The sequence below is a fragment of the Nonomuraea sp. B12E4 genome, assembly GCF_039871825.1.
Classification (GTDB): Bacteria; Actinomycetota; Actinomycetes; order Streptosporangiales; family Streptosporangiaceae; genus Nonomuraea.
Window position 1 is genome coordinate 271,920 of record NZ_JBDPME010000004.1, and the last position, 55,491, is coordinate 327,410.

Here is a 55,491-nt window from a genome sequence, read left to right on the forward strand (position 1 = left end):
CCATGAGCCTGGCGCCGGTCTCCCGCTCCAGCTTGGCGATCTGCTGCGACACCGCGGACGGCGTGACCATGAGAGCGTCGGCCGCCGCTCCGACCGACCCGTAGACATGAACTGCGTGCAGAGCCTTGAGCCGGTTCAAGTCCAACATGTAAGCCAGCCTAAACGGTTTAGCGTAGAAAGTCTCGCTTGTCGTTGAATGTGTAGCGGATGAAAATAGTTGCATGAGAATCCTGAAGACGAAGAAGCAGCAGCCGGCCCACCCCTCCTACCTCCAGACCCTCGCCGAGCAGGCCCGCGAGCAGCGCATCCGCTACCAGAAGCCCGCTCGCTGAGCGACCCTCGTTCGCTGAGCTGAGCGAGGCCGCTCGCTGAGTGACCTCCGCTCGCTGATGAGCGAGGCCCGCTCGCTGAGTCAGGCCCCGCCACCTCGCCCCCGCCTCCGGCCCGACGCGACCGGCCGAGGCAGGGCCGCCGGGGTGGCGGCCACCGCCCGGTGGCTCGACGCCTGGCCGCCGGGGAAGCGAGCCTCCAAACCCCGTCCCCGAGCCGCCCGCTCTAGAGAGCCGCGGCCGCCGCCTTCGCCGCGACCGGCAGGGCCTCGGCGACGCGGCCGAGCGCCTCGTCGTCGTGCGCGGCCGACAGGAACCACGCCTCGAACGCCGACGGCGGCAGGTAGACCCCCTGGTCCAGCATCGCGTGGAAGAACGCGGTGAACGCCGCCGTGTTCTGTGTCCTGGCCAGGGTGAAGTCGGTCACCTCGGCGTCGGTGAAGAAGACCGAGAACAGGTTGCCCGCCCGCTGCAACCGGTGCGGCACGCCCGCCGCCGTGAGCGCCTCGGTGGCCGCCCGGCCCACCGCCAGCGAGGCGGCGTCCACCTTCGCGTAGGTCTCGGCGTCCAGGGCACGCAGCGTGGCCAGGCCGGCGGCGCACGCCAGGGGGTTGCCCGACAGCGTGCCCGCCTGGTAGACGGGCCCCTCGGGGGCCAGATGGGCCATGACGTCCGCCCGGCCGCCGAACGCCGCCGCGGGCAGCCCGCCGCCCATGACCTTGCCGAACGTCATGAGGTCCGCCTCCACCGGGTCCAGGCCGTACCAGCCGGAGGGGGAGACGCGGAAGCCCGTCAGCACCTCGTCCACGATGAGCAGCGCCCCGTGGGCCGTGCACAGCTCGCGCAGGCGCGCGTTGAAGTCGTCCCGCGGCGGGACGACGCCCATGTTCGCCGGGCACGCCTCGGTGATGACGCACGCGACCTCCGCCGCTGCGAAGGCCTCCTCGACGGCCTCGATGGAGTTGTACGGCAGCACGATCGTGTCCGCCGCCGACGCCCCCGTCACGCCCGGCGTGTCCGGCAGCCCGAACGTCGCCACCCCGGACCCCGCCGCCGCCAGCAACGCGTCCACGTGCCCGTGGTAGCACCCGGCGAACTTGATCACCTTGGACCGCCCGGTGAACCCGCGGGCCAGCCGCACGGCGGTCATCGTCGCCTCGGTGCCGGAGCTGACCAGCCGCACCTTCTCCACCGGCGCCACCCTGGCCACGATCTCCTCGGCCAGCTCCACCTCGCCGGCGGTGGCGGTGCCATAGGAGAACCCGTTGGCGACCGCCTCTGACACGGCCTCGACGACCGCGGGATGGCGGTGCCCGAGGATCATCGGCCCCCAGGAGCAGACCATGTCGACATAGCGGTTGCCGTCCGCGTCGGTGATGTAGGGGCCCTGGCCGGAGACCATGAACCGCGGCGTGCCACCCACCGCGCCGAACGCGCGCACCGGCGAGTTGACACCTCCCGGCACGATCCGGCGGGCACGGGCGAACAGGTCCTCGGAGTTCTGTGTACGGCTCACGCGCACCAGATTAGTCTCGGCCTTCCGCGCCCTCGCCCCGAGGTGTAGGCGTGCTCTGAACATTGGGAGGAAGCGTGTCAGTCACTCAGGTCGATGTCGACGACGATGCCCTCAAGGAAGCCATGCGCATGATGGGCACGACGACGGAGGAAGAGACCATCAACACGGCCCTTCGTGAATACGTCGCACACGCCAAGCAGGTCGAGCAGCACGACATCCGGCGGTTCTGACTCAGTCGGCGAGCCACTCCAGCAGGAGCAGCGGGTCGGGCAGCGGCCGGTCGGCCGGGGGGCGGAGCCAGGTGACCGGCTGCCCCGTGGACAGGGTCGAGGACGGCGCCAGGACGTAGCTGTCGCGGCAGTGCCAGCGCAGCCCCGGCGTGTCGTCGATCGTGGCCGGGTCGCAGTCCAGTTGGCACGACCACCACTCGTCCTCGTCCTCCGGGTTGCCCCGGGTGGCCACATAGAACAAGACCCGGTCACCGTTGGCGGCGACCGGGCCTGGCTGGGCGCCGGCGGCGTCGATCCGGGTGAGGGCCGACAGGCCGGCGGCGAGGGGTACGTCGAAGACGTCGAACACACGCCCCGTGGGCAGAATCACATTGGCCTCGGGCTCGACCTGCCACCAGCGCGTGAGCAGGGCGGGGTCCGTCGTGGCCTGCATGTGCCAGGCGGGGGACAGCGGATGGGCACCGGGATCGGGACAACCGAGGCGGTCACAGGAACACGCGCGCCGCCCCTGACGCAGCGGGTATGCCCCTGGCACGACGGGCCATCCCAGCGCGGCGTATTCGAGCACGGAGCCGATTCGCGTCGGCCGCGACCGCTTTCTGGTACGCCGAACCAGTGGTACCCCCACCATGGTGTCTCCCGTCGAACTCACAAGCGGGGGCCCCGGGTCATACGCCTCGCAGGACACACCAGCACTTGTCATCGCACTCTAACGCACAGGCCTCAGGAGTTGACGGGAAACCCCTTGGTTAGAGGCGGCGCGCCACTTCGGTCGCCCAGTAGGTGAGGATCAGGTCGGCCCCGGCGCGCTTGATGGCCACCAGCGACTCCATGATCATCCGCTCCCGGTCCACCCAGCCGTTGGCGGCGGCGGCCTCGACCATCGCGTATTCGCCGCTCACCTGGTAGGCCGCCACCGGCACGTCCACCTCGTCGCGGAAGCGCGCGATGACGTCGAGGTAGGCCAGCGCGGGCTTGACCATGACCGCGTCGGCGCCCTCGGCCAGGTCCAGCCGGACCTCACGCAGCGCCTCCTCCAGCGGGCCCGCGGGGTCCTGCTGGTGGGTGCTGCGGTCGCCGAACTGCGGCGCGCACTCGGCGGCGTCGCGGAACGGCCCGAAGAAGGCGGAGGCGTATTTCGCCGCGTAGGCGAGGATCGGAACGTTCGCGTAGCCGGCCCCGTCCAGGGCCGCCCGGATCGCCCCCACCTGGCCGTCCATCATCCCGCTCGGCGCCACCATCTGCGACCCGGCGGCCGCCTGGGCCACCGCGATCGAGGCGTACCGCTCCAGCGTGAGGTCGTTGTCCACGTCACCGGAGGGGGTCAGGATGCCGCAGTGCCCGTTGTCGGTGAACTCGTCCAGGCAGGTGTCGGCCATGACCACGATCGCGTCGCCGACCTCGGCGCTCACGTCACGCAACGCCCTCTGCAGGATCCCGTCGGGGTCGTCGGCGGCCGAGCCGCGCGCGTCCTTGACCGCGGGGATGCCGAACAGCATCAGCCCGCCCACGCCGGCCTCGGCCGCCTCGTGCGCGGCCTTGCGCAGCGAGTCGCGGGTGTGCTGTACCACGCCCGGCATCGAGGCCACCGGCTGTGGCTCGGTGATGCCTTCCTTGACGAACATGGGCAGGATCAGCTCGGCCGGGTGCAGCCGGGTGCCCGCCACCATCCGGCGCAGCGCCGGGCTGCGGCGCAGCCGGCGGGGACGGGCCACGGGATACTGCGCGGTCATTTGCCTCTCCTTCGGGCGCCCCGGCGGTTCTGTGAGGGCCGGCGCGGGGTGTCACCCGCGGCCAGGGCCGCCTGGCGCTGCTTGGCACCGTACTGGGCCACCGCGGCGGCCAGCGCGGACGCGGATGGTTTGTCGGCCATGACATCGACCCGGAGCCCGAACTCCTCGGCCGTCTTGGCCGTCTGCGGCCCGATGACCGCGATCACGGTGACGTTGTGCGGCTTGCCCGCGATGCCCACCAGGTTGCGCACGGTGGAGGAGGAGGTGAAGAGCACGGCGTCGAAGCCGCCGCCCTTGATCGCCTCCCGGATGGGCGCGGGTGGCGGCGCCGCCCGCACGGTCCGGTACGCGGTGACGTCGTCGCACTCCCAGCCGAGCTCGGTGAGCCCGGCCACGAGCGTGTCGGTGGAGATGTCGGCCCGCGGCAGCAGCACCCGGTTGATCGGGTCGAGCATCGAGTCGTAGGGCGGCCACTCGGCCACCAGTCCCTCGGACGACTGCTCCCCCGAGGGCAGCAGGTCGGGCTTGACCCCGAACTCGACCAGGGCCTGCGCCGTCGCGTCGCCCACGGCGGCCACCTTGAGCCCGGCGAACGCCCGTGCGTCCAGGCCGTATTCCTCGAACTTCTCGCGTACGGCCTTGACGGCGTTGGCGCTGGTGAAGGCCACCCACTCGTAGCGCCCGGTGACCAGGCCCTTGATCGCCCGGTCCATCTGCTGCGGCGTGCGGGGCGGCTCGACCGAGATGGTCGGCACCTCCTCCGGCACCGCGCCGTAGGCGACGAGCTGGTCGGACAGGCTCCGCGACTGCTCCTTGGTACGCGGCACCAGCACCCGCCACCCGAACAGCGGCTTGGTCTCGAACCACGACAGCTTGTCACGCAACGTGACGGCCTCGCCGACCACGATCAGCGCCGGCTCGGTGAACCCGGCGTGCTTGAGGTCGGCCTGGAGCCTGCCGAGCGAGGACACGACGGTGTACTGCTCGGTGGTGGTGCCGCCGCTGCTGACCGCGACGGGCGTGGTGTCGGGCTTGCCACCGGCGATGAGGGCCTTGCCGATGGTCACGGCGTCGCCGAGACCGTGGTAGATCACCAGCGTGCCGCGGCAGGCGGCGTGGGCGGCCCAGTCCTGGTCCTGCGCGGCGTCCACGATCCGGAACTCGGGCACGGACGTGGCCGCCGGGATGCCCGCGTAGGTGAGCACGGCGGTCGCGGGCGGCACGCCGGGCACGATCTCGAAGTCCACCTCCGCCGCGGCACAGGCCGCGACCTCCTCGATGATCGAGGAGAACAGCATCGGGTCGCCCGCGCACAGGCGTACCACGAGCCCGCCCGCCTTGGCCCGCTTGACGAAGTCGCCTTCGACGATCTCGACGCCTTCGCGGCAGTGGTGCGCCAGCAGCGGGGCCTGCGCCTCCTCGTCGAGCACCACCGCGTCGGCCTTGCCGAGCAGCTCGGCCGCGCGGAGCGTGAGCAGGTTGGGATCTCCTGGACCCGCGCCGACGAACGCGACGAATCCGGAGGTTGGACTATCGGAGCTCAATGGGAATGCTCCCCCATCAATCTGTCGGCCCCTTCGGCGATCATCTCGGCCGCCAGGAGACGGCCCAGGGTCACGGCCTCCGAAGGAGAGCCGGCGGCGGACTTGCGGACCGCCTCGCGGCCGTCGAGCGCGACGACCACAGCGGTCAGGTTCAGAGTGTGCCCGTCATCGACCGCGAAAGCACCCACCGGTGCCGAGCAGCCGGCCTCGAGCGCGTTGAGCACGGAACGTTCCGCGGTCACGGCGGAGCGGGAGGGCGGGTCGTCCAGCACGCTGAGGAAGGAGACCAGGTCGGGCCGGTCGGCGCGGCACTCCACGGCCAGGGCGCCCTGGCCGGGCGCGGGCAGCAGCTCCTCGACCTCGAAGATCTGCGCGATGTCGGCGTCGCGGCCGATCCGGTGCAGGCCGGCCGAGGCGAGCACGACCGCGTCGACCTCGCCCGAGGCGATCTTGCCGATCCGCGTGTCGGCGTTGCCGCGGATCGGGACGTATTCGAGGTCCGGGCGCAGCGCGCTGAGCATGGCCACCCGGCGCAGCGAGCCGGTGCCCACCCTGGCGCCGGGGGCGAGGTCGGCGAACTTGCCCGGGCCGACCAGCGCGTCGCGATGGTCGTCGCGGACCGGGATCGCGGCCAGCGTGAAGCGCGGGTCCTGCGTGGTCGGCAGGTCCTTGAGCGAGTGGACGGCGAAGTCGATCTCGCCCTCGATCAGCTTGTCCCGCAGCGCGCTGACGAAGACGCCGGTGCCACCGAGCTGCGCCACCTGGGCCTTGGTCACATCGCCGAACGTCGTGATGCCCACCAGCTCGATCGCACGCCCGGTGCGCTCGGTGTAGGCGTCGGCGACCATCTGCGACTGCGTGGTCGCCATCAGGCTCCGGCGGGTCCCCAGCCTCACAGCTCGACCTCCCTCACGGCCTCGGGCAGCTTCGGATCCAGATTGAACAGTTCGCGCAGCGCCTCCGCATAATGATCGCCTCCTGGGCAGGTGGCGAGCTGCTTGACACGCACGGTGGGCTCGTGCAGCAGCTTGTCGACGACGCGCTGGACGGTCATGGCGACCTCGTCCCTCGCCCGATCGTCGAGGTCGGGGACGCGCATCAGGAGGCGGCCGAGCTCGGACTCGACCACGCCCGCCGCCTTGCTGCGCAGCGCCACCACCGTCGGAGTCACCCTGGCCGCCCGCTCGGCGTCGAGGTAGGCACGCAGCTCCTCGGCGACCAGCGCGCGCACGGAGTCGACCGCGTCTCCTTCACGCGAGCCGACACCCGACTCCTGGATGGTCTCCAGGTCGACCAGCGTGACGCCTGGCACCGAGCGTACCTCGGGGTCGACGTCATGTGACAACGCCAGGTCCAGCAGGAACGCTCCCCGGGTGAGCATGTCGGGGGTGATGAGGTGGCGGCCCGCGCCCGTGCAGGTGATGACGATGTCGGCGGTGCCGAGCTCCCGGCCCACGGCTGAGAACTCCACCGCCCGGCCGCCCACGGACTCGGCCAGCCGGACACCCCGCTCGTATGTGCGGTTGGCCACGACGATGTCGGTGACCCCGGCGCGCGCCAGCGTGACGGCGGCCAGCGAGCTCATGGAGCCCGCGCCGACCACCAGGGCGCGCCGCCCGGCCAGGTCGCCCGCGAGGGCGAGGCCGGCGGAGACGAGGGAGGCACCGGCCTTGTCGATGCCGGTGTCGTGGTGGGCCCGCTTGCCGACCCGCAGCGCCTGCTGGACCAGCTCGTTGAGGGTGGCGCCGACGGTGCCCTGCCGCTGCCCCAGCTTGAGCGCCTGGCGGACCTGGCCGAGGATCTGGCCCTCGCCGACGACCATGGAGTCGAGGCCGCAGACCACCGAGAACAGGTGCTCGACGGCGCGTTCTTCGTAGTGCACGTAGAGGTGCGGCGTCAGCTCCTCCACCGGAACGCCCGAGTGCACGCCCAGCAGCCGGCCGACGGAGGCGACGGCGGGGTGGAAACGATCGACCGCGACGTAGACCTCGACCCTGTTGCAGGTCGAGACCACCATCGTCTCCGCGACGTTGACGTCCTGCTGGACGTCGTGGAGGAACTTGACGAGGGCGTCACCCGTCACCGAGACGCGCTCGAGGAGTGCCACCGGCGCGGTCCGGTGGCTGAGTCCGATGGCCAGAACACTCATTGACCGTCCACCGCCATGAGTGGCCCCCCAGCTTTGCGTTGCTCGTGGAACGCGAGGATCTGCAGTTCTATTGACAAGTCAACCTTACGGACATCGACGGTTTCCGGCACAGAGAGCACAACGGGGGCGAAGTTCAGGATGCTGGTCACACCCACGCCAACCACGCGATCACACACTTCCTGCGCCGCTGCCGCTGGTGTCGCCAGCACCACGATCGAGACTCCACGCCGTTTGATCACGGCTTCCAGTTCGTCGATGTGCTCCACATTCAACCCCGCGATGGTGTCGCCCACGATTTCGGGGTCGGCGTCGACGAGCGCGGCAACCCGGAAGCCCCTGGAGACGAATCCTCCATAGTTGGCCAGCGCCCGGCCGAGGTTACCGACCCCCACGATCGCGACGGCCCAGTCCTGGGTCAGACCGAGCTCGCGGGAGATCTGGTACACGAGGTATTCCACGTCATAGCCTACGCCGCGGGTGCCGTAGGAGCCGAGGTGTGACAGATCTTTCCGCAATTTGGCGGAATTGACCCCGGCGGCGACGGCCAGATCCTCGGAGCTGACGGTCGCGATGCCCCGCTCGGCCATCCCGTGCAGCGCCCGCAGGTACAACGGAAGCCGTGCGACCGTCGCCTCAGGGATGCCGCGGTCACGGGGTTGGGACGGGCTCTTCACGTGCCGGAGCTCCAGGGGACGGGCGGCGTGGGGGCCGCGTGAACGGAATCGAACCGTCTTTCAGGTTAATCCTTTTGTGAACCGATGCACAAAGTCATGGGGTACGGAGTTCGCCAGGTCTCGCGCACTGTGACGCACGCGACTCGCATACCGGGGACCCGTACGGCTGGCATAACGTGGCCCCATGCACCACATCACGTTGCTCGGCAAGCCCGGCTGCCATCTGTGCGAGGACGCGCGCGAGGTCATCGCCAAGGTGGCGGGCGAGCTCGGCGTCCCGTGGGAGGAGGTCAGCATCGAGACCTCGGCCGAGCTGCGGGAGAAGTACTGGGAGATGATCCCGGTGACGCTGATCGACGGCGTGCAGCACGACTTCTGGCGGGTCGACGAAAACCGCCTGCGCGCCGCCCTGAGCGGCTAGCGACCCCACCGGACCGCCGCGAACGCCGCCAGAACGCCGCGGGAGCGACCGGGCACCGCAGGAGCCGGTCAGACACCGCGGGGCGGGTGAGGACAGCCCGCGGCGGCGGTCAGAACATCGCCGTGGGCAGCGGCACCACCTTCGCGGCGTTGACCTGGAGCTCGATGACGTTGGTGGCCAGCACCATGGCCTGCCGTTCGTTGACGAACCGCTCGACGTGCGGCTGGCGCTGGTGGTCGCGGTAGGCCACCTCGTCGCGGTAGAGCTCGTAGACGATGCGCTGCAGGGGGGCCGACTTCACGCCGTGGCAAGCGTACACCAGGGTGTCGGGCTCGCCCCGGCGCACGGCCTCGACCGTCGCCTCGGCCAGCCGGTCGAACGCGTCACCCGCCCCGTCCACGATCGTGAAGACGGTCAGGAGGCCGTAGATGGCCGGCGACGGCTTGCTGGAGCCGGGCTGCTGATGCGGCGCGGGCGAGAACACGTCGGCACCCGGGTAGGCCGCCCCGGTCGCCGGCATGCCGTAGTCGGGGCGCTGGGCAGCACCGCCGTTCATGATGTAGCCGGTAGCGGGGCCCGCGTCGGGCTGAGGCGGCGGTGGTGCCATGCGCGCGGCGTAGTCGACCTCCTGGTCGCCCGCCCGGTATTCGGCAACCAGGTCGCCCAGCCCCGACGCCCTGCGCGGCGGCGGCGCCGGGGGCACGTCGGCGACCGGCACGGGCTCGGGCATGCCGCGCCGCCCCACCCGCTCGTCGCGGTGCATCGGCCGCTCGCCGGGCGGCATCTGCATGGGACGCTCCTCGCGGTGCCGAACGGGCTCCTCGCGGTGCTGAGAGCGATCGTCGCGGCGCGGGACGCGGTCCTCGCGGTCCGGAGCGAAGTCGTCCTCGTCATCGTCCTCGTACGGCGCCAGCGGCCGCAGCACGGTGTACCAGATCGCGGCGGCGGCCACCAGAAGCAGCGCCGTGGTGAAGACCGCCGGCACCGTGAACCGCAGCGCGCCCACGAGCGCGATCCCCGACGGGACGATGACCGCGGCCGCGTGCAGGTTGTCGGTGTCGTATTCGTCGCCGTTGCGCCACTTGAGCCCGGCGACCGCCAGCATGGCCAGCATGACCAGCACGGCGATGGTGTGCACGCCGACCAGCAGGTAGCCGGGGATCAGGCCCCAGTATTCCGAGCCCGCGGGCAGCGCCCCGCTCATGTCTTCCCGCTTGAGCGGGTCGAAGATCATGATCGCGGCGGCGACGACGGTCAGCGCGCACCCGAACAACCACGCCAGGAACCTCGGCGGCACCTTCTCCGCCAGCAGTTGCACCAGCCCGACGGCGAGCCAGAGCGGCGCCAGCAACGATCCCGTCACCTGGTAGATCCGGAACGTGGCGCCGCCGAACCCTATGACGCCGCCGATGCCGATCACACCCAGCGACAGGCAGAGGGCCACGGCTGCAACGGTCCAGGCGATCAACCACCCCTCAGGATCGTCGCGCAGTCGTTGGATCAGGGCACCGGCTGCGACCGCGGCGAGGATCGCACCGACAAACGCTATGACAGCAACGAGGATCTCCATGGTGACTCCAATGCTGCCGGACGTTGCCTCCCAGCCGGTAGCCGAAGCCGGAACCGGTCGGTCCTGGGCGGGTCACATCCGGCGGCTCACCGCAGGCAGGGGGCATGAGCCTGCGGGTAGCGGGGTGTGGCGCCTCCACGGTATCTGCCGATTACGCCAAGTCATGCAAGCATGCCGTGGATTGTGAATTTTCCGGTTGATTTCTAGAGTGTTCGAGCACGCCGCACCCCTTACCCCTAGGGATACCGGATGCCTGACTCGTCACCGTTCGCCGGGCTGCTTGCGCCAGCGGTCGCTGGCCCTGCCCGGACGGGCGAGTTCGCCCTGCGCGACGAAGTGCCCGACGACCTCCGTACGCTGGTGCTGCACGCCAAAAACGGATGCGCGGAGTCCTTTGGCACGCTCTACGACCGCTACGTGGACCTCGTCTACCGATACATCTACTTCAGGGTCGGCTCCCACCCGCTCGCCGAGGACCTGACCAGCGAGACCTTCCTGCGCGCGCTGCGCAGGATCGCCGACTTCACCTGGCAGGGCCGGGATTTCGGCGCCTGGCTGGTGACCATCGCCAGAAACCTGGTGACCGACCACTTCAAGTCAGGCCGCTACCGGCTGGAGATACCCACCGGTGAAGTGATCGACGTCCCGCTGGACGGCTCACACATACCGGAGAACGCCGTGGTCACGGCCATCATCAACGACCGGATACTGCGGGCCGTCCGAGATCTCAATCCCGAACAGCAGGAATGCGTGGTCCTGCGCTTCCTGCACGGCCTCTCGCTCGCGGAAACCGCGCTGATCATGGGGAAGAAGAGTGGAGCGATCAAAGCGCTGCAGTTCAGGGCCGTCCGCGCGCTGGCCAGGGCACTCAAGAACGACCTGGCGTAACCTCCCCCATCCGCCTCTCGTTAGGCAGGTGTCACGTCCGGACCGTCTAGGAGCTGTCCATGAGTAGGGCGAGCAGGCGGCGAGAGCGCGTGCTCGAGCACCTCGCGGAGCTGGGACGGCTCCCGCTCGGCGCCGACCCGGGGCCCGCCTTCCGGGCCCGCCTGCGCGCCCAGCTCCTGTCCGGCGAGCTCACCGACGAGCCGGTCCGCCCCGCCGCTCAGCGCCCCCGCCACCGCCGGCCCGTCCGCCGCCGGCCACCGCTGTCGCAGCTCGCCACACTCGGGCTGGCGGCCGCCATGATGGTCTCCTCTTTCGCCACCTACCAGGCGGTGCCCGGAGACTCGCTCTACCCGCTCAAACGGGCCGCGGAGAGCACGCTCGTCCACCTGAGCACCGACGACGCCGAACGCGGCAGGCGCGAGCTCGACTCGGCCAAGACCCGCGCCAAGGAGGTCGCCAGCCTGCTGGGCTCGTCCATCGACGGGCCGCTGGTCAGCAAGACGCTCAAGGACATGGAGGAGTCCACGCGAGCCGGGATCAGCCGGCTGGAACGGGTGGAGCCGCGCTCGCCGAAGATCAAAAAGTTCGCACGAGACCAGAAAGAGGTCGTGGGCCCGATGTTGACGCAGCTCAACGAGGCCGAGGCGGTCCAGGCCGAGGGATATCTTGACTACATCGAAGGTCTGGTCGCCCCGCACTAGGTCAGTAAGCTGAGCCCATGTGGCGGCTAATCCGACGACGACAACAACCGGAGCCCCAGGCCGCCGGGGAGGCCGCGGCGCGGGCCGCGGTCACCGTCGCCCCGGCCGAGCCGGATCTCCAGGCTGCGGCGTTCTTCGACGTGGACAACACGATGATGCGCGGCGCCTCGATCTACCACTTCGCCAGAGGGCTGGCCACGCGCGGGCTGTTCACGACGTCCGACCTGCTGAAGTTCGCCGTGGGGCAGGCGGTGTTCCGGCTGCGCGGCAACGAGAACCCCGAGCACATCGCGGTGGCCAGGGAGACGGCGCTGGCCTTCGTGGCGGGCGCCAAGGTCGATGACGTCGTACGCCTCGGCGAGGAGATCTACGACGAGGTCATGGCCGACCGCATCTGGGGCGGCACCAGGGCGCTCGCCCAGGACCACCTCGACGCCGGCCAGCGGGTCTGGCTGGTGACCGCCACGCCGGTCGAGCTGGCCAGGGTCATCGCGCAGCGGCTCGGCCTCACGGGCGCGCTCGGCACGGTCGCCGAGAGCAGCAACGGCGTCTACACCGGGCGGCTGGTCGGCGACCTGCTGCACGGGCCCGCCAAGGCCGAGGCGGTGCGGGCGCTGGCCCGCCGCGAGGGGCTCGACCTCACCAGGTGCACGGCCTACAGCGACTCGGCCAACGACCTGCCGATGCTGTCGCTGGTCGGGCATCCCATGGCCATCAACCCGGACGCCGAGCTGCGCGAGCACGCCAGGAAGCACGCCTGGCCGATCAAGGACTTCCGCACCGGGCGCAAGGCGACGATGGCGGCCCTGCCCATCGCGGCGGGCGTGGGAGCCGTGGCGGGCGGCGTGGCCGCCGGCATCGCCCTGCGCAAGCTCTACCGCACGCAGCGGTAGAGCCCGCGACGGTGGCCGCTCGACCCGCCCACGATCCGCCCACGATCCGCACGGCCGGCCCGCGGCTATCTGAGCGACTTGAAGAGCTTGTCCGCCTCCGGCTGCTTCCACACCAGTCTGTTTCGGTCCTGGGGGTAGGGCTTCGACGGGACCGTCGCGAAGGTCATCTTCGTCTTGGACATCCCGATGGCCAGCTCGTACATCGATTCGAGGCTCAGGTCCGTCTTCACCGACTTGCGCATCTCGCCGAGGAACGCCCCGAGTTTGGCCGGCTCGAAGGGCAGCCTCTTCGCCTTGTTCAACATGGCGAGCATGAACTGCTGCTGGCGCTTGATCCTGGCGACGTCGGCGCCGTCGCCGAGGAAGTATCGCGTGCGTACGTAGCCGAGCGCCTGCTCCCCGTTGACGACGCTCCGGCCCGCGGGCAATTTCAGTTTCGCCTTCGGGTCGTCCACCGGCTTGGGCAGGGTGACCTCCACGCCCCCGAGCGCGTCCACCATGCCCTTGAACCCGGCGAAGTCCACCTCGACCGTGTGCTGGATGGTCAGCCCCGTCAGCCTCTCCAGCGTGGCCCTGAGGCAGCTCGCGCCACCCGTGTTGTACGCCGAATTGATCATTCCCTTCGCGGCCGGTGAAGACCCGCAGCGCGGCATCTCCACCATCGAGTCGCGCGGGACGCTGACCGCGGTGGCCCGGCCCCGGTCGGCGGGCACGTGGACGATGATGATGGTGTCCGACCGCTTGCCGAACCCGACCGAGTTGGGGCCGTATTTGGCATTGCCCGGGCCGTCCCGGGTGTCGGAGCCGATCACCAGCACGTTCCTGGCGCCGCTCATGTCCACGGGCCGGCTCGCGCCGGGCGGCGCGGCCGTGTGGCGGTGGTCGCTGACCAGCACGGTGGGCACGACGACCGCCGCCGCCGTGGCGACGACCACCAGCCCGGCCGTCCACCAGGCCACCCAGCGGCCCGTCCGCCGGCCGCGGGGGTGAGCGCGCAGGAGGCGCTGGCGCTGGCGCGCGAGCGTGGCGGGCGGTTCGTGCTCGATCGCCGCCCCCAGGTCGCGGAGCAGCTTCAGGTCGTCCATCGTCACTCCTCCTCCAGGGGGTTGGCGTCGCCGAGCGCGGCCCGGACCTTCCGCCTGCCACGGTTGAGCCGGGACCGTACGGTGCCGACCGGGATGCCGAGTGCCCGGGCGGCCTCCTCGTACGTGAGATCGCCCCAGGCGATCAGCAGCAGCACGTCACGATCCCTGGCGGGCAAGGCGGCCAGGGCGCCGGCCAGCTCACCCCGGACGGCCTGGGCGCTCACCCCGGCGGCCACCCGGTCGGCCGGCGACTCCACCTCGGCCTCGACGGGGGTGCGCAGCAGGGCGCGGTAGCGGGCGGCCTCGCGGCGGTGGTGCCGGGAGACGAGCTTGGTGAGGATGCCGAAGAGCCAGGGCCGCGCGTCCGGGTAGGCCAGGTCGTAGCTCCGCCGGCGGGAGAAGGCGATCAGGAACGTCTCGCCGACGAGGTCTTCGGCGGGCTCGGGGCCGAGGCGTTTGGAGACGTACCGGTAGAGCATGGCGGAGTAGCGGTCGAAGAGCTCCGCGAACGCCTCGGGTTCGGTCAGCGAGGCGCTCACGAGCTCCGAATCCGCACCCCTGGTGGCGGGTTGCGTGATCATCTCCGCCCTTCTGTGGGAAATCGGTCACGCATGTCTTGCCGCAACCCGCCGTCCGGGTTCACGCGGCGCCTACAGCTCCTTGAGCTGGCCCCCGTCGACGACGAGCTCGGCGCCGGTCGTGCTGCCCGAGCGCGGTGAGACCAGCAGGGCGACCGCGTCGGCGATCTCCTGCGGGTCCACGAGCCGCCCGGTGACCAGCCGCATCATCTCAGGAGCGACCTTGGCGACGACGTCCTCCTTCGTCGCCCCCACCATGGCCCCCATGACCTCGGCGGCGCCGCCCGGCTTGGTCCACCAGTCGGTGAGCGCCGCACCGGCCACGAGCGTGTTCACACGCACGCCCTGCGGGCCGTACTCCTCGGAGAGGGCCTTGCCCAGGAAGCTCACGGCGGCCTTGGCGGCGCTGTAGTCGACGTTCATGGCGCCGGGCTGCCGGGCCATGGTGGAGGAGACGTTGACGATCGAGCCGCCGCCCCGCTCCACCATGGTGGGCAGGGCGGCGCGGATCATGCGGACGACCGAGAACAGGTTGAACTCGAACATCGCCTGCCAGTCCTCGTCGTCGGGCGTCATGAACCCGAGGCGCGGCAGCGTCGCCCCGGGCGGCGGCCCGCCGGCGTTGTTGACCAGGATGTCCAGTCCACCGAACTCCGCCACGGCCCGCGACACGATCCGCGCGTGCTCTTGCGGGTCCATCAGGTCGGCGGCCACGTGCACGACCTCGCCGGGCAACCCGTCGGTACGGTGTCGCGAGACCGCCACGACGTGCGCGCCCTCCGCGGCCAGGGTGCGCGCGACGGCCAGGCCGATGCCCTTGGACGCGCCGGTGACGACGGCGACGCGGCCGGAGAGCTGAAGATCCATGAGGGTTCCCTTCGGTGTTCAGCGAGTGAATCGCTCCTTCGAACACCGCCGGTGCCCCTCAGGTTTCACATGAAGGGCGGGAAGGCATGACCCCTGCGGAGCCGCAGCGCGTTGAGCAGTTGCTGGATGACCTCGCGCACGTGGTCGGTGAGATTGAACACCACCATGGGATCGTCGGCCGCCGACGGCTCGTAGTCGTCGGTGCGGATGGGCTCGCCGAACTCGATCATCCACTTGGACGGCAGCGGCACCAACCCCAGCGGTCCGAGCAGCGGGAAGAGCGGCGTGATCGGCAGATAAGGCAGGCCCAGCAGCCGGGCCAGCGACTTCAGATCGCCGATCTTGGGATAGATCTCCTCGGCGCCCACGATCGCGACCGGCACGATGGGCACGCCCGCGCGGATCGCCGAGGCCACGAAGCCGCCGCGGCCGAACCGCTGCAGCTTGTAGCGCTCGGAGAAGGGTTTGCCGATGCCCTTGAAGCCCTCGGGGAACACCCCGACCAGCTCTCCCCCGCGCAGCAGCCGGTCGGCGTCCTCGGGGCAGGCCAGCGTGTGGCCCGTCTTGCGGGACAGGTGGCTGAGCACCGGAAGCTGGTAGACCAGGTCGGCGCCGAGCAGCCGCAACGGCCGGCCGGCCTCGTCGTGCAGCGCGAGCTGCATCATCAGCGCGTCGAACGGAAGCGTGCCCGAGTGGTTGGCCACGATGAGCGCGCCGCTCTCCTCGGGCACGTTCTTCAGCTCGACCGTCTCCACCCTGAACCAGTTGGTGTAGAGCGGCCTGATCAGCTCCAGGAGCACCTTGTCGGTCAGCTCGGCGTCGTAGCCGAACTCGTCGATCTCGTAGTCGCCCGAGATCCGCCGGCGGATGAAGGCCAGCATCTCCGCCACCGGATCGGGCTCCTCGTAGGACGGCGCCGCGCTGATCGGGATCACGCGGGCCTCCTCAGCGGGAACGCTCAACTACGCACACCTCCGAACGGGTGCAGGCCGCGCGAGCGCAGGAAGTCGTCGAAGGCGGCCCCGGTCGTGAACTTGGGTTTCCACCCGAGCGTGGCCTCCAGCCGGGCGGTGTCGACCGCGCGGCCGTGAGACATCAGCCTGAGCTGCTCGGGCGAGTATTCGACCAGGCCCATCCTGCGAGCGACGTTGCCCAGCACCTTGAAGGCGGGCGAGAACACCGGCAACGACGGCCGTCCCGCCCTCCTGGCGCACTGCGAGAGCAGCAGCACGCCGGCCCCGGCCACGTTGAACGTGCCGGGATGGTCCTCCGTCGCCATCCGGCGCAGCACCTCGACCGCGTCGTCCTCGTGGACGAACTGCAGCCGGGGGTCGAAGCCGAACACGGTCGGCAGCACCGGCTGGGTGAAGTAACGCGTCAGCGGTGACTCGACGCCGGGACCCATGAAATTGACGAAACGAAGCAGTGACACCGTCACGTCGGGACGGCGCCGCGCGAAGCCTCGCACGTAGCCCTCCACCTCGACGGCGTCCTTGGCATAGCCGTGGCTGGGGCCGTCGTGCGGCTCCAAGTCCTCGGTGAACACCGCGGGATCCCGCGGCGACGAGCCGTAGACGGCCGTGGTGGAACGCACCACGACGCGCCGCACGGTCGCCGACCGCTGGCAGGCACCAAGCAGTTGCATGGTGCCGATCACGTTGTGCTCCTTCATGGCCACCCGGCCCCCGCTCCTCGACGGAGCGCTGACCAGGCTCATGTGCACAACAGTGTGAATATCCGCGGCCGCGATCACCTGTGCGATGTCGGGGCTACGCAGATCCACCCGGACGAACTCCGTCCGGCCCAGGGAGATGCCGCCATCGCGCGTCAGCGAGGGCGGCGGCACGGTGTCAACTCCTATGACGCGGCTGATGTCCGGGGCTGCCGCCAGAACGCTTGCCACCCGGGCGCCTATGTGGCGCGAGACCCCGGTGACAAGCACGGTGTGGGTCATCAGCGCGCCTCACAGCTGCGTAGGTTACTTCTTGTTACGCCGCTGGATGCGCGTCTTCTTGAGCAGCTTGCGGTGCTTCTTCTTAGCCATCCGCTTGCGGCGCTTCTTGATCACAGAGCCCACGGGACCCCCACTGTTTGTTGCAAGTCTGAACCGGAGTGCGAGCGCACACCGGCTCACAGACTACCGGCGATCGACGGTAGATCGCCCCATTGGGGGGTGAGAGCCCGGTCGCGCCGCGGCGGACCGGGCCTCTCCCGCGACAGCATTCACGACACGATCTTTCATGCCGCTACTTCAACCTGCCTCGATGTAGGCCTCCCGAAGATAGTCGTGTACCGCCTGCTCAGGCACCCTGAACGACCGGCCTACTCGGATGGCCGGGAGCTCGCCAGAGTGGACGAGCCGGTACACCGTCATCTTGGACACCCTCATGACCGTGGCCACTTCCGCCACGGTCAGGAACTTCACCTCACTGAGAGGTCTTTCGCCTGCACCCATCGGACGCCTCTTCCGCACGTGTTTCCGGGTTATCCCCACTGGTGCCATTGCTCACGCACGTGTACTGCCGTCAGCGTAAGTCGGGACTCCGAGTGCGCAAACCCCCTATTTTCTCAGTAGACGGAGCCACCTGTCAGCCGAACCAGCGAAATCGCTGGCCAACAGCCTGGCTGAGCACCGTACCTGGACGTTGGAACTGTCCAAGTTGCCACACATAAGAGTCTCCGGAGCGCCCTCAAAAGTTGGCAAAGGGACAGCGAGCCCCTTGGAATGCAGGCGCGAAAAGACAGTATGGGGATGACCGAATCGGACTCAAAGGGCTCGTGAGACCTGAGTGACGAGACGGTCGGTCAGCGGAGCGTAATATCTCGGTAGCACGTTGTCGTCAAGCGGCACGACCACATCAAGTTTCCCCTCCGCCTCGCCGACGAACAGCCCGGGGTCGTTGCTGTCCGCGAACGCCACGGTCGGCACTCCGGCCTCTCCGGCCGCTCCCGCCCAGCCGTGGTCGGCGATCACCAGGTCGGGCTTGTCCCCGTTGAGCTCGCCGAGCATGTATCGCATCGGGGCCGCGTCGTGGGTGTGCACGAAGCCGCCCCGGTCATCGAGCATCGCGACGCCCTCCATGTAGCGGATCCCGCGCGGCCGGCCGAAGTTCGACCCCACGTACGTCCAGCCCTCGGCCGGCGTCATGAGCAGCGCGCCACGCTCGGCGCAGAGCCTGGCCAGCGGCATGTGGATGGCGAGCAGCCCGGTCGGGTGCCCGGTGGCGAACAGCACCCGCGGGTGATCCCGCGACAGCACCGAGGCGATGCGCTCGGCCATGGCGTCGATCGCGTCGATCGTCAGGTCGGGGTCGATGGTGTCCTGGCCCCAGCGGTGGTCGGGGTCGGAGACCACGCCCGCGGACTTGGCCATCAGCGCGAGGATGTCCCGGTACGGCCACGGCTGGTCGTAGGTCAGGCCCAGCATGTAGTAGGGATCGCCGTTGGCCAGCGAGCTGTAGTGGTCGAGGTTGTTCTCACGGGAGGTCGCGACATCGCCCGAAATACGGGTGTATACGAGGTGCTCGCGAAGGTCGTCGCGGCTCAGCACGGGCTCACTTTCTGGCTAGGGCATCGGGTCAAGACCGTGCAGGGGGAACACCGCATGTCGCGTGGCCAACACCGAACGGTCTATGGGGTCCGCTGGGTCATAACCACCGGAGAAGGGATGAAATTCCGGATTTCGCCCATCTGTCATGGTAAGCGGTGGAGCTTCACCTGTACGTTCCCTGACCAACTGGCGCCATTCTTGACCCGTCGGAGTCGATGGATCGACGGGATGACCCGCCGCCTCGGCGATGAGGTGTGTCCACGCCCGCGGCACGACCTGCACCAGCTCGTAGCCGCCGCCCCCGGTCGCGATCCACCGGCCGCCCGCCGTCTCGTGGGCCAGGCGGTGCAGGGCGGCGTACGCGGTCCGCAGGCCGTCCAGGCTGAGCATCAGGTTGGCCAGCGGGTCGAGCGCGTGGCTGTCGCAGCCGTGCTGCGTGACCAGGATCTCCGGCTGGAACTCGCGCAGCAGCGGCGGCACCACCGCGTCGAAGGCCCGCAGCCAGCCGGAGTCGCCGCAGCCGGCCGGGAGCGCCACGTTGACCGACGTGCCCTCGGCGCCGGTCTCCTCGGGGAACCCGGTGCCGGGGAACAGCGTGCGCGGGCTCTCGTGCAGGCTGATCGTCAGCACCCGGGGGTCGTCGTAGAACATCGCCTGGACGCCGTCGCCGTGGTGCACGTCCACGTCCACGTACGCGATGCGGCCGGCCCCCCGCGCGAGCAGCCACGCGATGGCCAGCGCGGGATCGTTGTAGACGCAGAAGCCGCTGGCCGTCGCGGGCATGGCGTGGTGCAGCCCGCCGGCGACGTTGACCGCGTGCTCGGCCGCGCCCTCCCAGACCGCGCGGGCTGCGGCCAGCGAGGCGCCGGCGATCAGCGCGGAGGCCTCGTGCACACCCTTGAACGCGGGATTGTCCGAGGTGCCGAGCCCGGCCTGGAAGTCGGGCAGGCCGGAGGCGGACACCCGCTTGACGGCCTCGATGTAGCCCGCCTCGTGGACCAGGCGCAGCTCGTCGTCGGTCGCGGGCTCGCAGCCGGCCACCTCGACCTGGTCGAGCACGCCGAGGTCGCGGGCGAGCGCCATGGTCAGCTCCACCCGGACGGGGGCGAGGGGATGGCCGGGACCGAAATTGTAGGAGATGAGGGCGTCGTCCCAGATCACCCGCGCCGACCGGCCCATGCAAACTCCTCCGCGTGTTCCCTCGTCTTGCGCCGACGTTACCGCAGCGCAGACGCCGCGTTGTAGCCCCGTGCGAAGGGGGAAAATCTGGTGAGATTTCTGAGATGTCGGTGGCTTAGTGTTACCACGTGCGCCCGGCGCGAACCCTCCTCAAGGTCATCCGCTTTTTCAGACGCCCCAAAGTCTTCGACACGACCCTGGTGATCGTCCTCTCCCTCCCACCGGTCCTCGCTGCGCCCGTCCTGCTCTACCTGGGCACGATCGCGGACCTGGCGGGCGGGGCGGTCTACCTGGCGGGCATGGCGTGCCTGCTCGCGCGGCGTGGCCGGCCGGTCCTCGTAGCGGCACTCGTGGTCGCGATCGACGCCGCGGGCCTCACCACCGGCCTTACCCGGAGCGTCAACGTGCCCACGGCCATCGCCCTGTACAGCGTCGGCCGCTACACCTCCGGCCGCACGACCGTGATCATCTCGGCGGCCGCGTACGCCGTCTACGCGGCGGTGCTGGAGTGGTCAGGGCCGGGCGCGGGCGCCTGGCTGGGGGCCGTGTTCCTGGTCGGCGTGCCGGTGGGGATCGGCCAGATCGTCCGGCTCCGCGCCGAGCTCGCCGAGCGCGGCCGGCGCGAGGCCGCCGACGACGCGGTCCGCACCGAGCGGCGGCGCATCGCCAGGGAGCTGCACGACGTGGTCGCCCACCACATCACCGTGATCAACGCCCTGGTCGGCGGCGCGCGGGCCACGCTCCCGCCGGAGCAGGAGGTCACCAGGAACGCGCTGGAGAGCGCCGAGCAGACCGCCCGCCAGGCGATGTCGGAGATGCGCCACCTGCTCGACGTGCTCAGGGCCGACGGCAAGGAGGAGCCCGACGCGGCGACCGGGGTGGGCGCCGACCGACTGCCCGAGCTGATCAAGGAGGCGGGATCCGCCGGCCTGCCCGCCCGCCTGTCGGTCACGGGGGAGCCCGTGGCGCTGCCCGCGGCGGTGGACCACGCCGTCTACCGGATCGTGCAGGAGGCGCTGACCAACACCCGCAAACACGCGCTCAGCGCCAGGGCCGAGGTCCTGCTGACGTACGCGTCGGCGGCCGTGGAGGTCGAGGTGATCGACGACGGCCTGGCCAGGGACCCGGACGTGATCGGCGGCATGAAAGGCTCGGGCACGCCGGGGTTCGGGCTGGGCGGCATGGCCGAGCGGGTCGCGCTGTGCGGCGGCCAGCTCTCCACCGGCCCCCGTCCAGAAGGAGGTTTCCGCGTGCACGCCCGTCTTCCCCTGGAGCAGCCATGACCTCTCAGGAGCGGATCAGGGTGCTCCTCGTCGATGACCACGAGCTGGTGCGCAAGGGGTTCAGGCTGATGCTCGACGCCCAGCCCGACCTCAGCGTGGTCGGCGAGGCCGGCGGCGGCCGCCGGGCCGTGGAGCTGAGCAGGCGGCTGCGGCCCGACGTGGTGCTGATGGACCTGCACATGCCGGACCTCGACGGGGTGCGCGCCACCGAGCTGATCACGTCGGAGCTGCCGCGGGTGCGGGTGCTCGCGCTGAGCACGTTCGACCTGGACGAGAACGTGGTCGCGGCCCTGCGGGCCGGCGCCGACGGCTTCCTGCCCAAGGACGTCTCGCCGGAGGAGCTGATCGAGGGCGTACGCGTGGTGCACCGCGGCGAGTCGGCCGTGGCGCCGCGCCTGCTGACCCGGCTGATCGGTACGTTCGTCCGCTCGTCGCGCCCCAGGGCGGTCCCCGCCGAGCTGAACGGGCTGACCGAGCGCGAGCGGGAGATCCTCGTGCTGATCGCCCGCGGCCGCTCCAACCCGGAGATCGCCGCCGACCTGTCCGTCTCCCCCTCCACCGTCAAGAACCACGTGACGAGCCTGTTCGCCAAGATCGGTGTGAGGGACCGCGCGCAGGCGGTGATCGTCGCGTACGAGGCCGGCCTGGTCCACCCTGGAGAGTAGGACCAGAGTCCTACCGTCCCGCCCGGAGAACCGGTCCAGGGCAGGACGAAATCCGGCGCCCGCGACGGCACGCTGGGATCCATGACCGCGATTCGAGCCACGAACCTGAGCAAACGCTACGGCGGCACCCTCGCCGTGGCGGACCTGTCGTTCGACGTCCAGCCCGGACAGGTGACCGGCTTCCTCGGTCCCAACGGCGCGGGCAAGTCCACCACCATGCGGATGGTCCTCGGGCTCGACCGGCCCTCGGGCGGCTCGGTGCTCGTGGACGGCCGGCCCTACCACGAGCTGCGGCGCCCGCTGCACAAGATCGGCGCGCTGCTGGACGCCAAGGCCGTGCACGGCGGGCGCAGCGCGTACAACCACCTGCTGGCCATCGCCCAGAGCAACGCCATCCCGGCGAGCCGGGTGAGCGAGGTGCTGGAGATGGTGGGCCTGCGGGAGGTCGCCAAGCGGCGGATCGGCGGGTTCTCGCTGGGCATGTCGCAGCGGCTGGGCATCGCCGCGGCGCTGCTCGGTGATCCGGAGATCCTGCTGTTCGACGAGCCCGTCAACGGGCTCGACCCGGACGGCATCCTGTGGATCCGCACGCTCATGCGCAGGCTGGCCGGTGAAGGGCGGGCGGTGTTCGTCTCCAGCCACCTGATGAGCGAGATGGCGCAGACCGCCGACCACCTGATCGTGATCGGCAAGGGGCGGATGATCGCCGACACGAGCGTGGCGGAGTTCATCGGGCGCAGCTCGCAGGCCTACGTACGTGTGCGCTCGCCCCGGCTGGCCGAGGTCGCCGAGCTGGTCAAGGTGGGCGAGCCGCACGCCGACCACCTGCGGGTGACCGCCATGAGCACGCTGGAGATCGGCACCCTCACGGCACGGGCCGGGATCCCGCTGGAGGAGCTGACGGTCGTGCGGCCCTCGCTCGAAGCGGCCTACATGGAGCTGACCAAGGACAGCCTGGAGTTCACGTCATGACGCACATCCTCAGGTCCGAATGGACCAAGATCCGATCGGTCCGCTCCACCGTGTGGACGCTGGCCGTCACGGCGCTGCTGATGCTCGGCATCGGCGCGCTGATCAGCGGCGCGGCCGCGGGCTCGACCGACGAGCCGATCCCCGGCGACCAGACGATCACGCTGAGCCTGACGGGGATCATGTTCGCGCAGCTCGCCATGGCCACGCTGGGCGTCCTGGTGATCTCCAGCGAATATCGTACGGGTGGCATCCGCACGTCCCTCATGGCCGTGCCCAGGCGGCTGAGCCTGCTGACCGGCAAGGTCGTGGTGTTCACGGTGGTGGCGTTCGTCGTCTCCACGATCGCGTCGGCCGCCGCGCTCGCGCTCGGCGCGCTGATCACGCAACCGCCGTCGATCGACCTGGCCGAGGCCGCGTCGAAGGCGCTCGGGGCGGGCCTCTACCTCACCGCGTGCGGCCTGTTCGGGCTGGCGCTCGGCGCGGGGATCCGGCACACGCCGGGGGCGATCGTCTCGGCCATCGCGCTGATGCTGGTGCTGCCCCAGATCGCCGGCCAGTTGCCCGGGCAGTGGGGCAAGGTCGTGGGCGACTACTTCACCACCAACGCCGGGGCGCTGATCGCGCTCCGGCTCCGCGAGAGCGACCTTGGCCCGTGGAGCGGGTTCGGCGTCTACCTCGTGTGGATCGCGGTGACCATGGTGGTGGGAGCGGTGCTGCTCCAGCGCCGCGACGCCTGACCTCATGGGACCCGCCGCCGCCCCGCGCGCCACCTCATTCGGCGCGCGGGGGTTCGCCGCCGTGTATGCCGCCTCATTCGGCGCGCAGGGCGACGACCGGGTCCAGCCGGCCCGCGCGCCGCGCCGGTGCCACCCCGAAGAACACCCCCACCGCCGCCGACACCCCGAACGCCAGCGCGATCGACCACCACGTGATCGACGCGGGCACCTCGGTGAAGGCCGCGATGGCGACCGCGCCGCCCACCCCGAGCAGGATCCCCACGAGCCCGCCGATCGTGGTCAGCAGCACCGCCTCGATGAGGAACTGGGCCAGGATGTCGCGCTGCCTGGCTCCCAGCGCCTTGCGCAGCCCGATCTCGCGGGTGCGCTCGCGCACGCTGACCAGCATGATGTTCGACACGCCCACGCCGCCGACCAGCAGCGAGATGCCCGCGATCGCGGCCAGCACCCCGGTGAGCATGCCGAGCACGCTGCCGATCGTGCCGAGCAGCGCCGTCTGCGTGACCGCCGAAAACTGCTCGCCCGGATACCTCGTCCGCAGCGCGGCCGTCACCTTGTCCGACAGCGGGTCGATCTCGTCCGGCCCGGAGGCGCCGACCGCCAGGCCGTTGATCCGCTCGATCCCGAGCAGCCGCTGCGCCGTCGTCACCGGGATGTGGATCTCCTGGTCGCGGGAGAGCCCGAACGTCTGCCCGACCGTGGCGTAGACCCCCACCACCCGGAACCTCGCCCCCGACACCGTCACCTGCCGCCCGATCGGGTCGAGGTCGCCGAACAACCGGTCGGCCACCTCCGAGCCCAGCACCGCGACCCGGCGCCGGGTGTCCACGTCGGTCTCGGTCAGCGGGCGGCCCTTGGCCACCGGCCGCTCGAAGATGTTGACCAGGTTCTGGTCGGTGCCGATCACCGTGACGAACGCCTCGACCCGGCCCACGCGTACGGTCTCGCCCGACTGCAGCGATACCGTCACCTTCGACGGATCGCCGACCACGCGCCGCACGTAGGCGACGTCGGCCAGGCCGAGCTTGCTCTGCGTCGGGGCGGCGCCCAGGGTGAGGCGGCCGGGCACGACCAGGATGATGTTCGTGCCGAGACCGGAGATCTGCTTCTCGATCTCGTCCTTCGCGCCCGTGCCGATGGCCACCAGCACCACCACGGCCAGCACGCCGATGATCACGCCGAGCATGGTCAGCACGCTGCGCATCCGGTTGACGCGTAACGCCTCCAGCGCCATGGCCAGCGCCTCGGTCGTCTTCATGCCGTGTCCAGTTCGATCAGCCCGTCCCGTACGTGGATCTGCCGCCTGGCGTGGGCCGCGATCTCCGGCTCGTGCGTGACGAGCACCACGGCCATGCCGCCCTCCCCGTTGAGCCGGTCCAGGATGGCCATGACCTCGGCGCCGTTGGCCGTGTCGAGGTTGCCCGTGGGCTCGTCGGCCAGCAGCACCTGGGGCTCGCCGACCAGCGCCCTGGCGATGGCCACGCGCTGCTGCTCGCCGCCGGACATCTGGGACGGCCGGTGCTCCAGGCGGTGCCCGAGCCCCACGGCCGCCAGCGCCTCCCTGGCCCTGGCGCGCCGCTCGGCCCGGCCGACCCCCCGGTAGACCAGTGGCAGCGCCACGTTGTCCAGCGCCGTCGTCCTGGCCAGCAGGTGGAAGGACTGGAAGACGAAGCCGATCGTCTTGTTCCGCAGCTCGGCCAGGTCGGTGTCGGACAAACCGGAGATCTCAATGCCGTTGATCTTGAGGGCGCCGGAGCTCGGCCGGTCGAGGCAGCCGAGCAGGTGCATGAGCGTGGACTTGCCCGACCCGGACGGGCCGACGACGGCGGCGAACTCGCCCCGGTCGACGCGCAGCGACACGCCGCGCAGCGCCGCCACGGCCACGCCGTCGAGCTGGTAGATCCTGGTGAGGTCCACCGCTTCGATGGCGGGGGTCATGCGTGTGGGAGGCATGGCGGGCGGCGTGGGAGGCGCGGCGGGGGTCATGGGAGATGCTGCCCCTGCCGTACGGAGTCCGCGCCCCTGACCACGATGCGGTCCCCCACCGACAGCCCGCTCAGCACCTCGACCACGGCGTCCCCCTGGGCCCCGAGCTTGACCACGCGCCGCTCCGCAACCCCGTTCCTGACCGCCCAGACGACGCTCTCGCGCCCGCTGGACACGATCGCGGAGGCGGGCGCGGACACGGCGGACGGCGACTCCCGCACGGTCAGCCGCGCGACGGCGCTCATGCCCGGCTTGGGGGTGGGCGCCGCGGAGCCGTCGTCGAACGTGCCGCGACCGAGCGTCAGCCGCACGGGGTAGCTCACGCCGCCCGTGGTGCCCTCCATGGGGGTGACGCCGATGCCGGTCACGGCGGCCGCGTAGGTGCCGCCCGGCACCGCGTCCAGCTCCACCGCCGCCTTGACGCCCCGCTTCACCAGCAGCACGTCCGTCTCGTCCACGTCGGCGTCCAGGGTCAGCTCGGACACGTCGGTGACGGTGACGATCGTGTCGCCCGCGGAGACGGGGACGCCGGCCGCGACCGGTGTCCCCGTCGGGGAGCCGGTCTGGGGCAGGGCCGGGAGCTCCCGCCCGCCGGTGGGGAGCTGTCCGAGCAGCCCCTCCACCCCGCTCGGCCCGCCGCCGGAGGTGCGGCCCAGCGTGACCACGCCGTCGAACGGGGCCTTGAGCGTCAGCGAGTCCACCGTGCGCTCCGCCACCGCGGCCGCGGCCCTGGCCTGCGACTTCGAGGCGGCCTGCAGCGAGGCCATGGAGCTGGACAACCCGCTGGTCACGCCGGACAGGACGCCGCCGATGGAGCGGTTGAGCTGGGCGGTGATCGAGGCCAGGGCCTTGCTCTGCGCCTCGTGCTGAGTGCGGGCCAGGTCGATGGCGTTAACGAGTTGCCTGCGTACTCCGGTGTCCTCGACCTTCCTCGCCTCCTCGCGGGCCTTGGCGAAGTGGGCGGCCACCTTGCGGTCGAAGGTCCTGGTGTCGAGTGACGGCAGCCGTACGCTCGGGGCGATCCCGGCGGGGGCGGGCGTCCTGGCGGCCTGACGGGCCTGCTTGAGCTGGTCCTGGGCCTGGGGTGAGCGGATCTTGGCGAGGATCTCGCCCTTGCGGACGCGGTCGCCCTCACGGACGTGGAGCCTGGCGATCGTGCCCTGAGCGGGCGAGCGCAGCGTGGCCGAGGCGCGCGCCCCGATCGTGGCGGGGGCCTCGACCACCTCGGTGACCGGGGCACGCCTGACGTCTCCGACCTGGACGGTGGACGGCTCTTCTGACGTGCAGCCGGTCAGTGTCAAAAGGACGAGCAGCGGCGCGAGGCCGCGACGTAACGTCACCCGACCCATCGTAGGAGCCACGTCCCCGGGTCACGCGCCGCCCACCCGCACAAGCGACCGCTCGGGTCCCAGACGCGCGATCCCAGACCCGCGGCCCAGGACTCTGAAGGGTCAGGACTCCGGGGGTTCAGGACTCCGGGGGTTCAGCCGGAGGCGAGTTGGCGGCCGCGGTCGCGGGCGGCCTCGATGGCGGCCAGGAACGCCGCCCGCACGCTGTGCCGCTCCAGCTCGGCGATGGCCGCGATCGTGGTGCCGCCGGGCGAGGTGACGGCCTCGCGCAGGATCACCGGGTGCTCGCCCGAGTCACGCAACATCACCGCGGCCCCCACGATGGACTGGGTGACCATGTCGAGCGCGGCCGCCCGCGGCATGCCGAGCAGGATGCCCGCGTCGACCATGGCCTCCACCAGGTAGAAGAAGTAGGCGGGTCCGCTGCCGGACAGCGCCGTGGCGGCGTCCTGCTGGGACTCGGGGATGCGCAGCACCTTGCCCACGGGGCTCAGCAGCCCCTCGGTGCGCTGAAGGTGCTCCTCGCCGGCGTGCGCGCCCGCCGAGATCACGCTCATGGCCTCGTCGAACTTGATCGGCGTGTTGGACATCACCCGGACCACGGGGACCTCGACGCCCAGCCGCTGCTCCACGAACGACGTCGTGATGCCGGCCGCCGCCGTGATCACCAGGCGGTCGGCGGGCACGTAGGGGGCGATCTCGGCCAGCAACGTCGCCATGTCCTGCGGCTTGACCGCGAGGATCAGCGTGTCGGCCGCCTTGGCGGCCTCGGAGTTGGCGACCGTGCGCACGCCGTAGGCCTCGCGCAGCGCCTGCGCCCGCTCGGCCCGGCGGGTGGTCACCATGATGTCGTGCGGCTCGAACCCGGCACGCAGCAACCCCGACAGCAGGGCCTCCCCCATCTTGCCGGTGCCCAGAATCGCAATCATCCTGGCAGCCTATCCGGCTAGCCGCGGGACATCAGGGACCGGAGGAAGAAGGCCAGGTTGCGGGGACGCTCGGCCAGGCGGCGCATGAGGTAGGCGTACCAGTCGGCGCCGTAGGGGACGTAGACCCGCATCCTGGCGCCCAGCCCTGCCAGGCGGGCCTGCTCGGAGGGGCGCACGCCGTAGAGCATCTGGTATTCGAAGCCGGTCGGGTCGCGGCCGTCGAGCACGGCCAGCGTGGAGGCGATCCGCACCAGCCGCGGGTCGTGGGTGGCGACCATGGGGTAGCCGGTGCCCGCCATGAGGACCTTGAGGCACCGTACGAACGAGCGGTCGATGTCGGCGGCCGAGGCGTAGGCGCCGGGCGCGGTGTAGGCCCCCTTGCACAGGCGCACGCGGGCCCCGCCCAGCTTCTCGCAGCGATCCAGCGAGTCCGGCAGGTAGGCCTGCACCACCACGCCCACGTCGGGATGGTCCCTGCGCAGGGCGGCGTGCACGGCGTGCAGCCCGGCGATGGTGTCGTGCTCCTCGGCGTCGAGCGTCACCGTGAGCTTTCTGGAGGCGGCGGCCCGGCAGATGGCGGCGGCGTGGTCGAACGCGAGCCGCTCCGACAGCCGCAGCCCGAGCGCGGTCAGCTTGACCGACACGTCGGCGCCCGCGGGCAGCAGGTCGAGCAGCGACAGGTAGGCGGACACGGCGCGCTCGGCCTGTGCCCGCTCGGTCACCTCCTCGCCGAGGTGGTCGACGGTGACGAGCAGCCCGCGGCTGGTCAGCTCGCGAACCGTCGCGCCGATGTCGTCGGCGACGTAGCGCGCGACCACGTCCTTGGTCACGGGCGAGGAAGTGATGACGCGCTCTGCGCGTCGACTCTTGGAGACGGCGAGCATGGCCTGACGGAGCACGGGAACCACACTAACCCCGGGCCTGGCTGAACCGGGGCCCCACGTGATTCGTCCTAAGGGGTATGCGGACAATGACAGCGACTCCTGTCGCCGGGACAATGCTGGCAGTAAGCCTGGTGCTCGCGACGGGTTGCGGCACCGCCCCGCCCGCCGAGCGGGCCGCTCCCGCGACCACGGCGAGCAAGCCCCCGGTCGTGGCGGACCCCGTCACCACCACGCCCACGAAGGGCCCAGAGCCGGTCAAGCCCACGGGCAACGCGATCAACGTCCACAAGACGCGCTGGACCAAGGCCACGCCGGTCGCCAAGGGCAGGCAGGTCAAGCTCACCTGGTGGTCGGGCGTGGCCCCGTGCACGGTCCTGGACGAGGTCAAGGTGAAGGAGACCGCCAAGAGGGTCACGATCACCCTGTACGAGGGCACCTCCCCCAAGGCCAAGAACGTCTCCTGCATCATGATCGCGGTCGAGAAGACCACGACGGTCAAGCTCAAGAAGGCCCTGGGCAAGCGCAAACTGGTCGACGGCGCCAAATAACCAGACCTGTCCAACATCGGACATCCCTGGTGACAACGGATCGATTTGTTGCGATACATCGATCAGGCACCGGAGGCGTGGGGGCGTCGAGGGTGATGCCGCGCATCACTGGGGGGTCCCGTGAGACGTCTCTGTCACGCCCTGTCCTCGTTCCTGCTGTTATCCGTGGGCCTGGTCGCGCTGGCGAGCCCGCCGGCCCGGGCGCTGCCGGCCTCGTTCCAGAAGCAGACCGTGTTCAGCGGGCTGAACCACCCGTCGAACATCGAGTTCTCCCCTGACGGGCGCGTGTTCGTGGCGGAGAAGAACGGCCTGATCAAGGTCTTCGACTCGCTCACCGACACGACGCCGGCGACGTACGCGGACCTGCGCACGCAGGTGCACAACTTCTGGGACCGCGGCCTGCTCGGCCTGGCCCTGCATCCGGACTTCCCCGCCGACCCGCGCCTCTACGTGATGTACGCGTACGACGCCCTGCCCGGCGGCACGGCCCCGCGCTGGGGCACGCCGGGCGGCACCGACGATCCCTGCCCCACCCCGCCGGGCGCGACCGGCGACGGCTGCCTCGTCACGGGGCGCCTGTCCGTCATCTCCCCGTCCGGGGCCGAGACCCCGCTGATCACCGACTGGTGCCAGCAGCACCCCAGCCACTCCACCGGCGACCTGGAGTTCGCCCGGACGGGATGCTGTACGCCACCGCCGGCGACGGCGCCAGCTTCAACTTCGCCGACTACGGCCAGGACAACCTGCCCGGCTCGGACGTCACCCCGGACAACCCGTGCGGCGACCCGCCCTCGCCGGTCGGCACCGCGCTCGCGCCGCCCGGCGCGCAGGGCGGCGCGCTCCGCTCGCAGGACGTGCGCACCGGCGGCGACCCGGCCGGCCTCGACGGCACCGTGATCCGGATCAATCCGAACACGGGGGCGGCCGCCGCGGGCAACCCGAACGCCGGCAGCCCCGACCCCAACCTCGCCAGGATCGTCGCCCACGGCCTGCGCAACCCGTTCCGTCTCACGAACCGGCCGGGCACGTCCGAGATGTGGCTGGGCGAGGTCGGCTGGAACACGTTCGAGGAGATCAACCGGGTCGCCGACCCCACCGCCGGCGTCCCGAACTTCGGCTGGCCCTGCTACGAGGGCGCCGGCCGGCAGGGCGGCTACGACAACCTCAACCTGACCCTGTGCGAGAACCTCTACGCGGCGGGGGCGGCGGCTCACGCCCAGCCGTACTTCGCCTGGAACCACAACGCCCGCCCGGCCCCGAACGACCCCTGCCCGTCGGGCGGCTCCTCGGCCGGCGGCGTGGCCTTCTACGAGGGCGGCCGGTATCCGGACGCGTACGACGGCGCGCTGTTCCTGGCCGACTACAGCCGCCAGTGCGTGTGGGTGATGACCAGGGGAGCGAACGGCCTGCCCGACCCGGCGACCATCGCGAACTTCGACTCCGGCACGCCCACGGTCGAGCTGGAGATCGGCCCCGGCGGCGACCTGTTCTCCGTGGACTACGACCACGGCACGATCGTCCGCTACGTCTACGACAACGACCCGCCCACGGCGGTGATCAACGCGAGCGCGACGTCGGGCGTCGCCCCGCTGGCGGTGAGCTTCTCCGGCACGGGCTCGACGGACGGCGACGGCGACCCCCTCACGTACGCGTGGGACCTCGACGGTGACGGTGAGCTGGACGACTCCACCTCGGCCACCCCGTCGTTCACCTACACCCAGCCCGGCTCGTACGTGGTCCGGCTGCGCGTCGGCGACGGCCGGGGCGGCCAGGGCGACGCCACGGTCACGGTGAACGTGGACAACACCCCGCCCACGGCCGCGATCACCTCGCCCACCGCCGCGACGACGTGGGCGGTCGGCCAGACGATCGCCTTCTCGGGCACGGGCACCGATGCCCAGGACGGCACGATCCCCGGCTCGCGGATGAGCTGGACGCTCATCCTGCACCACTGCCCGGGCACCTGCCACGAGCACGAGATCACCACGTTCGCCGGCGCGGGCGGCTCCTTCCAGACCCCCGACCACGACTACCCCTCGCACCTGGAGCTGCGCCTGACGGCGACGGACGCCCACGGCCTGACGGACACCAGGAGCGTGCTGCTGCAGCCGCGCACGGTGAACCTGACCTTCCAGTCAACGCCTCCGGGCCTGCGACTCGGCTTCAACGGCGAGCAGGCGACCACGCCGTTCACGCGTACGGTGATCGTGGGCTCGGGCAACTCCGTGTCGGCGCCCTCGCCGCAGTCGGCGGGCGGGGAGAGCCAGTCCTTCGCGTCCTGGTCGGACGGCGGTGCCGCCATCCACCAGATCGTGGCGCCCGCCACCGCGACGACGTACACCGCCGTCTACGCCCCGGCACCAGCCGCGCCCGGCCTGGTCGCCGCCTATCCCATGAACGAGGGATCGGGCACCACGGTCGGCGACGCGTCCGGCCTGGGCAACACGGGCACGGTCACCTCCACCACCTGGACCTCCGCCGGTCGCCACGGCGGCGCCCTGTCCTTCAACGGCAGCTCCAGTTGGGTCACCGTCCCCGGCAATCCGAGCCTGGGCCTCACCAACGGCATGACCCTGCAAGCCTGGGTCCGCCCCACCACCCTCACGAGCTGGCGCACCGTCATCATGAAGCAGCACGCCGGCGGCCTCGCGTACGTCCTGGCGGCCAGCAGTGACGACGACCGTCCCCGGATCACCATTCACACCACCAGCGAGGGCGACCTCGGCGCGCCCGTCCGGCTCCCCCTCAACACCTGGAGCCATCTGGCCGCCACCTACGACGGCACCACCCTGCGCCTCTATGTCAACGGCGCCCAGGTGGCCCAGACCGCCAAGGCCGGCAACATCCGCACCGACACCGCCCCCCTCCGCATCGGCGGCAACAGCACCTGGGGCGAGCACTTCAACGGCCTCATCGACGAAGTCCGCGTCTACAACCGCGCCTTGACCCCCGCCGAGATCCAGACCGACATGAACACCCCGGTCAACTGAGCCACCCCCTCGCAGACCCTCGGCGCGCACCCACCGCACCGGGGGTCTGCCCCTGCGGAACCACCACCCGGCATGCCGCCGTTAGCCCGATGTGTACCTTTTCTTGGGAATGCGTCCCCGCTCATGAGGGTTGAGTCGAGTAGGCTCAAGTCGTTTGACAAGAACGACCACCATCACTAGCTTGAGTCCAACAGACTCAACTTTGACTACAAGGACGTACTCATGGCACGTGCGGTAGGTATCGACCTTGGGACGACCAACTCCGTCGTCTCGATCCTCGAGGGCGGTGAGCCCACCGTCATCGCCAACGCGCAGGGCTCGCGGACCACGCCGTCCGTGGTCGCCTTCGCGAAGAACGGCGAGGTCCTGGTCGGCGAGGTCGCCAAGCGGCAGGCCGTCACCAATGTGGACCGGACGATCCGCTCGGTCAAGCGGGAGATGGGCACCAACTGGTCCCAGGAGATCGACGGCAAGAAGTTCTCCCCGCAGCAGATCAGCGCCTTCGTGCTGCAGAAGCTGAAGCAGGACGCGGAGGCCTACCTCGGTGAGAAGATCACCGACGCGGTCGTCACCGTCCCGGCCTACTTCAACGACGCCCAGCGCCAGGCCACCAAGGAGGCCGGCACGGTGGCGGGCCTCAACGTGCTCCGCATCATCAACGAGCCCACCGCGGCGGCCCTCGCCTACGGGCTCGACAAGGAGCAGGACCAGACCATCCTGGTCTTCGACCTCGGCGGCGGCACCTTCGACGTGTCCCTGCTCGACGTCGGCCAGGAGGACGGCCACGGCTTCGTCGAGGTCAAGGCCACCTCCGGTGACAACCACCTGGGTGGTGACGACTGGGACCAGCGCGTCGTGGACGAGCTGGTCAAGCGCTTCCAGAACGCGCACGGTGTCGACCTGGCCAAGGACAAGATGGCGCTCCAGCGCCTGCGCGAGGCGGCCGAGAAGGCCAAGATCGAGCTGTCCAGCCAGTCCGAGACCAACATCAACCTGCCCTACATCACGGCGTCGTCCGAGGGCCCCCTGCACCTGGACGAGAAGCTCACCCGCAGTGAGTTCCAGCGCATGACGGCCGACCTGCTCGAGCGGACCAAGGGCCCGTTCCACCAGGTCATCAAGGACGCCGGCATCAAGGTCGCGGACATCGCGCACGTGGTGCTGGTCGGCGGCTCGACCCGCATGCCCGCCGTCTCCGAGCTGGTCAAGGAGCTGACCGGCGGCAAGGAGCCCAACAAGGGCGTCAACCCCGACGAGGTCGTGGCCATCGGCGCCGCGCTCCAGGCCGGCGTGCTCAAGGGCGAGGTCAAGGACGTCCTGCTGCTCGACGTGACCCCGCTGTCGCTGGGCATCGAGACCAAGGGCGGCATCTTCACCAAGATCATCGAGCGCAACACGACGATCCCGACCAAGCGCTCCGAGGTCTTCACCACGGCCGAGGACAACCAGCCGTCGGTGCAGATCCAGGTCTACCAGGGCGAGCGCGAGATCGCCTCGTACAACAAGAAGCTGGCCACGTTCGAGCTGACCGGCATCGCGCCGGCGCCGCGCGGCATCCCGCAGATCGAGGTCACCTTCGACATCGACGCCAACGGCATCGTCAACGTCTCCGCCAAGGACCTGGGCACGGGCAAGGAGCAGACGATGACGATCACCGGCGGCTCGGCGCTGCCGAAGGACGACATCGAGCGGATGATGCGCGAGGCCGAGTCGTACGCCGAGGAGGACAAGAAGCGCCGCGAGGAGGCCGAGGTCCGCAACAACGCGGACGGGCTGGCCTACCAGACGGAGAAGTTCCTCCGGGAAAACGACGACAAGGTCCCCGGCGAGATCAAGACCGAGGTCAACGACGCCCTGGCCGAGCTGAAGAAGGCTCTGGAGGGCACCGACACCGACGTCATCCGCACCTCCGCGGAGAAGCTCGCCACCGTCAGCCAGAAGATGGGCTCGGCGATCTACGCTCAGAGTCAGGCCCAGCAGGGCGGCGAGGGCGCCCCGCAGGACGCCGCCGCCGGCCAGGGCCAGCAGCAGAAGGCCGATGACGACGTGGTCGAGGCCGAGATCGTCGACGACGACCAGCCGAAGAAGGACCAGTGATGCCGCCGCGTGAAAACGGGCACGACGAGCCGGTGATCCGCGACAACCGCAAGATCGATCCCGAGACGGGGCAGGTGCGCGACACCACGGCCACGCAGGAGGCGCCGCACTCGGAGGCGGTGGAGGCGCAGGACGGCGAGCTGGCGGCCCAGCTCGCCGAGCGCACCTCCGACCTGCAGCGCCTCCAGGCGGAATACACCAACTACCGCCGGCGGGTCGAGCGCGACCGGGTCGCGGTTCGCGAGCAGGCCGTCGCCGGGGCGCTGACGGAGCTGCTGCCCGTGCTCGACGACATCGGCCGGGCCCGCGACCACGGCGAGCTGACCGGCGGGTTCGCGAAGGTGGCGGAGTCGTTGGAGGCGGCGGTCACCAAGCTGGGTCTCAGCCCCTTCGGCCAGAAGGGCGACCTGTTCGACCCGATGGTCCACGAGGCGCTGATGCACAGCTACTCGCCCGAGGTGACCGAGCCGACCGCGGTCGAGGTCCTGCAGCCTGGATACCGCATGGGGGACAGGGTGCTGCGCCCGGCGCGGGTGGCCGTCGCCGAGCCCGGGGAAGACGCCCCTCCTGCGTCTGATGACGACGACAACTAACACGAAGGGCTGTAAATGAGCACCAAGGACTACCTGGAGAAGGATTACTACGCCGTCCTTGGTGTGCCCAAGACCGCCACCGCCGACGAGATCAAGAAGGCCTACCGGAAGCTGGCCAGGCAATACCACCCCGACACCAACCAGGGCGACGCGACCAAGGAGACCAAGTTCAAGGAGGTCTCCGAGGCTTATGACGTCCTGTCCGACACCAAGCGCCGCAAGGAATATGACGAGGCGCGCACGCTGTTCGGGTCCGGGGTGGGCGGCCAGCGGCCCGGCGGTGGCGGTTTCCCGTTCGACTTCGGCGACCTGTTCGGCGGGACCGCCCAGGGCTCCGGCGGAGGTGCGAGTGGAGGGCTCGGCGACCTCTTCGGCGGGCTGTTCAACCGGGGCACCACCCGGACGACCACGACCACCAGGCCGCGTCGCGGCCAGGACATCGAGTCCGAGGTCACGCTGACGTTCACCGAGGCAGTCGAGGGCACCACCGTGTCGCTCAGGCTGACCAGCTCCGCCGCGTGCACCTCGTGCAGCGGCACCGGCGCCAAGGCGGGCACGACCCCGAGGGTCTGCCCGACCTGCGAGGGCACCGGCGCGGCCAGTCGCAACCTGGGCAATTTCGCCTTCTCCGAGCCCTGCCGCGACTGCAAGGGCCGCGGGCTGCTCGTGGACGACCCCTGCCCCGTGTGCGAGGGCAGCGGCCGCGCCAAGAGCACCCGCAACATCCAGGCCCGCATCCCCGCCGGCGTGGCCGACGGCCAGCGGGTCAAGCTCAAGGGCAAGGGCGCGCCGGGCGAGAACGGCGGGCCCGCGGGCGACCTCTACATCCAGACGCACGTCAAGCCGCACGCCGTGTTCGGCAGGTCGGGTGACAACCTGACGGTCACCGTTCCGGTGACGTTCACGGAGGCCGCGCTGGGCGCCGAGATCAAGGTGCCGATCCTCAAGGGGCTGCCGGTCACGCTGCGCATTCCCACGGGCACGCCCAACGGGCGCACGTTCCGCGTGCGTGGCCGGGGCGTCACCCGCAAGGACGGCACCAAGGGTGACCTGCTCGCCACTGTCGAGGTGCTCGTACCGAAGACGCTCGACGACAAGTCACGGGAGCTCCTCACGGAGTTCAACACCGCGACCGCGGGCGACGACCCACGCGCGGAGCTCATTCAGCGAGCCAGAAGCGAGTAGCCGATGGACGCCAACTATTTCGACCTGTCAGACGACACGCCCGTCTATGTGATCTCGGTGGCGGCGCAGCTCTCCGGTCTGCACCCGCAGACCCTGCGCCAGTACGACCGGCTCGGCCTGGTCAGCCCCGGGCGCACGGCCGGGCGTGGCCGCCTCTACTCGACACGCGACATCATCCAGCTCCGCGAGGTGCAGCGGCTCTCCCAGGAGGAGGGCATCAACCTCGCGGGCATCAAGCGGATCCTCGAGCTCGAGAACGAAGCTCTGCGGCTGCGTGAGGAGGTTCACCGACTGCGCGCCGAGATGCGCATGGTCAGAGCGCTGATCCGCTACGAGCTGCCACCGGGGGCCTAGAACAAGATGGACTACAAGCTCACCCAGAAGAGCCAGGAGGCGCTTTCGGGGGCCATGCGGCGTGCCGCCGCGGAGGGCAACCCCGAGATCGCCCCGGCCCACCTGCTGACCACGCTGCTCTCCCAGGCCGGCGGCACCGCCGTGCCGCTGCTGGAGGCCGTCGGCGCCGACTGGCGCACGCTGCGCGCCCGCGCGGAGGAGCAGCTCGCGGCGCTGCCCAAGGCGCAGGGCGCGACGGTGGGGGCGCCGTCGAGCTCCCGCCAGCTCCTCACCGTGATGAACACCGCCGCCCAGCACGCCAACCGCCTCGAAGACCTCTACGTCTCCACCGAGCACCTGCTCGTCGGCCTGGCGGCCGACGGCGGCCAGGTGGCCGAGCTGCTCAGGTCCCAGGGCGCCACGCCGCAGGCGCTGCTCGACGCGTTCGAGAAAGTACGCGGCCACGCCCGCGTCACCAGCGAGACCCCCGAGGACACCTACCAGGCGCTGCAGAAATACGGCGTCGACCTGACCGAGCGGGCCCGCAGCGGCAAGCTCGACCCGGTCATCGGCCGCGACACCGAGATCCGCCGGGTCATCCAGGTCCTCAGCCGCCGCACCAAGAACAACCCGGTGCTGATCGGCGAGCCCGGCGTCGGCAAGACCGCCGTCGTGGAGGGCCTGGCCCAGCGCATCGTGGCCGGCGACGTGCCCGAGTCGCTGCGCAACAAGCGGCTGATCTCGCTCGACCTGGGCGCGATGGTGGCCGGCGCGAAATACCGCGGCGAGTTCGAGGAGCGGCTCAAGGCCGTGCTCTCCGAGATCAAGGAGAGCGACGGGCAGATCGTGACGTTCATCGACGAGCTGCACACCGTCGTCGGCGCGGGAGCCGCCGAGGGCGCCATGGACGCCGGCAACATGCTCAAGCCGATGCTGGCCCGCGGCGAGTTGCGCATGATCGGCGCGACCACGCTCGACGAATACCGCGAGCGCATCGAGAAGGACCCGGCGCTGGAGCGGCGTTTCCAGCAGGTCTACGTGGGCGAGCCCACGGTCGAGGACACCATCGCGATCCTGCGCGGGCTGAAGGGCCGCTACGAGGGTCACCACCAGGTGCAGATCGCCGACGCCGCGCTCGTGGCCGCCGCGGCGCTGTCCGACCGCTACATCACCAGCCGCTTCCTCCCCGACAAGGCCATCGACCTGGTCGACGAGGCCGCCTCACGGCTGCGCATGGAGATCGACTCCCGCCCGGTGGAGATCGACCAGCTCCAGCGCAACGTCGACCGGATGAAGATGGAGGAGCTGGCTCTGTCCAAGGAGACCGACGAGGCCTCCGTCCAGCGGCTCGACCGCCTCCGCCAGGAGCTGGCCGACCGCCAGGAGGAGCTCAACGCCCTCGTCGGCCGCTGGGAGCACGAGAAGGCCGGGCTCAACAAGGTCGGCGAGCTGAAGAAGCAGCTCGACGAGGCGCGCGGCGCCGCCGAGCGGGCCCAGCGCGACGGCGACTTCGAGGCCGCCTCCCGGCTCATGTACGCCGAGGTGCCCCGGCTGGAGCAGGCACTGAAGGCCGCCTCCGAGGTCGCGCAGCCGGACAACTCCATGGTCAAGGAGGAGGTCGGCGCCGATGACATCGCCGAGGTGATCTCGTCGTGGACCGGCATCCCCGCCGGGCGGCTCCTGGAGGCGGAGACGGCCAAGCTGCTGCGCATGGAGCAGGAGCTGGGCAGGCGGCTCATCGGGCAGCAGCAGGCCGTCCAGGCCGTTTCGGACGCCGTACGGCGGAGCCGGGCCGGGATCGCCGACCCCGACCGGCCGACGGGCTCGTTCCTCTTCCTCGGCCCGACGGGCGTGGGCAAGACGGAGCTGGCCAAGGCGCTGGCGGAGTTCCTGTTCGACGACGAGCGGGCGATGACCCGCATCGACATGAGCGAATACTCCGAGAAGCACAGCGTGGCCAGGCTCGTCGGCGCGCCTCCCGGCTATGTCGGCTACGAGGAGGGCGGCCAGCTCACCGAGGCAGTCCGGCGGCGCCCGTACACCGTGGTGCTGCTCGACGAGGTCGAGAAGGCCCATCCCGAGGTGTTCGACATCCTGCTGCAGGTGCTCGACGACGGGCGGCTGACCGACGGCCAGGGGCGTACGGTCGACTTCCGCAACACGATCCTGATCCTCACCTCCAACATCGGCTCGCAGTTCCTCGTCGATCCCAAGCTGGACAACGGGGCCAAGCGGACGGCCGTGATGGGGGCGGTGCGCAACTCGTTCAAGCCGGAGTTCCTCAACCGGCTCGACGATGTGATCGTCTTCGACGCGCTCGGCTCGGAGGAGCTGGCGCGCATCGTCGACCTGCAGGTCGAGCGGCTGTCGCGGCGCCTGGCCGACCGCAGGCTGACCCTGGAGGTCACGCCCGCGGCCCGGGAGTGGCTGGCGCTGACGGGTTACGACCCGATGTACGGCGCCCGCCCGCTGCGCCGCCTCGTCCAGTCGGCCATCGGCGACAAGCTGGCCAAGTCGGTGTTGTCCGGCGAGATCGTGGACGGCGACAAGGTCCTGGTGGAGCTCACCGACGACGAGCTCGCCATCCAGCGCGGCTGACCTTTCCCCCGGAGCCCGGAGGTCCGACGGTCGGATCTCCGGGCTCCGGCGCGTCATGGCACGGTCATCACTCCGCGCGTTCGGTAAGGTTCGGCCCACTCTTCGGGCAAGCCGCGCTCGTGCGGCGAGCCGGGTGACTACGTTCAGCGTTCTGTCAGATCACGGAAATCGATCAGGGGGACGTGACGTGTCATCTCGGAAGGTCCGCAGCGTCTTGGCGGCGGCCGCTCTGGCCGCTGGTGTCTCCTGGCTGTCGGCGGGCCCCGCGGTGGCCCGCGCCTGCGCGCGGGCCGAGCCCTCGCTGCTGTCGGCCGCCTCCCTCGCCTCCGCCTGCGACGAGCACGCCAAGCTGCGGCCGAACGAGAGCGGCATGGGCAGCAGCCGGATGGTCACCAACGAGAGCATCGAGATGGCCATGGCCGCCGGGCGGCTCGCCAGGCAGCTCGGACTGACCGGCCTGGCGGCCGGCAAGACCGCGCTGGGCCCGGCCGACCTCGGCGGGACGGCGGCGACCTGGGGCATGCCGTCGCTGAGCGCGGCCTCGCCCGCGGTGTTCTCCGCCGTGCCCGGGCCGACCGGCATGCGGGACCTGTCGACGATGGCCGACATCCCGGCGCTGCCCAGCCTGCCCGAGCTGCCCAAGACCAACGTGCCGGCCGAGATGTCGTTCGATCACGGCCCCCACCACACCCGGATCTCGGGCTCCGGCGTCGAGTCCTCCCTGGACCCCGTCCGCCCGGTGCGCCAGGTCGGCTCCGAGGTCATCGGCACCCTGCTGCCCAAGGCGGCGAAGAGCGTGCCGGGCACCTCGATGCCGCCCGGCGGCGAGCTCGCCATGGACGGCTTCGCCGGCCTCACCCAGAACCTCGGACTCCCCCAGGGCCTCGGGCTGCGTTGAGCCCGCGGCCTATGAGCCATCCCGTCCGGGCGCGGACCGTGCCTGCCGCGCCCGGCTTCCGATGCCCGAAGGGGCCGCGACCACGCCAGCGCGGCCCCTTCGGCCCTTTCGCGGGCACATGACAGTGCCCGCGGCGGGCTACAGGCTCGCCGCGGGTCGCGCCGGGCGGCTCAGGAGACGAGCGCGTCCAGCTCGTCCTCGGGCAGGCCGAGGTCGACCCTGATGCGGTAGCGGGTGCGCAGCAGCGCCACCTGCTCCGGGTCGTTCTCCTCACACCTCAGGGCGGCCTGGGTGGCCCAGTCGAGCCCCCCTTGCAGGTCCCCGTAGGCGACCAGCGTCTCGGCGATCGTATGAGCGGTCGCCGTGGAGACGCCGCCCTCCGCGCGTATCGTCTCGATGACCTCCCTAGCCTCATCGGGCCTGTCGAGCTCGAAGAGCGTGTCGGCGATGCCGGCACGCGGGTCGAAACCCGCCTCGCCACCGTCTTCGACCGCGCGCTGGAAACACTCCATCGCGCGCGCGGGCTGGCCTGCCGCTCGCCACTCCTCGGCGGCGAGGACCAGGATGGATGCCCTGGAGACGTCGCCCGTCGAATAGTCGAGCGCGACGTCGTACAGCCGACCGGCCAGGGAACTGTGGTCGTCGGCCAGCAGGGCCTGCTCAAGCAGACGATCAAGGTGCTCACGGGTCACATGCGCCACACCGCGAGACTACCGAGCTGTCCGGTGCTTTGCCCGGTCAATGCACATCGCCGACGACTCACATATTCGGCCACGCAGCGCCAAACTGCGGTTACACAATGCGTGTATGCGCAGATCAGAGGGCATATAAGAGGCACTTTGCGACACACGGGCGAAGGGAGTGTGACGAGCATGTCCAAGCAGACGACCTTCGCGCTGGCCTGTGCGGTGGTGTTGTCGGCCCTCATCCCGGGAGTGGCGGGCTATCTCTCCGCCCGCATGGAGTCCCTCGAATCCGCCGAGCGCAACCTGCGCGTGCTGGAGGCCCGGCTCGCGCTGCGGGAGGCGAGGGAGGCCCGCCCGGTCGCGTTCTCCGGGCCGTGCCTGCGCACGCCGCCGTCGCCACGCTTCCAGCAGGTGCCCGCGACCGCGCTGGGCGACCGCGAGCACCGGCAGCGCCGGCCGCGCGGGCTCCAGAAGGAGCTCGAACGGCAGTAGGGAGGGCTACGGGGACGCTACGGGGACCAGGACTCGAGCTGGCGGGCCAGGAAGCCGCGGACCACGTGCCGGGCCGCCCCGATGATCTCGGGGGAGCCGTCGGGGTCACGGCGGAAGGCCAGCTTCAACACGGCGTCGCCGGCCTCGACCGCCACCAGCACGGCCAGGTCCAGCTCCGGGCTGTCGGCCAGCCCGAACTCCTTGAGCAGCAGCCCGCGCAACCGCCCGGCGATCACCGCGTTGTTGTCGGAGTCGGAGTCGAGCAGGTTGAGGTCCACGGCGTCGCCGAAGTGGAGACTCTTGAAGCCGGGGACGGTCCGGTGCATGTCGACGTACTCGTCGATGATCGCATCGACCGCCTCCCACCACCCGCGGTATTCCTCGGTCAGGAACCTGCGGTCCACCCGGCGGACGAACTCCTCGACGTTGCGCCTGGTGAGCTCCTGGGTGATGGCCCGCTTGTCGGGGAAGAACTGGTAGACCGACCCGATGGCGACGCCCGCCCGTTCGGCGATGCGCGTGGTGGACAGGGCCTCGTAGCCGGTCTCGTCGAGCAGCTCGGCACACGCGTCGAGCATACGCTCGACACGACGGGCGCTGCGGCGCTGTGCTGGCTGCCGCCTGAGGGCTTTGGGCTGGACGCAATCGTCCTGCATTTGCGGCGAAGACACGGATTCATCTTCTCCCGTACGGTCGATCGTTACCGGAAGATTTGTGGATTTCTCATGGCCCCGTCCCACCGCGCCAGCCTCCGCATCAGCCCGGGAGAAATCCGGGACAGGATATAACCGATTTTGCCCTCCGCGTTGACCGGCACCACGGCTTGATTTCTATGTATGGCCCGCAGGATATGGGCGGCCACCCGCTCGGCCGGATATCCGCGCCGCGCCAGCCTGCGTACGGCCTCTTTCCGCAGGTCGGTCCCCACGTACGTGGCGTTGCCCGCGATGGGCGTGGACACGAACCCCGGGCAGACGGCGGTGACCCCGATCCCGTGCCGGGCCAGCTCGGCCCCGAGGCAGTCGCTGAGCATCTTCACCGCCGCCTTCGAGGTCGAATACGCCGGTAGCAGCCGCGACGGCGCGAACGCGGCCAGGGAGGCCACGTTGACGATGTGACCGCCCTCGCCGCGTTCCACCATGGCGGCGCCGAAGAGACGGCACCCGTGGATGACGCCCCAAAGATTGACATCGATGGTCCGCCGCCAGTCGTCGATAGAATGATCGAAAAACGACCCGGCAACCGCGATCCCCGCATTGTTCACCACAATATGTGGCACCCCATATTGCACGATGATATCTCGCGCGAAATCCTCCATTTGATCGATATTCGCGACATCAACCTGCGCGGCGTGCGCCGTGCCCCCGAGATCCGCGGAGATGGCGCCGGCCACCCGCTCGGCGGCCCCGCCGTCGATGTCGGCGCACACCACCTCGGCCCCGTGCGCCGCGAACGCCCGGGCCGTCGCCAGCCCGATCCCGGACCCCGCCCCCGTGACCACCACCAGCCGATCCTTGAACACCCTGACCCCCTCCCGGCCCGCCGCGTCCCCCTTCGACGCACGTGACGAGCTCGCCCGGCCCTCCCGCGACGGCTCCGCCGAACCCAGTGTCCCGCCGATGCCAGAACCCGGGGCCACGTGGGAACGGCCGCGATCGGTCACGGCCGCGCGGCCAGTCCCGTGCAGGCCCGCAACTCCTTCCAGTCCGCGATCGCCTCCGTCCGGGCCGTCCCCGTCATCGCCACCGGCACGCCACCCTCGATGGTCGCCGGGGTCCAGCGGTCCTTCAGCACCTTCCGCCCGTTGATCGTCAGCGTCAGCACCCCGGTCCTGCCCGTCGTGCCGGGGCTGGAGTTGTAGAAGACGAAGTTCCCGAGCCCGTAGCTGATGTAGGCGTCGTCGAGGTAGCCGGCCCCGAGCAGGATGTGCGCGTGCCCGCCGACCACCACGTCGGCCCCCGCCTTGACCAGCTTGGGGGCGAGCGAGCGCTGCGCCTCGTTCGGGCACTTCTGCATCTCGGTCCCCCAGTGCAGGTGCACGATCACGGTGTCGGAGCTCTTGCGCGCCTTCCGTACCGCCTTGAGCAGCGCGGTCTCGTCCTTCGCCGAGGCCAGCCCGCCCTGGTCCGCGGTGGCGGTCCAGGCCTGGATGAACTCCGCGTCCAGCACCTGCGTGGCCCCGATGATCGCCACCCGGTTGCCGTTCACGGTCTTGCGGAACGGCTTGTACGCCTGCGCCGCGTCCTTCCCGATGCCCACCACGGGGAACTTGCTGCGCTTGATCGCCGCCAGCGAGTCCGCCAGCCCGCTCTCCATGTAGTCCATGCCGTGGTTGTTGGCCATGGAGGCGACGTCCACCCCGGCCCGCTTCAGCGCGGTGAGCGCGCTCGGCGGCGCCCGGAAGGTGAACTTCTTCTTCGGCGCCGGCGTCCCCCCGGTCGTGATGGCCGTCTCCAGATTGACCATCGACAGGTCCGACCCGCGCAGGACCTCGGCGATCGGCCCCAGCGCCGTGTCCGGATCCGACAGGCGCCCCCGTAACACCCCCTCGAAGTGCACGTCGCCCCCGAACGAGATCGTGTACGGCCGCCGCTCCGGGGTCGGCTCGGCGCTCGGCGTCACCACCGGCGGCTGCGACTCCGGCGAGGACAGCGCCTGCGGCCGGACCTGCTTGCGTTGGGGCTCCCGCTCCGGCGTCGCCGAACAGGAGGTCAGCGTGGCGACGAGGACCAGCATGGGGAAGGCTCGAGGGATTCTCATCTGCCGCTCTTCCGCTCAGTCCGGGACAATCACGGACCGAGCATTCTAGAGGCCGCAGATTAGCTGGCGATATCCCCTTTCCCCATCAAAACAGACACAGCCGACCGGGTCTCGTCGTCCAGCGGCGTGTAGACGACCATCCGCAGCTCGGGAGCCGCCGTGAGGCTGGTGGTGCTGAAGCGCAACTCCCCCAGCCGCTCGTGCTTGTACGCCTTGACCCGGGGCCCGGGATCGGCCACGTCCTGCCTGGCCCACAGGCGGGCGAATGTGGCGCTCTCGGCGGTGAGCCGGCGTACGAAGTCCTGCCAGCACGGGTCGTCCGCGTGACGGCCGTAGGAGGCTCTGAAGACGGCCACGGCCCGGGCGAGCTCCTGCTCCCGGTTGAGCAGCACGGCGCTGGTCTCGGGGTTGAGGCAGGACTGCCACAGCGAGTTCCGCTCGCCCTCGGGGGCGACGGCGATCTCGGGGAACAGCGCGGCGTAGGCGGCGTTCATGGCCAGGATGTCGTAGCGGCTGTTGGTCAGGCTCGTGGGCATGTCACCGAGCCGGTCGAGTATCTGCCGCATCTCGGGCGTCACCTGGCTGGAGTCCGCGTTCGGCGGCACCTCTGCGTGCCCGGCCAGCCGGTAGAGGTGGTGGCGCTCGGCGCTGTCGAGGCGGAGGGTGCGGGCCACGGCGTCGAGCACCTGGGCGCTGGCGTTGATCGGCCGGCCCTGCTCCAGCCACGTGTACCAGGTGACGCCGACCCCGGCGAGCTGGGCCACCTCCTCGCGGCGCAGGCCGGGCGTGCGCCTGCGCGGCCCCGGCGCGAGGTCCACCATCTCGGGAGTGACCCGTTCGCGGCGGCTGCGCAGGAAGGCCGCGAGGTCGGAGCGTCGCTCGTCGGTCACTGTCACATCCCCTACTATGGCGACATCTCCGACACTTATCCAGGTGGCGTCAATACCAGTATAAATAAGCTCTCGTTACTGGTACTGGATCCCCGGCAGACTGATCGACATGACGCAAACTGCCGCCTTCATCCCTCCTGCGGGCACGAAGCCGCAGGAGACCAAGGCCAGCGGGCTACTCCTGGCGATCATCCTCGTGGGGCAGTTCCTGGCCATCCTGAACGTCAACATCGTCAACGTGGCCACCCCGACCATCGAGTCCGACCTGCACTCCTCGGGCGCCGGACTGCAGATGATCGTCGCCGGATACACCATTGTCTATGCCGTCCTGTTGATCACCGGAGCCAGGGTCGGCGATCTGCTCGGCTATCGCAAGGCGTTTCTGGGCGGCCTGGCGGTCTTCACCCTCACCACGCTCGGCGCGGGCACCGCGCCCACGACGGGCTGGCTGGTCGCCTTCCGCCTGCTCCAGGGCGCGGGGGCGGCGATGATGATGCCGCAGGTGCTCACCTTGATCCAGCGCAACTACCAGGGCGCGGCCCGGGGGCGGGCGATCGGCCTGTGGTCGCTGGTGATCAGTGGCGGCATCGTGGTCGGCCAGGCGCTCGGCGGGATCCTGCTGGGGTTCGGCGCGGGCTGGCGCCTCGTGTTCCTGGTGCTGGTGCCGATCGGCGCGCTGCTGCTGCTGGCCGGGCTCCGGGTGCTGCCCGCCGACCGGGGCGGCGGCGCCACCGGGCTCGACCCGTGGGGGCTGGTCAGCCTGTCGGCGGCCGTGCTGCTGTTCGTGGTCCCGCTGGTCCTCGGCCGCGACCTCGGGTGGCCGGTGTGGGGCTGGATCTCGATGGCGTTGAGCGTGGTGGTGTTCGCCGCGTTCGTCCGCATCGAGCGGTGGGTGACCTCCCGCGGCGGGCGTCCCCTGGTGGACGCGCGGGTGCTGCGCGCGCCCGGCATGCGGCCAGGGCTGGCGATCCTGCTGTTCGGCCCGGCGACCTGGGGCTCCTTCCTGTTCACCTCCTCGCTGCACCTGCAGACCGACCTGCGCATGTCGCCGCTGGCCGCGGGCCTGATGCTGGTGCCGTGCGCGCTGGCCTTCGGCCTGGTCGGGCTGCTCTGGCCGCGCCTGCCGATCGGGCTGCAGCGCCCGCTGGTGCCCGTCGGCTATGTGGTGGCCGCGCCCGCCTACCTGGGGCTCGGGCTCGCCGCCGGCGGCGGTGTCCCGTACGCGATCATGGGCGCGCTCATCGGTGCCGGGCTCGGCGTGCAGGTCGCGGTCACCAACATGGCGACCGAGCAGGTGGACGGCGCCTTCGCGGCGGACGCCAGCGGCGCGCTGCTCACGGTGATGCAGCTCGGCCAGGTCATCGGGGTCGCCACGGTGGGCACGCTGTTCATCTCGCTCAGCCAGGGTACGCCCACCTCGATGTCCGCCTCCCTGGCGGCCGCCATCGCGATGGCGACGCTGGCCGTCCTGGCCGGGCTGAGCTCCCTCTTCCTCGTACGGCGCCGCGTGCCGGCCCGGGGCTGATCGCGCGTCCGGCGGGGGCGACATCGACCCCCGGGTCGCACGGGCCCGGAAACTCCCGGCCATGACACGACATGACAAGGCCCGCGTCCAGCGGGGCGCGGGCCTTGTCGTTCACCGAAGAAATATTTTTCGCGGAAGCGGGCGGTCGAACTCGTTATCTACTGTCGCCGGCGGCCGCGACCCGGAAATCTGACGGGCACGGAACGGAGCCCTGCGACGGGGGCGCGAGGGTCCGTGGAAACGACGAAATATGACCGGGGCGGTTGATCACCTCGGAGCGTGCCTGTGCCATGATGTTCATATCTTCCGAGCTTGCCAATGAGCCGGATGAGGGCCGTGCCATGCCCCGGCTCCAACGGCCCTGCGGGTTGTGCCAGCAACTTGCCAGGGCCGTTATCAATTACGCGCCCGCGGCCGGCGCCACCAAATCGAATTCGCCTTCACGGACACCCGCGGTGAAAGCCTCCCACTCCGATGACGTGAAGACGAGCACCGGGCCGTCCTGCTGCTTGCCGTCACGCACCGCGACATTCCCATCGGCCATGTTGGTGATTTCGACACAGGCATCTGCGCCATTGCAGAAGGAGCTCTTCCGCCAAGCCGCCGTCGTGTGGATGTGCATTTTCTCCCCAAATAGACAAAGGGGCACCATTGCCCCTTGTTGAGGTTGATTGGCCTAACGCCGCCACAGCATAGCTTTGCGCTGTATGAGTACGCGCGATTCGCCCTCATCCAGCGCCTCCGACCTGATGTGGCCGAAAGCGGTTTCGTACCCCGCTACTCGTTCGAGATCCTCGACGAAGTTAGCAGTGTACAACTGTTCGAGGTAGACCACATCGTCGAAGTCCCTGAACTTCAGGTGGATGAACGCACTTGTGTTCACCGGATGAAGTGAGTCCAGGGTAAGGACGTGGAGACTGACGTGTGGGAGCAGCGAGATCTCCAGGAGATGCTCCATCTGCTCACGCATCACCGAGGGTTCCCCGAAACGGCGGGTCAACGCCGACTCGTCCAGCACGACCGTGAGCGCGCAGGGATTTGATCGGTGTAAAACTCGCCGCTGCCGGTCGAGACGGGCCTCGACACGGCTCCGGACACCGCTGTGCGTGATGCGCGCGATGCCGCGAGAGGCCAGGATGACTTCCCGCGCATAGTCCTCGGTTTGCAGGAGACCAGGCACGATCTGGGGTTCCCAGGATCGCTGAGAGGTCGCCTCGGCCTCCAGCCCGAGAAATCTTGTGTATTCCCCGGGTAGAGCGTCTTCGTAATCCTCCCACCACCCACGCTGTTCCGCATCCCGCAACAGGCCGAAGAGCTCGTCAAGTTTTTCCGCGTCCACGCGGTAGAGCTCCGCCAGGGCCTTGATGTCGTCGGCGCTGGGCATGGTCTTGGCCGCCTCGATGCGGCTGACCTTGCTCGCGGACCAACCGAGCTCTCCGGCCGCCTTGGCTCCCGTGAGCTTCTTTCTCTCCCTGAGGAGGCGCAACTCCTGGCCGAGCCGGAGTCTGCGTACTGTAGGACTGCCCTGCTGCGATGGCACCGTCCACTCTCCTTGTCGGGAATGAAGGTGTAGCCGGTAGGGGGGTTGAAGGTCAGGCTCCCTGGCCCAACGGTCAATCTTACACTGCAAGTTGCATGTGTAGTCCCACATGGCCTTGCCGGAAGGCTTTCACGGAGAGAGCCTAGGGGCAAGCCGGGATTCGCGACCGTGCCCAGGTCCGGGCGGGTTCCTCACGCTGCTCTCCTGCTCCGACCGCCTCGACACATCTCGTGCAAGTTGCACGGCAAGCTCACCAGCAAGCTGCGAAGAAAGTTAAATCTTCCCTTGCGAAAAGTATTGCAGCATCGCGGACGTCGGAGGACGATCGGGACCAGGAGGGATTCCCGAAAGACGAGGAGGCCGGACATGACCACACGGCCGTACGCATCGGGCCTTCCCTCCATGACCGCGTGCCCGCACCAGGGGCGCCTCGCCGGCAACGTCGCCGTCCCGGAAACGAAACTTGACCCCAGGGAGGCCGCTTGCCGGAAGGATCTCGTAACCGCCTGAAGAGTCCAGCACACATCCGCTCATTCGAGCACGCAAAAAGCCGGCCGACGCTGACCACCAGTTCGCCGCATATGGGCTGCCACCCTGCGACGAGACCGGTCGCCAGCCGTCGGACCGGCCAAGAAGCCACCTCTAAAATGCCGCGAAAGGGGTCTTCTTATGTACTCACAAGGTACCAAGGGACTCGGCCGAATCAAGTCCTGGATCCATGACCTCATCTTCTGGGTCGACCGCGAAATCTGCATGGAGCCCGACGAATTCGCCTACCGAATCGGCTGGACCGTCAGGAGGACGGGATTCGGCTCCCGGTGCTACCGCGACCCACGATTCGACCAGCTCAGCCTGCCGAACAGGGTGCCCGAGGAGGTGTCCTGACGTGCCGAGGAACCCGCGCAACCAGATCTATCCCGCCAACGAGGACCTCCCCGCCGCGGGCGGCGGCGGGCCGCTGGTCCGGCTCTGGCGGATCCGCACCGAGTTGCTGCTGATCACCGGGCTGGCGCTGTTCACGCTGACGCTGCTCGGCGCCACCCAGGAAGGCCGCTGGCTGCCCTTCGTGCTGCTGACGAGCGCGATCTCGGTGCCGGCCGCCACGCGGACGGGACGCAACTGGGTCGTCGCCCACTTCTGGTGCGTGGTCTCCAGGCACCGCCTGCAGCGGGTCTGCCTGGAGACCACGATGCACACCAGGGCCGGGCGGATCCCGTTGGTGCTGTGGATCACCCCGACCGCGACGGGCGAGAAGGCGCTGATCCTGACCAGGGCCGGGATCTGCGCCGAGGAGTTCGAGGCGTACAGCGAGGAGATCGCGGCCGCCTGCTGGGCCAGGAGCGCCTGCGTCTATCGGCACCGCAAGCGGGCGCAGTTCCTGATCGTGGAGATCGTCCGGCGCGACGAGGCGCCCGGCGCCGCCTCTCCCGGCCTGGACCGGCTGTACGGCCGGCGAGCGTGGATCTCGCTGAGACCCGACCTTGAGGAGCCGCCTGATCTGCGCACCGACGTGGTGCTGCCGCGGGTCGGCTGACGACGAACTCAAAGATCTGAGGACTTTTCCGAAAAACCTGGGGAATCCGGGAAATTCCCCGGGGAGGGCAAGCCCCGGAGACCGCGGGGGCTCCGGGGCTTCCCCATGTGTACGGCACGGGCCAAGATGAGTTCAGCTGACGAACTCAGGAGTCGCGATGACGTCGACCGTCCACCGGACCTGCCCTCTCTGCGAAGCCGTCTGCGGCCTGACGCTCACCCTCGACGAGGGCGGGCATGTCACCAGCGTCCGCGGCGACAAGGAGGACCCGTTCAGCAAGGGGTTCATCTGCCCCAAGGGCGCCAGCCTGGGCAGACTCGACGAGGACCCCGACCGCCTGCGCAAGCCGCTGATCCGGGAGGGCGAGCTGTGGCGGGAGGTCGGCTGGGAGGAGGCTTTCGCGGCCGTCCGGGCGGGCCTCGACGGGGTGGCCGACCGCCGGTCCGTCGCGATCTACCTGGGCAACCCCAACGCCCACACCATGGCGGGCGCCCTGTACGGCGCGCCGCTGATCAAGGTGCTCGGCACCCGTAACGTCTACTCCGCCAGCACGGCCGACCAGATGCCCAAGCACGTGGCCAGCGGCCTGATGTTCGGGCACCCGCTGGCCATCCCCGTCCCGGACCTGGACAGGACCGACTACCTGCTGATGCTGGGCGCCAACCCGCTGGACTCCAACGGCTCCCTGTGCACGGCGCCCGACTTCCCCGGCCGGCTGAAGGCGCTGCGCCGGCGCGGCGGGCGGCTCGTCGTGGTGGACCCGCGGCGCACCAGGACCGCGGCGCTGGCCGACGAGCACGTCTTCGTACGTCCCGGCACAGACGCCTATCTGCTGTTCGGGATCGTGCACACGCTGTTCGAGGCGGGGCTCGTGACACCGTCGCACGAGGTGAACGGGCTGGACCAGGTGCGCGAGGCGGCCAAGCACTTTCCGCCGGAGGCGGTGTCCCGGCGTACCGGGGTGCCCGTCGAGGTGATCAGGCGGCTGGCCGGGGAGCTGGCGGCGGCGCGTACGGCGGCCGTCTACGCCCGGATCGGCACGTGCACGGCCGAGTTCGGCACGCTGGCCCAGTGGCTGGTCGACGTGCTCAACGTGCTCACCGGAAACCTGGACCGCCCCGGGGGCGCCATGTTCGCCAAGGCAGCAACCGAGTCGGGGGTGGGGCGCGGGCGCAGGCCGTACACGGTGGGGCGATGGAAGAGTCGCGTCAGGGGGCTGCCGGAGACGAACGGCGAGTTGCCCGTGGCCACGCTCGCCGACGAGATCGAGACGCCGGGCGAGGGGCAGGTCACGTTCCTGCTCACGGTGGCGGGCAACCCCGTGCTGGCGGCGCCCCACGGGCCCCGGCTGGACGCGGCGTTCCGGCGGCTGGACTTCATGGTGAGCGTGGACCCGTACCTGAACGAGACCACCAAGCACGCGAACGTCATCCTGCCCCCGCCCCGGGTGCTGCAGTCGGGGCACTACGACTTCGCGCTGCTCGGGTTCGCCGTGCGCAACTACACGCGCTACTCCCCGCCGCTGCTGCCGCTCGACGGGCAGCAGCCCTCGGAGGCCGAGATCCTCGCCAGGCTGGCCATGATCGCCGCCGGTATGGAAGGGGACCTGGACGCGTTCGTCATCGACGAGCTGCTGCGCAAGGCCACGGAGACGCCCGGCTCCGGCGTCGAGGGGCGGGACATGGCGGAGCTGCGGGCGGAGCTGGAGGGCGAGACGGGCACCGAGCGGCGGCTGGACCTCATGCTCCGGCTCGGCCCCTACGGCGAGTGGGCGGGCAAGGGCGACCTGTCGCTGCGCAAGTTGCTCGACAACCCGCACGGCCTGGACCTGGGCGCGCTGGAGCCGCGCCTGGACGAGGTGCTCAGGACCGCCTCCGGGCTCGTCGAGCTGGCGCCGCCGCCGCTCATCGAGGACGTGGAGCGACTGCGCGGCAAGCTGGCGGAGGAGCCGCCGGAGATCGTCCTGATCGGGCGGCGTCACCTGCGCTCCAACAACAGCTGGATGCACAACGTGGGCCCGCTGGTGGGCGGCAGCAACACGTGCACGCTGCAGATCAATCCGGCCGACGTGGCCCGGCTCGGCCTCGGCGAGCAGGCCGTGGTCCGCTCGGCCAAGGGGGAGCTCATCGTGCCGATCGAACCCACCGGCACGATCATGCCGGGCGTGGTCAGCCTGCCGCACGGCTGGGGGCACACCGAGAACACACAGAGCGTGGCGGCCGATCATCCGGGAGTGAGCGTCAACGCGCTCACCGACGAGACCACGGTGGACGTTCCGAGTGGTAACGCAGTGTTCAACGGAGTTCCGGTAAGCATTTCACCAACCGGGGTGATCATCGCGCAATAAGGTGTCGCGCGTGACTATCGCGCCAGAAGAGGACCGCCTGAACTCCCAGATCGCCTTCGCCGTCGAGATCGACAAACTGAAGCGGATCATCCGCCGCAACCATCTGATAGACGGTTCGCGGCGGGAGAACACCGCCGAGCACTCTTGGTACGTGGGCACGTTGGCGATGGTCCTCGGCGAGCACGCCCCGCCGGGGACCGACCTACAACGGGTGGTGGCCATGCTCCTGGTACACGACCTGGTCGAGATCGACGCAGGTGACACCTTCGTCTATGACCACGTGGCGGTCGAGGCCCAGGCGGCGGCCGAGACCGCCGCCGCCGACCGCATCTTCGGCCTGTTGCCCGAGCCCCAGGCCGAGGAGTTCCGGGAGCTGTGGGACGAGTTCGAGGCCAGGAAGACGCCCGAGGCCAAGTTCGCCAAGGCACTTGACCGTTTTGCACCGATCCTGGCCAACCACCACACCGAGGGCGGCACCTGGCCGCTTTTCAAGGTCACGGCAGCGGAGGTCAGGGAGAAAGTACGGATCATCGAGGAAGGCTCCCCCTCCCTCGGCTCCTATGCCCTGGAGCTGGTAGAACTCTCCGTGGCGAGGGGACATCTGTCCGAGTGATCCCCTCTTGCCCGGGGTAGGGGACTTGTCGTGAAAGAGACAGTACGAGCGGGACGTCGGCATTTGCGGCGTCTCGCTGGGCCGGTTGCCCTCGCCGATCGGCTCGAGAAGTCGAAGGCCATGGACACGCCGGTCAGAGTGCTGGCCAAGACCGTACGCCGGCGGGTCCGCCCCGCCTGGCTACGCGACCTGCTGCACGGCGTACCGATCGGCAAGCCGCTGCACCCGCCGCTGGCCACCATCAGCCTGGGCTGCTGGCTGTCGGCGGCGGTGCTGGACGTGGCCGAGGCCGACCCCCGCGCCAGCCGGCTGCTGCTGGCCACCGGCATCGCCAACGCGCTGCCGACGGCCGCCTCCGGGCTGACCGACTGGTCCTCCCTGCACCGCGAGCAGCAGCGCGTGGGTTTCGTCCACATGCTGTCGAACATGACCGCGCTCGGCCTGTTCTCCGCCTCCCTGCTGGCCCGGCTGAGCGGCCACGAGCGCCCCGGCCGGATGTTGTCGTTCGCCGGGCTCGGCGTCGGCGCCCTCGGCGCCTACCTGGGCGGCCACATGGCCTACCGGCAGGCCGCGGGCGCCAACCACGCGCCGCAGGTCACCCACCTGGTGCCGCTGGGATGGCATGACCTGTGCCCGATCAGAGACCTGCCCGAGGGCCGGCCGGTGGCGCGGCGGCTCGGCTACATCCAGCTCTTCGTGCTGCGCAGGGGCGATGCCGTGACCGTGCTCGCCGACCGCTGCCCGCACCTGGCGGGCCCGCTGCACCAGGGCAGGCTCGTCATCGACGGTCAGGACGCGTGCGTGGTGTGCCCGTGGCACGGGAGCACGTTCAGGCTGGCGGACGGCTCGGTGAAGCACGGCCCGGCGACCGCCCCCGCGCCCATGTTCGAGACGCGGCTCCGCCGCGACGGCACGATCCAGGTCCGCCCGGGCCCAGCCTGACCCGTCAGCCACCCTGACCCCAGCGACCCGGCCTGACTCACCGGCCGCCCTGACCCGTCAGCCGGCCTCGTCGGCAGTGGGCTCGGCCTCGTCGGCCGGGTGCTCCACGAGAGCGAGGATGCGGCTGGACATGAACCTGGCCGTCCGCACGGCCGTGCCGCTGCGAGTGACCTCGCTCACTTCGACGAGCGCCCGCCGTGTGGCCACCTCGACCCGCCGACCGGCGCGAGTGGCCCTGATCTCGTAAGTACGCGGCGTCCCACCCGCGTCGATGACGATCTCCACTCGATCACCCTTCATGTACGGATTTATACCCATAAGCCCAGCTATCCATCCGCACACCAGTACGAAAATCCCCCAAATCCATCAACCAACGACCGCGGCACAGAAGGTCGCGAAAGTCGTGGCGGAGCGTGAGGCTAGGGCCCCGTGCGGCGGGGCTGGGAGTACGGGTTCTGGGTGTCCCGGGCTGGGGGGCCGGGGTCCAGGTGGTGGGCGTCCGGGGAGGACTTGGGCGGGGCGAAGAGACCGCCCAGGCCCTCCAGGACCTTGCCCATCTCCGACGGCACGATCCAGACCTTGTTGGCATCGCCCTTGGCGATCTCGGGCAACGTCTGCAGGTACTGGTAAGCGAGCAACTGCTGGCTCGGATTGCCCTCGTGGATGGCCTTGAAGACCATACCGATCGCGTCCGCCTGCCCCTTGGCACGCATGGCCTGCGCCTCCGCCTCGGCCTGCGCCCGCAGCACGGCGGCCTCCGCCTCGCCGCGCGCCCGCAGCACCGAGGCCTGCTTCTCACCCTCCGCCGCCAGGATCGCAGCCTGCCGCTGTCCCTCGGCGGTCAGCACGGCCGCGCGCTTGTCACGGTCGGCCCGCATCTGCTTCTCCATCGAGTCCTGGATGGAGGCGGGCGGGTCGATGGCCTTGAGCTCCACCCGGTTGACCCGGATGCCCCACTTGCCGGTCGCCTCGTCCAGCACGCCACGCAGCGCGGTGTTGATGTCCTCCCGCGAGGTCAGCGTACGTTCCAGATCCATACCCCCGACCACGTTGCGCAGCGTCGTGACCGTGAGCTGCTCGACACCGATCAGGAAGTTCGCGATCTCGTACGTGGCCGCCTTCGGATTGGTGACCTGGAAGTAGATGACGGTGTCGATGGACACCACGAGGTTGTCGGAGGTGATCACGGGTTGCGGCGGGAAGGACACCACCTGCTCCCGCAGGTCGATCATGTCCTTGATGCGGTCGATGAACGGCACCACCAGGTTCAGCCCCGGGGTCAGCGTCCGGTGATAGCGGCCCAGGCGCTCGATGATGGCGGCCGTGGCCTGCGGGATGATGCGAATCGTCCGGGCCACGACGAAGCCCACCACAGCGACCACGACGATGGCGACGATGAGCTGCTGGGTGGTCATGGCGACACTCCGAAGCCGAGGGGGCCGACTTCGTAGATGCTATTTGGTTTCAGCTTCCAGCGGCCTTTATCCGCATAAATGGAGATCTAGTGGGCTCGGGCGTACCAGCGTCCCTCGGTTCCGCGCTCCAGCGACAGCGGCACCCCGAACGTGTGCGACAGGTTGTCCGACGTCATCACGGTCTCCAGCGGCCCCTGGGCCACCACGGAGCCGTGCCGCAGCAGCAGCCCGTGCGTGAACCCGCTCGGCACCTCCTCCACATGATGCGTCACCAGCACCAGCGTCGGCGAGCGGTAGTCGCCAGCCAGCACCGACAACCGGCGCACCAGGTCCTCGCGCCCGCCGAGGTCGAGCCCGGCCGCGGGCTCGTCGAGCAGCAGCATCTCGGGGTCGGGCATGAGCGCGCGGGCGATCTGCACCCGCTTGCGCTCCCCCTCCGACAACGTGCCGAACCGCCTCCTGATCAGGTGGGCCGCGCCCATCATGTCGATCAGCTCAACGGCTCTGGTGACGTCGTTGGAATCGTATTCCTCCGTCCAGCGGCCCATGATCGCGTAGGAGGCGGTCAGCACCAGATCGATGACCTTCTCCTCCGGCGGGATCCGCTCGGCCAGCGCGGCGCTCGCCAGCCCGATCCGGGGCCGCAGATCGAACACGTCCGCCTGCCCCAGCCGCTCCCCCAGCACCTCGACCAGGCCCTCACTCGGATAGAGCAGCGTGGCCGCGACCTGCAGCAACGTGGTCTTGCCTGCCCCGTTGGGCCCGATCACGACCCACCGCTCATCCTCGTTGA

At 70.1% G+C, this 55,491-nt stretch carries 57 protein-coding genes and 1 pseudogene (2 of these 58 running past the window's edge); 25 read left to right on the top strand and 33 right to left on the bottom strand.

All coding sequences use genetic code 11. The features are described from left to right. On the bottom strand, window positions 1-148 hold the 5' end (the start) of the coding sequence (locus ABGB18_RS12595) for a LysR family transcriptional regulator (protein ID WP_347695629.1). It extends 773 nt beyond the left edge of the window; the window shows 148 of its 921 coding nt (coding positions 1-148); it begins with the start codon at window positions 146-148; its stop codon lies off the left edge, out of view. 407 nt (window positions 149-555) lie between these two features. Continuing rightward, on the bottom strand, window positions 556-1,845 hold the full coding sequence (hemL, locus tag ABGB18_RS12600) for a glutamate-1-semialdehyde 2,1-aminomutase (protein ID WP_347695630.1): 1,290 nt from the start codon (window positions 1,843-1,845) through the stop codon (window positions 556-558). 74 nt (window positions 1,846-1,919) lie between these two features. Between hemL and ABGB18_RS12605 the strand changes: the two genes are divergently transcribed. Then, window positions 1,920-2,075, top strand: a complete 156-nt coding sequence (locus tag ABGB18_RS12605) for a type II toxin-antitoxin system VapB family antitoxin (protein WP_347695631.1) — start codon at window positions 1,920-1,922, stop codon at window positions 2,073-2,075. 1 nt (window position 2,076) lies between these two features. Here the strand turns inward: ABGB18_RS12605 and ABGB18_RS12610 are convergent, their stop codons facing one another. The 6 genes from ABGB18_RS12610 to ABGB18_RS12635 form a co-directional block, all read right to left on the bottom strand. After that, entirely contained in the window at window positions 2,077-2,706 is a 630-nt protein-coding gene (locus tag ABGB18_RS12610; protein WP_347695632.1) for a bifunctional DNA primase/polymerase, read from the bottom strand. A gap of 118 nt (window positions 2,707-2,824) precedes the next feature. Then, on the bottom strand, window positions 2,825-3,808 hold the full coding sequence (gene hemB / locus ABGB18_RS12615) for a porphobilinogen synthase (protein WP_347695633.1): 984 nt from the start codon (window positions 3,806-3,808) through the stop codon (window positions 2,825-2,827). Continuing rightward, on the bottom strand, window positions 3,805-5,352 hold the full coding sequence (locus ABGB18_RS12620) for a bifunctional uroporphyrinogen-III C-methyltransferase/uroporphyrinogen-III synthase (protein WP_347695634.1): 1,548 nt from the start codon (window positions 5,350-5,352) through the stop codon (window positions 3,805-3,807). Before ABGB18_RS12620 ends, hemB begins: the two co-directional genes overlap by 4 nt. After that, window positions 5,349-6,221: a hydroxymethylbilane synthase gene (hemC, locus tag ABGB18_RS12625; protein WP_347695835.1), complete on the bottom strand. Its 873-nt coding sequence runs from the start codon at window positions 6,219-6,221 to the stop codon at window positions 5,349-5,351. Before hemC ends, ABGB18_RS12620 begins: the two co-directional genes overlap by 4 nt. A gap of 23 nt (window positions 6,222-6,244) precedes the next feature. Further along, the gene (locus tag ABGB18_RS12630) at window positions 6,245-7,501 is read right to left on the bottom strand and encodes a glutamyl-tRNA reductase (protein WP_347695635.1); all 1,257 of its coding nucleotides are present in this window, start codon (window positions 7,499-7,501) and stop codon (window positions 6,245-6,247) included. Then, window positions 7,498-8,175, bottom strand: coding sequence for a redox-sensing transcriptional repressor Rex (locus ABGB18_RS12635; RefSeq protein WP_347695636.1), 678 nt, complete (start codon window positions 8,173-8,175; stop codon window positions 7,498-7,500). The genes ABGB18_RS12630 and ABGB18_RS12635 overlap by 4 nt, the downstream gene beginning before the upstream one ends. Window positions 8,176-8,359: 184 nt before the next feature. Between ABGB18_RS12635 and ABGB18_RS12640 the strand changes: the two genes are divergently transcribed. Continuing rightward, window positions 8,360-8,596: a glutaredoxin family protein gene (locus ABGB18_RS12640; protein ID WP_347695637.1), complete on the top strand. Its 237-nt coding sequence runs from the start codon at window positions 8,360-8,362 to the stop codon at window positions 8,594-8,596. A 109-nt stretch (window positions 8,597-8,705) separates the two neighbouring features. Here the strand turns inward: ABGB18_RS12640 and ABGB18_RS12645 are convergent, their stop codons facing one another. After that, window positions 8,706-10,166 (bottom strand): antibiotic biosynthesis monooxygenase, encoded by a 1,461-nt coding sequence (locus ABGB18_RS12645; RefSeq protein WP_347695638.1) that lies wholly within the window; start codon window positions 10,164-10,166, stop codon window positions 8,706-8,708. Between the two features lie 249 nt (window positions 10,167-10,415). Between ABGB18_RS12645 and ABGB18_RS12650 the strand changes: the two genes are divergently transcribed. Genes ABGB18_RS12650 through ABGB18_RS12660 form a run of 3 tightly spaced genes read left to right on the top strand, consistent with a single transcriptional unit; the run spans window position 10,416 to window position 12,648 of the window. Beyond that, the gene (locus ABGB18_RS12650) at window positions 10,416-11,054 is read left to right on the top strand and encodes a sigma-70 family RNA polymerase sigma factor (RefSeq protein WP_347695639.1); all 639 of its coding nucleotides are present in this window, start codon (window positions 10,416-10,418) and stop codon (window positions 11,052-11,054) included. Between the two features lie 59 nt (window positions 11,055-11,113). Continuing rightward, window positions 11,114-11,755, top strand: a complete 642-nt coding sequence (locus tag ABGB18_RS12655) for a DUF5667 domain-containing protein (RefSeq protein ID WP_347695640.1) — start codon at window positions 11,114-11,116, stop codon at window positions 11,753-11,755. A gap of 17 nt (window positions 11,756-11,772) precedes the next feature. Beyond that, complete coding sequence (locus ABGB18_RS12660; protein WP_347695641.1) at window positions 11,773-12,648, top strand: HAD-IB family hydrolase; 876 nt, start codon at window positions 11,773-11,775, stop codon at window positions 12,646-12,648. Between the two features lie 65 nt (window positions 12,649-12,713). Here ABGB18_RS12660 and ABGB18_RS12665 read toward each other — a convergent pair whose 3' ends face one another. From ABGB18_RS12665 to ABGB18_RS12705, 9 genes are all read right to left on the bottom strand, one after another. Then, window positions 12,714-13,733: an LCP family protein gene (locus ABGB18_RS12665; RefSeq protein ID WP_347695642.1), complete on the bottom strand. Its 1,020-nt coding sequence runs from the start codon at window positions 13,731-13,733 to the stop codon at window positions 12,714-12,716. 2 nt (window positions 13,734-13,735) lie between these two features. Beyond that, window positions 13,736-14,314, bottom strand: coding sequence for an RNA polymerase sigma factor (locus tag ABGB18_RS12670; protein WP_347695643.1), 579 nt, complete (start codon window positions 14,312-14,314; stop codon window positions 13,736-13,738). 69 nt (window positions 14,315-14,383) lie between these two features. Next, complete coding sequence (locus tag ABGB18_RS12675; protein WP_347695644.1) at window positions 14,384-15,178, bottom strand: SDR family NAD(P)-dependent oxidoreductase; 795 nt, start codon at window positions 15,176-15,178, stop codon at window positions 14,384-14,386. A gap of 65 nt (window positions 15,179-15,243) precedes the next feature. Then, a complete protein-coding gene (locus ABGB18_RS12680) occupies window positions 15,244-16,059 on the bottom strand; it encodes a lysophospholipid acyltransferase family protein (RefSeq protein ID WP_347695836.1) in 816 nt (271 codons plus the stop codon). Window positions 16,060-16,136: 77 nt separating this feature from the next. Then, window positions 16,137-17,132, bottom strand: coding sequence for an NAD-dependent epimerase/dehydratase family protein (locus ABGB18_RS12685; RefSeq protein WP_347695645.1), 996 nt, complete (start codon window positions 17,130-17,132; stop codon window positions 16,137-16,139). 24 nt (window positions 17,133-17,156) lie between these two features. After that, window positions 17,157-17,255, bottom strand: coding sequence for an AURKAIP1/COX24 domain-containing protein (locus tag ABGB18_RS12690; protein WP_018654693.1), 99 nt, complete (start codon window positions 17,253-17,255; stop codon window positions 17,157-17,159). Between the two features lie 174 nt (window positions 17,256-17,429). After that, window positions 17,430-17,633: a helix-turn-helix domain-containing protein gene (locus tag ABGB18_RS12695; RefSeq protein ID WP_026214222.1), complete on the bottom strand. Its 204-nt coding sequence runs from the start codon at window positions 17,631-17,633 to the stop codon at window positions 17,430-17,432. A 312-nt stretch (window positions 17,634-17,945) separates the two neighbouring features. Continuing rightward, window positions 17,946-18,728: a phosphatase gene (locus ABGB18_RS12700; RefSeq protein ID WP_347695646.1), complete on the bottom strand. Its 783-nt coding sequence runs from the start codon at window positions 18,726-18,728 to the stop codon at window positions 17,946-17,948. Window positions 18,729-18,743: 15 nt separating this feature from the next. Continuing rightward, window positions 18,744-19,907 carry an acetoin utilization protein AcuC gene (locus tag ABGB18_RS12705; protein WP_347695647.1) on the bottom strand — a complete coding sequence of 388 codons (1,164 nt, stop codon included), beginning with the start codon at window positions 19,905-19,907 and terminating at the stop codon, window positions 18,744-18,746. A 128-nt stretch (window positions 19,908-20,035) separates the two neighbouring features. Here ABGB18_RS12705 and ABGB18_RS12710 point away from each other — a divergent pair, with 128 nt between their 5' ends. From ABGB18_RS12710 to ABGB18_RS12725, 4 genes are all read left to right on the top strand, one after another. After that, window positions 20,036-21,190: a histidine kinase gene (locus tag ABGB18_RS12710; protein WP_347695648.1), complete on the top strand. Its 1,155-nt coding sequence runs from the start codon at window positions 20,036-20,038 to the stop codon at window positions 21,188-21,190. Further along, the gene (locus ABGB18_RS12715; protein WP_347695649.1) at window positions 21,187-21,855 is read left to right on the top strand and encodes a response regulator transcription factor; all 669 of its coding nucleotides are present in this window, start codon (window positions 21,187-21,189) and stop codon (window positions 21,853-21,855) included. Before ABGB18_RS12710 ends, ABGB18_RS12715 begins: the two co-directional genes overlap by 4 nt. An 81-nt stretch (window positions 21,856-21,936) precedes the next feature. Next, window positions 21,937-22,827, top strand: a complete 891-nt coding sequence (locus ABGB18_RS12720) for an ATP-binding cassette domain-containing protein (RefSeq protein WP_347695650.1) — start codon at window positions 21,937-21,939, stop codon at window positions 22,825-22,827. Continuing rightward, on the top strand, window positions 22,824-23,564 hold the full coding sequence (locus ABGB18_RS12725; RefSeq protein ID WP_347695651.1) for an ABC transporter permease: 741 nt from the start codon (window positions 22,824-22,826) through the stop codon (window positions 23,562-23,564). Before ABGB18_RS12720 ends, ABGB18_RS12725 begins: the two co-directional genes overlap by 4 nt. 73 nt (window positions 23,565-23,637) lie before the next feature. Here the strand turns inward: ABGB18_RS12725 and ABGB18_RS12730 are convergent, their stop codons facing one another. From ABGB18_RS12730 to ABGB18_RS12750, 5 genes are all read right to left on the bottom strand, one after another. After that, window positions 23,638-24,822 (bottom strand): ABC transporter permease, encoded by a 1,185-nt coding sequence (locus tag ABGB18_RS12730; RefSeq protein ID WP_347695652.1) that lies wholly within the window; start codon window positions 24,820-24,822, stop codon window positions 23,638-23,640. Beyond that, entirely contained in the window at window positions 24,819-25,517 is a 699-nt protein-coding gene (locus tag ABGB18_RS12735) for an ABC transporter ATP-binding protein (protein ID WP_347695653.1), read from the bottom strand. Before ABGB18_RS12735 ends, ABGB18_RS12730 begins: the two co-directional genes overlap by 4 nt. Before the next feature lie 29 nt (window positions 25,518-25,546). Beyond that, window positions 25,547-26,890 carry an HlyD family efflux transporter periplasmic adaptor subunit gene (locus ABGB18_RS12740; protein ID WP_347695654.1) on the bottom strand — a complete coding sequence of 448 codons (1,344 nt, stop codon included), beginning with the start codon at window positions 26,888-26,890 and terminating at the stop codon, window positions 25,547-25,549. Between the two features lie 143 nt (window positions 26,891-27,033). After that, complete coding sequence (proC, locus tag ABGB18_RS12745) at window positions 27,034-27,828, bottom strand: pyrroline-5-carboxylate reductase (protein ID WP_347695655.1); 795 nt, start codon at window positions 27,826-27,828, stop codon at window positions 27,034-27,036. Window positions 27,829-27,845: 17 nt separating this feature from the next. Beyond that, entirely contained in the window at window positions 27,846-28,727 is an 882-nt protein-coding gene (locus ABGB18_RS12750; protein WP_347695656.1) for a proline dehydrogenase family protein, read from the bottom strand. Between the two features lie 71 nt (window positions 28,728-28,798). Here ABGB18_RS12750 and ABGB18_RS12755 point away from each other — a divergent pair, with 71 nt between their 5' ends. The 9 genes and pseudogenes from ABGB18_RS12755 (at window position 28,799) to ABGB18_RS12795 (ending at window position 39,954) form a co-directional block, all read left to right on the top strand. Beyond that, window positions 28,799-29,260, top strand: a complete 462-nt coding sequence (locus tag ABGB18_RS12755; RefSeq protein WP_347695657.1) for a hypothetical protein — start codon at window positions 28,799-28,801, stop codon at window positions 29,258-29,260. 120 nt (window positions 29,261-29,380) lie between these two features. Further along, entirely contained in the window at window positions 29,381-30,157 is a 777-nt protein-coding gene (locus tag ABGB18_RS12760; protein ID WP_347695658.1) for a PQQ-dependent sugar dehydrogenase, read from the top strand. After that, window positions 30,154-32,250 (top strand): LamG-like jellyroll fold domain-containing protein, encoded by a 2,097-nt coding sequence (locus ABGB18_RS12765; RefSeq protein ID WP_347695837.1) that lies wholly within the window; start codon window positions 30,154-30,156, stop codon window positions 32,248-32,250. Before ABGB18_RS12760 ends, ABGB18_RS12765 begins: the two co-directional genes overlap by 4 nt. Before the next feature lie 222 nt (window positions 32,251-32,472). Continuing rightward, complete coding sequence (gene dnaK, locus ABGB18_RS12770) at window positions 32,473-34,347, top strand: molecular chaperone DnaK (protein ID WP_347695659.1); 1,875 nt, start codon at window positions 32,473-32,475, stop codon at window positions 34,345-34,347. After that, window positions 34,347-34,940: a nucleotide exchange factor GrpE gene (gene grpE, locus ABGB18_RS12775; RefSeq protein ID WP_347695660.1), complete on the top strand. Its 594-nt coding sequence runs from the start codon at window positions 34,347-34,349 to the stop codon at window positions 34,938-34,940. The genes dnaK and grpE overlap by 1 nt, the downstream gene beginning before the upstream one ends. Window positions 34,941-34,955: 15 nt before the next feature. After that, complete coding sequence (dnaJ, locus tag ABGB18_RS12780; RefSeq protein ID WP_347695661.1) at window positions 34,956-36,125, top strand: molecular chaperone DnaJ; 1,170 nt, start codon at window positions 34,956-34,958, stop codon at window positions 36,123-36,125. Window positions 36,126-36,128: 3 nt separating this feature from the next. After that, window positions 36,129-36,410: pseudogene (locus tag ABGB18_RS12785) on the top strand (helix-turn-helix transcriptional regulator); the annotation flags it as partial. Between the two features lie 75 nt (window positions 36,411-36,485). After that, entirely contained in the window at window positions 36,486-39,056 is a 2,571-nt protein-coding gene (gene clpB, locus ABGB18_RS12790; RefSeq protein WP_347695662.1) for an ATP-dependent chaperone ClpB, read from the top strand. Between the two features lie 187 nt (window positions 39,057-39,243). After that, window positions 39,244-39,954, top strand: coding sequence for a hypothetical protein (locus ABGB18_RS12795; RefSeq protein WP_347695663.1), 711 nt, complete (start codon window positions 39,244-39,246; stop codon window positions 39,952-39,954). 170 nt (window positions 39,955-40,124) lie between these two features. Here ABGB18_RS12795 and ABGB18_RS12800 read toward each other — a convergent pair whose 3' ends face one another. After that, entirely contained in the window at window positions 40,125-40,655 is a 531-nt protein-coding gene (locus ABGB18_RS12800) for a tetratricopeptide repeat protein (protein ID WP_347695664.1), read from the bottom strand. A gap of 171 nt (window positions 40,656-40,826) precedes the next feature. On the opposite strand from ABGB18_RS12800, the gene ABGB18_RS12805 reads away from it, so the two are divergent. Further along, window positions 40,827-41,132, top strand: a complete 306-nt coding sequence (locus ABGB18_RS12805) for a hypothetical protein (protein WP_347695665.1) — start codon at window positions 40,827-40,829, stop codon at window positions 41,130-41,132. 17 nt (window positions 41,133-41,149) lie between these two features. Here ABGB18_RS12805 and ABGB18_RS12810 read toward each other — a convergent pair whose 3' ends face one another. The 4 genes from ABGB18_RS12810 to ABGB18_RS12825 all read right to left on the bottom strand — a co-directional run bounded on the left by ABGB18_RS12810 (window position 41,150) and on the right by ABGB18_RS12825 (window position 44,788). Beyond that, window positions 41,150-41,710 carry a TetR/AcrR family transcriptional regulator gene (locus tag ABGB18_RS12810; RefSeq protein WP_347695666.1) on the bottom strand — a complete coding sequence of 187 codons (561 nt, stop codon included), beginning with the start codon at window positions 41,708-41,710 and terminating at the stop codon, window positions 41,150-41,152. A 122-nt stretch (window positions 41,711-41,832) separates the two neighbouring features. Continuing rightward, the gene (locus ABGB18_RS12815; RefSeq protein ID WP_347695667.1) at window positions 41,833-42,636 is read right to left on the bottom strand and encodes an SDR family NAD(P)-dependent oxidoreductase; all 804 of its coding nucleotides are present in this window, start codon (window positions 42,634-42,636) and stop codon (window positions 41,833-41,835) included. 155 nt (window positions 42,637-42,791) lie between these two features. Then, window positions 42,792-43,892, bottom strand: coding sequence for a CapA family protein (locus ABGB18_RS12820; RefSeq protein WP_347695668.1), 1,101 nt, complete (start codon window positions 43,890-43,892; stop codon window positions 42,792-42,794). A gap of 59 nt (window positions 43,893-43,951) precedes the next feature. Then, a complete protein-coding gene (locus tag ABGB18_RS12825; protein ID WP_347695669.1) occupies window positions 43,952-44,788 on the bottom strand; it encodes a helix-turn-helix transcriptional regulator in 837 nt (278 codons plus the stop codon). 103 nt (window positions 44,789-44,891) lie between these two features. On the opposite strand from ABGB18_RS12825, the gene ABGB18_RS12830 reads away from it, so the two are divergent. Further along, window positions 44,892-46,307: an MFS transporter gene (locus tag ABGB18_RS12830; RefSeq protein WP_347695670.1), complete on the top strand. Its 1,416-nt coding sequence runs from the start codon at window positions 44,892-44,894 to the stop codon at window positions 46,305-46,307. Window positions 46,308-46,707: 400 nt separating this feature from the next. Here the strand turns inward: ABGB18_RS12830 and ABGB18_RS12835 are convergent, their stop codons facing one another. Next, a complete protein-coding gene (locus tag ABGB18_RS12835) occupies window positions 46,708-46,929 on the bottom strand; it encodes a DUF397 domain-containing protein (protein ID WP_347695671.1) in 222 nt (73 codons plus the stop codon). 54 nt (window positions 46,930-46,983) lie between these two features. Beyond that, complete coding sequence (locus ABGB18_RS12840) at window positions 46,984-47,847, bottom strand: helix-turn-helix transcriptional regulator (protein WP_347695672.1); 864 nt, start codon at window positions 47,845-47,847, stop codon at window positions 46,984-46,986. A 669-nt stretch (window positions 47,848-48,516) separates the two neighbouring features. Here ABGB18_RS12840 and ABGB18_RS12845 point away from each other — a divergent pair. From ABGB18_RS12845 to ABGB18_RS12865, 5 genes are all read left to right on the top strand, one after another. Beyond that, a complete protein-coding gene (locus ABGB18_RS12845; protein WP_347695673.1) occupies window positions 48,517-48,732 on the top strand; it encodes a hypothetical protein in 216 nt (71 codons plus the stop codon). Between the two features lies 1 nt (window position 48,733). Further along, window positions 48,734-49,381: a hypothetical protein gene (locus ABGB18_RS12850; protein WP_347695674.1), complete on the top strand. Its 648-nt coding sequence runs from the start codon at window positions 48,734-48,736 to the stop codon at window positions 49,379-49,381. A gap of 157 nt (window positions 49,382-49,538) precedes the next feature. Continuing rightward, window positions 49,539-51,728, top strand: coding sequence for a molybdopterin-dependent oxidoreductase (locus tag ABGB18_RS12855; RefSeq protein ID WP_347695675.1), 2,190 nt, complete (start codon window positions 49,539-49,541; stop codon window positions 51,726-51,728). Between the two features lies 1 nt (window position 51,729). Continuing rightward, window positions 51,730-52,341, top strand: a complete 612-nt coding sequence (locus tag ABGB18_RS12860; protein ID WP_347695676.1) for an HD domain-containing protein — start codon at window positions 51,730-51,732, stop codon at window positions 52,339-52,341. A 120-nt stretch (window positions 52,342-52,461) separates the two neighbouring features. Then, entirely contained in the window at window positions 52,462-53,283 is an 822-nt protein-coding gene (locus tag ABGB18_RS12865; RefSeq protein ID WP_347695677.1) for a Rieske 2Fe-2S domain-containing protein, read from the top strand. A 57-nt stretch (window positions 53,284-53,340) separates the two neighbouring features. Here the strand turns inward: ABGB18_RS12865 and ABGB18_RS12870 are convergent, their stop codons facing one another. The 3 genes from ABGB18_RS12870 to ABGB18_RS12880 form a co-directional block, all read right to left on the bottom strand. Continuing rightward, complete coding sequence (locus ABGB18_RS12870; protein ID WP_347695678.1) at window positions 53,341-53,583, bottom strand: hypothetical protein; 243 nt, start codon at window positions 53,581-53,583, stop codon at window positions 53,341-53,343. 119 nt (window positions 53,584-53,702) lie between these two features. After that, complete coding sequence (locus ABGB18_RS12875; protein ID WP_347695679.1) at window positions 53,703-54,698, bottom strand: SPFH domain-containing protein; 996 nt, start codon at window positions 54,696-54,698, stop codon at window positions 53,703-53,705. Between the two features lie 86 nt (window positions 54,699-54,784). Next, window positions 54,785-55,491 carry the 3' portion of an ABC transporter ATP-binding protein gene (locus ABGB18_RS12880; protein WP_347695680.1) on the bottom strand. 82 nt of this gene lie beyond the right edge of the window, so 707 of the gene's 789 nt are visible here — the last part of the coding sequence; its start codon lies beyond the right edge, outside the window; the stop codon is at window positions 54,785-54,787.

Bases quoted from the DNA above. Each gene is read 5' to 3' on its own strand.
- ABGB18_RS12650 (WP_347695639.1), top strand. From the start codon at position 10,416: ATGCCTGACTCGTCACCGTTCGCCGGGCTGCTTGCGCCAGCGGTCGCT.
- ABGB18_RS12755 (WP_347695657.1), top strand. From the start codon at position 28,799: ATGACAGCGACTCCTGTCGCCGGGACAATGCTGGCAGTAAGCCTGGTG.
- ABGB18_RS12660 (WP_347695641.1), top strand. From the start codon at position 11,773: ATGTGGCGGCTAATCCGACGACGACAACAACCGGAGCCCCAGGCCGCC.
- ABGB18_RS12705 (WP_347695647.1), bottom strand. From the start codon at position 19,907: ATGGGCCGGTCGGCGCGGGTGATCTGGGACGACGCCCTCATCTCCTAC.
- ABGB18_RS12670 (WP_347695643.1), bottom strand. From the start codon at position 14,314: ATGATCACGCAACCCGCCACCAGGGGTGCGGATTCGGAGCTCGTGAGC.
- ABGB18_RS12865 (WP_347695677.1), top strand. From the start codon at position 52,462: ATGGACACGCCGGTCAGAGTGCTGGCCAAGACCGTACGCCGGCGGGTC.
- grpE (WP_347695660.1), top strand. From the start codon at position 34,347: ATGCCGCCGCGTGAAAACGGGCACGACGAGCCGGTGATCCGCGACAAC.
- ABGB18_RS12835 (WP_347695671.1), bottom strand. From the start codon at position 46,929: ATGCACATCCACACGACGGCGGCTTGGCGGAAGAGCTCCTTCTGCAAT.
- ABGB18_RS12845 (WP_347695673.1), top strand. From the start codon at position 48,517: ATGTACTCACAAGGTACCAAGGGACTCGGCCGAATCAAGTCCTGGATC.
- ABGB18_RS12645 (WP_347695638.1), bottom strand. From the start codon at position 10,166: ATGGAGATCCTCGTTGCTGTCATAGCGTTTGTCGGTGCGATCCTCGCC.
- ABGB18_RS12675 (WP_347695644.1), bottom strand. From the start codon at position 15,178: ATGGATCTTCAGCTCTCCGGCCGCGTCGCCGTCGTCACCGGCGCGTCC.
- ABGB18_RS12715 (WP_347695649.1), top strand. From the start codon at position 21,187: ATGACCTCTCAGGAGCGGATCAGGGTGCTCCTCGTCGATGACCACGAG.
- ABGB18_RS12730 (WP_347695652.1), bottom strand. From the start codon at position 24,822: ATGAAGACGACCGAGGCGCTGGCCATGGCGCTGGAGGCGTTACGCGTC.
- ABGB18_RS12805 (WP_347695665.1), top strand. From the start codon at position 40,827: ATGTCCAAGCAGACGACCTTCGCGCTGGCCTGTGCGGTGGTGTTGTCG.
- ABGB18_RS12855 (WP_347695675.1), top strand. From the start codon at position 49,539: ATGACGTCGACCGTCCACCGGACCTGCCCTCTCTGCGAAGCCGTCTGC.
- ABGB18_RS12630 (WP_347695635.1), bottom strand. From the start codon at position 7,501: ATGAGTGTTCTGGCCATCGGACTCAGCCACCGGACCGCGCCGGTGGCA.
- hemB (WP_347695633.1), bottom strand. From the start codon at position 3,808: ATGACCGCGCAGTATCCCGTGGCCCGTCCCCGCCGGCTGCGCCGCAGC.
- ABGB18_RS12720 (WP_347695650.1), top strand. From the start codon at position 21,937: ATGACCGCGATTCGAGCCACGAACCTGAGCAAACGCTACGGCGGCACC.
- ABGB18_RS12810 (WP_347695666.1), bottom strand. From the start codon at position 41,710: ATGCTCGACGCGTGTGCCGAGCTGCTCGACGAGACCGGCTACGAGGCC.
- ABGB18_RS12870 (WP_347695678.1), bottom strand. From the start codon at position 53,583: ATGAAGGGTGATCGAGTGGAGATCGTCATCGACGCGGGTGGGACGCCG.
- ABGB18_RS12640 (WP_347695637.1), top strand. From the start codon at position 8,360: ATGCACCACATCACGTTGCTCGGCAAGCCCGGCTGCCATCTGTGCGAG.
- dnaJ (WP_347695661.1), top strand. From the start codon at position 34,956: ATGAGCACCAAGGACTACCTGGAGAAGGATTACTACGCCGTCCTTGGT.
- hemC (WP_347695835.1), bottom strand. From the start codon at position 6,221: ATGGCGACCACGCAGTCGCAGATGGTCGCCGACGCCTACACCGAGCGC.
- proC (WP_347695655.1), bottom strand. From the start codon at position 27,828: ATGATTGCGATTCTGGGCACCGGCAAGATGGGGGAGGCCCTGCTGTCG.
- ABGB18_RS12875 (WP_347695679.1), bottom strand. From the start codon at position 54,698: ATGACCACCCAGCAGCTCATCGTCGCCATCGTCGTGGTCGCTGTGGTG.
- ABGB18_RS12610 (WP_347695632.1), bottom strand. From the start codon at position 2,706: ATGGTGGGGGTACCACTGGTTCGGCGTACCAGAAAGCGGTCGCGGCCG.
- ABGB18_RS12655 (WP_347695640.1), top strand. From the start codon at position 11,114: ATGAGTAGGGCGAGCAGGCGGCGAGAGCGCGTGCTCGAGCACCTCGCG.
- ABGB18_RS12680 (WP_347695836.1), bottom strand. From the start codon at position 16,059: ATGCTGGCCTTCATCCGCCGGCGGATCTCGGGCGACTACGAGATCGAC.
- ABGB18_RS12695 (WP_026214222.1), bottom strand. From the start codon at position 17,633: ATGGGTGCAGGCGAAAGACCTCTCAGTGAGGTGAAGTTCCTGACCGTG.
- ABGB18_RS12665 (WP_347695642.1), bottom strand. From the start codon at position 13,733: ATGGACGACCTGAAGCTGCTCCGCGACCTGGGGGCGGCGATCGAGCAC.
- ABGB18_RS12685 (WP_347695645.1), bottom strand. From the start codon at position 17,132: ATGACCCACACCGTGCTTGTCACCGGGGTCTCGCGCCACATAGGCGCC.
- dnaK (WP_347695659.1), top strand. From the start codon at position 32,473: ATGGCACGTGCGGTAGGTATCGACCTTGGGACGACCAACTCCGTCGTC.
- ABGB18_RS12725 (WP_347695651.1), top strand. From the start codon at position 22,824: ATGACGCACATCCTCAGGTCCGAATGGACCAAGATCCGATCGGTCCGC.
- ABGB18_RS12830 (WP_347695670.1), top strand. From the start codon at position 44,892: ATGACGCAAACTGCCGCCTTCATCCCTCCTGCGGGCACGAAGCCGCAG.
- ABGB18_RS12735 (WP_347695653.1), bottom strand. From the start codon at position 25,517: ATGCCTCCCACACGCATGACCCCCGCCATCGAAGCGGTGGACCTCACC.
- clpB (WP_347695662.1), top strand. From the start codon at position 36,486: ATGGACTACAAGCTCACCCAGAAGAGCCAGGAGGCGCTTTCGGGGGCC.
- ABGB18_RS12820 (WP_347695668.1), bottom strand. From the start codon at position 43,892: ATGAGAATCCCTCGAGCCTTCCCCATGCTGGTCCTCGTCGCCACGCTG.